We start from the raw sequence: 54,623 nt of genomic DNA on the forward strand, positions 1-54,623 counted from the left end.
GGGCTTTCCTGGTGCTTCTAGCGCATGTCCCCCGACCACAGGCGTAGGCGCCCGACAGCAAGAGTATGAACATGATGCGTGGAATCCTGGTCGGCATCGTGATCCTGATGGCCGGCGCCATCGGCTGGCTGACCTTCGACTGGTACCGCACGACGCATTCGGGCGAGGCCTTCGGCGACGCCTTCGCGCTCACCGACCAGTCCGGCCAGCCGATCACCGAGGCGGCCTTCCGCGGCCACCCGACGGCGGTGTTCTTCGGCTTCACCCATTGCCCGGAGGTCTGCCCGACAACGCTGTTCGAGCTCGACGGCTGGCTGAAGCAGCTGGGCAGCGAAGGCGAGGACATCCGCGCCTATTTCGTCTCGGTCGATCCGGAGCGCGACACGCCGGAGATCATGAGCACCTATGTCTCCAACGTGTCCGACCGCATCACCGGCATCACCGGCGAGACGGACAAGGTGGAGGCGATGGCAAAATCCTTCGGCATCTACTGGAAAAAGGTGCCGCTCGATGGCGGCGACTACACCATGGACCACACCGCCTCGATCCTGCTGCTCGGCCGCGACGGCGATTTCTTCGGCACCATCGCCTATGGCGAGAACCCCGACACGGCGATCGCCAAGCTGAAGCGGCTGGTTGCCGAGGGCTGAGGCTTGAAGCGCCGGGCCGGCTGAGGCAGGAAGGGCGCCCGGCCGCCCTTCCCCGCGCCGGCAAGACAGCCTCCGGAGATGCATCCCTTGCCGCAGACCAAGTTCTCCTTCACCGCGCCGCGTGCGCTTGCCCGGCGGGTCTACGGGCTCGTCGAGGCGGCGTTCGAGGAGGATGGCTGGCCCGTCGCGCTGACCGACATCGACGAGGACAAGGGACCCGCGCAGCGCATCGAAACCGTCGACCTCTATGTCGACGGCGACGGCGAAAGCGAGGCGGGGCGCCTGGAGCGGCTGCTTGAGCAGGAAGGCATCGAGGGGCGCTTCGCGCGCGAGATCCTGCCGGACACGGACTGGGTCACCGCCTCGCTCGAAGGCCTGACCCCGGTGCGCGCGGGGCGCTTCCTCGTCCATGGCAGCCACGACCGCGACAAGGTGCGCGCCAACGACCTCGCCATCGAGATCGAGGCCGGCCTCGCCTTCGGCACCGGCCACCACGGCACGACCGCCGGCTGCCTGGAAACGATCGAGAGCCTGGTGCGCAACCGGCAGCCGCGCCGCGTGCTCGACCTCGGGACGGGCAGCGCGGTGCTGGCGATCGCAGTGGCGAAGCTTGCGCGGGTGCCTGTGCTGGCCACCGACATCGATCCGATCGCGGTCGACGTGGCGCGCGGGAACGCGCGGCTCAACGGCGTCGGCGCCCTCGTGCGCTGCGTCACCGCCACCGGCTTCGGCCATGCCGAAATCGCCGCGCGCGCGCCCTACGACCTGATCGTCGCCAACATCCTGGCCAACCCGCTGATGAAGCTCGCGCCGAAGATGGCCGTGCACCTGGCGCCGGGCGGTTCGCTCATCCTGTCGGGAATCCTCGTGCGCCAGCGAAACGCGGTGGTGGCGACCTATGCCGGCCAGCGCTTCCGCCACGTCTCGACGCTGACGCGCGGCGACTGGGTGACCATCCATTTCGAGCGCGGCTGAGGGGGCTGCGGGGCAGCTGGACGTTCAGGCAACGCTTGCGCTCCACGGCGCCCCCCTCTGCCCTGCCGGGCATCTCCCCCACAAGGGGGGAGATCGGCAGCTTCGGCGCAGGCACTCTTCCTGTCTTGCCGGCGATTGGCTGAGACGGCCCCGACGGCCGATCTCCCCCCTCGTGGGGGGTCCGGAGGACGGGCGAGACCTGCGGCTCGCCCCGGCCGGCAGGCAGAGGGGGGCGCGACGAAGCGCAGGCTTGGGAGCAGCACTGCACACGACACCGCCCACAGAAACACCAAAGGCGGCTCTCCCGTCAGGAAGAAGCCGCCTTCGATCCATGCGGCGGGCGCAAGGCCCGCGCAGGCTGATCAGAACATGTAGTAGGCGCCGCCGCGCTTCTTGAGGTCGGCGCGGTCGTAGCCGTGCGACTTCAGCGTCTCGTCGTCGAGCATGAGGAGCGCGCCGTTGACGTAGCGGCTCACCTGGCGCTGCCGGGCCTCGACGAGCGCGTCGACCGCATTGCGGAAAAATCCGTTCTTGGTGGCCATGTCGAATGTCCTTCGTGGCTGGAGTGAATGTGTCCTCCACTGGTTTGAAAGGTAAGTCTGACTGACCTTTTCCACCAGAGCCGATGCCGCATGCCACCCATGCATCCTTCGCATATGCGAAATGAACTTGTGCGGCGCAGCAGAAGCGGAATTCGCCATGCCGGTCCGGCGTCCGTGCGCGCGGATGGTTCAACCGGCGCGTCGAATCCTCTAGGGTCCCGCCGACCTCGCATCAGACGGACCCGCCATGTTCCAGAGCTTCGACACCATCGCCGACCCTTCGCTTGCCGGCCCGCGCGTGGCGTGGCTGCGTGCCTGGCTGGCCGGGCAAGGCCTCGACGGCTTCCTCGTGCCGCGGGCGGACGAACACCAGGGCGAATATGTACCGGCGCGGGCCGAGCGGCTGCAGTGGATCACCGGCTTCACCGGCTCGGCGGGCGTCGCGCTGATCCTGTCGGAGCGGGCGCATCTCTTCGTCGACGGGCGCTACACGCTGCAGGCGGCACAGCAGGCCGATCCGGCGATCTTTGCCGTCGAGAGCCTGATCGAGACGCCGCCGCCGGCCTTCATCCGTGAGCACCTGGCCGAAGGCCTCGCCATCGGCTTCGATCCCTGGCTGCACACGATCGGCGACGCCGCGGCGCTGAAGGGCGCGGTGGAGGCACGCGGGGGGCGCCTCGTCGCGCTCGACCGCAACGCCGTCGATGCCGTCTGGGACGACCAGCCGGCCCCTCCCCTCGAGCCCGTCGAGATCCACCCCGAGCCCTTCGCCGGGCGGCTGGCGAAAGACAAGCTCGCCGATCTGGCCGGGGCCGTCGCCAAAGCGGACGCGGATTGCTGCGTCCTCACCGATCCGGCCTCGCTTGCCTGGGCCTTCAACATCCGCGGCAACGACGTGCCGCACACCCCGCTGGCGCTGGGCTTCGCCATCCTGCGCGCCGAGGGCCTGCCGCTGCTGTTCATGGACAAGCGCAAGCTGCCGATGCGCACGGAGGCCTATCTGACCCAGCTTGCCGACCTTATGCCGCCGTCGGCCCTCGACGACGAACTGAGGCGGCTTGCGGCCTCGGGCGCGAAGGTCGGCCTCGACACGGCACTCGCGGCCGAGAAGCTGCGCATGGTGATCGAGGAGAACGGCGGCACCGTGGTCTCGATGGCCGACCCCGTGCGCCTGCCGCGTGCGATGAAGAACGCGGCCGAGCTTGCCGGCACGCGCGCCGCCCACCGCCGCGACGGCGTGGCGGTGACGCGGTACCTTGCCTGGCTCGACCGCCAGCAGCCGGGCACCGTCGACGAGATCGGCGCGGTGACGGCGCTGGAGAAGGCCCGCAGCAAGGCCGGCGAGGAGGCGCAGATGCCGCTGCGCGACATCTCCTTCGACACGATCTCGGGCGCCGGGCCGAACGGCGCGATCATCCACTACCGGGTGACGACGGCGACCAACCGGATGCTTGGCGACGGCGAGCTGTTCCTCGTCGATTCCGGCGCGCAATACCAGGACGGCACCACCGACATCACCCGCACGGTGCCGATCGGCCAGCCGAGCGAGGAGATGCGCCAGCGCTACACGCTGGTGCTGAAGGGCCTGATCGGCATCTCGCTCCTGCGCTTTCCCTCAGGCACGCGCGGCGCCGACATCGACGCGGTGGCGCGGATGGCGCTGTGGAAGGCCGGGCTCGACTACGGCCACGGCACCGGCCACGGCGTCGGCTCCTACCTCTCCGTCCACGAGGGACCGCAGCGGATCGCCAAAACCGGCACCGAAAAGCTCCTGCCCGGCATGATCCTCTCCAACGAGCCCGGCTACTACAAGGCCGGCGCCTACGGCATCCGGCTGGAAAACCTGATCGTCGTCACCGATCCGCAGGCGATCGACGGCGGCGACAAGCCCATGCACGGCTTCGAAACCCTCACGCTGGCGCCCTTCGACCGACGGCTGATCGTGGCGGAGATGCTGACACAGGAGGAGCGGGACTGGCTCGACGCGTATCATGCTCGGGTGGTGGCGGAGATCGGGCCGATGCTGGAGGGGGAGGATCGGGCGTGGCTGGAGGGGATGGCAAGGCCGGTGTGAGGGGGATGGCGGATCAGAATACGAGCGCTTTCGTCCGGATTTGATCGGAAAATGCAATTTCGAAGTGGAGACTGGACGTTGACATGCTTGCTGTTCGGATGATTGACTGGGCTTTCGATACGGTATGCCCGGACGCCGGGTACACTCATGCCGAACAGACGAGATTTCGACAGGCTCACGCGGGCCATATGCGCGGGCTACGGGTATTGCGGCAGCCTGCACGAGGGCTGGTATTCTCACGTCACCGACTTCATACCGGCGGAAGGAACGGTGACGGCCGATGAGTTCGTCGATTGGGTTCTTCTGGCAGATCGCGAGCCAACGCGCGGCGATCCTCGAAGAATGGTCATGCGCGAGCGGCTCCGCAGTTGCTTCATTGGTTACTTGGGCTCTCCGTTCGTAGATGCGAAGAAGCTGCGTCATCAGCGAAGCAAGGCAATCTCACGTCAATTGAGACTCGATAGACGTTGAAATTTCGACTCCTTCATCCCGGGGACAAGTCCGAGGATGACGGAGCCGGAGCCGGGGCAACGCTCGTTCGCCGTTGCTGTCGAAGCCACCTGCGTCGGCGGCTTCTCACCTGGCGGTTGCGTGGTATGGTGATATCATACCACGCCATCTAGCCTTGGGAGCCGTCATGCCCGCCACCGAAAAGCGGACGTTCACGTTGCCCGTGGAGCAAAGCAGCTTCATCGACCAACTGGACCAGTCCGGGTCTTCTGCGTCCGCCGGCGGATTCGTTCGCGTCGGTCTTCGTGCGCTGCAGGAACGCGACGAGGCCGTCGAACGGTGGCTGCGCGACGAGGACGCCCCGGTCTACGACGCCATGAAGGCCGATCCGTCGCGGGGCATTCCCGTCGAGGACGCCTTCGCCGCCGTGCGCGCCCATCATGCCGCGCGGCTCAAGGACGCGATGTGATGCGGGTGATCGTCTTTTCGCCGGAAGCGCGGGAGCATGTGCGCATGCTTCCCCGGTTCGCCTTGAGTCTCGGTATCATCCTGGCAATGCTCGCCATCGGCGGGGCCGATGCAGACGCCGCGAACTCCTGCCCGGGCGCGGACCAGGCAACGGAACGCCGTAAGCTCGAACGACTCCTGTCGGCGAACGACGTCTCGAAAAACGAACGGGCCTTCCTGCTGGCCGGCGCAGCTGCGCGCCTGAAAGAGGTTCAAGCGCGAAATCTCAACGCGCGCGGCCGAGCATGCGGGATCGACAATGTTCGAGCGCACATCCTCGCTTGCATGAACAGCACTCTTCCGCCCTTGCTCGGCGACGTTCCGGCGGACAGGAAGGCTACCAGCGGATTTTGGGGACGCAAGAAACTGTCGGCACGCGCTGCCGGGTTCATAGCAATGTTCCACGCTTGCCGCGCAGGCACCATGAAGACCTTTCTTTCAGGCTGACCGGTCTTTGGTGCTCGCACCGGGTCGCAGGCCGCCAGGTGTCGGCCCCTGTCTCACCCTCACTTCTCCCACCGCGGCCGGCGCATGCGAAACACCTCCTGCACCGCCGCATAATCCATGTACCCCAGCCGCGCGAGGTTCTGCGCCTTTGCGCTGTCGAAAAGCCCGTCGGTCAGGCACGCGTCATCGATGTGGACACCGATCACCTGCCCCGTCACCACGGTCACGCCGGCCTTCGAGCCGTCGAGAAGTTTCGGCTGGTGGATCTCCGTCACCCGGCATTCCAGCGCCGCATGGGCCTCGGCGACGCGCGGGGCTGCGACGAGGCGGGAGGGCGCGGGCGTCAGGCCGGCATAGCCGAACTCGCTGGTGCCGCGCGGGGCGTCCACGGACGTCGCGTTCATCTTGTCGGCGAGGTCGAGGGTGACGAGGTTGGCCACGAACTCGCCGGTCTCCCGGATGAAGGTGACGCTGTCCTTCTCGCCCTCGGACGAGAACCAGACCAGCATCGGCTTCGACGACAACGCGTTGAAGAAGGAATAGGGGGCGAGGTTGAGGTCGCCTTCGGCTGACCGGCTGGAGATCCAGCCGATCGGGCGCGGGGCGACGATCGCCTTCAGCGGGTCGTGCGGCAGGCCGTGGCCCCTGTCGGCTTCGTAGAACATCTCAAGCCCCCCACGGTCCGGCATAGTCGCTGACCAGCGCGGCCGGGTCGGGGCGCGGACGCTCGGCGATCTCGCCCGCATGGTTGCCGATGTGGACGAAGCCGACCACGCGCTCCTCGGGCGCGAGACCCAGGATGGCGCGCCCCTCTTCCACGTCCGAATACCAGTTGGTGATGAGATTGGCGCCATAACCCAGCGCATTGGCGGCGATGATCAGGTTCATCGCGGCCATGCCGGCCGACAGGAACATCTCCCACTGCGGGATCTTCGGATTGGCCTTGGGCACGAAGACCACGCCGATCACCAGCGGCGCGCGCGAGAAGCGGGTGCGTTCCTGCTCGATGCGGGCGGGCGGCAGCTCGCCCTCGCGCTTCACGGCGAGTTCGGCCAGCTTGCCGCCGATGGCGACACGCGCGTCGCCGCGATAGAGGATGAAGCGGAAAGGTGCCAGCCGGCCGTGGTCTGGCACGCGCGCGGCAATCCGCAGCATGGTTGCGATCGCGTCGTCGCCCGGCCCCGGGCCGGCGAGTTCCTGGATCGGCGCGGACTTGCGGGCCAGCATGAAGTCGATGACGGATGAATTCAAAGGGCGTTTCCTTGCGGTCTGTCTGTGTTGGAAAGTTGCGGCGGTGCGGGCCACGTGCCTGCCGGGGGCCTTGAAATTGCCACCGCATTGGGCTTGATGGCAACCCGATGCACGAAGACACGCCGTTCACCGCCAGACGCAGCCTGCGCGCCCTCGTGGCGGCGGTGATTCTTTCGTGCGGCTGCAGTGCCGCTTTCGCCCAATCAGGGACTACCCCGCCGCCCCAGGCGCCCGCCGCGAGCGGGTTCAGCGGCGTCGAACGCGGTCCCTCCCTTCCCTTCGTCGGCACCCAGCCGGTGACGCTGTCGGCCCAGCTCACGGCCGAATCGCCGGAGCTGACGCGCGGCCTGATCTGGCGCATCTTCAAGCCCGAGGCGGGCGACGACGGCAAGCTGCCGCTGGTGATGGCCGAACAGGGCGGGACACGCACCTTCGACCTCGCGCCGGGCAGCTACCTCGTCCATGCGGCTTTCGGCCGGGCGGGCGCGACGAAGCGGATCAGCGTCGGCGAAGAGCCGCGGGTCGAGAACTTCGTCCTCGATGCCGGTGGCCTGAAGCTCAACGCGACGCTGGCGGGCGGATCGCGGCTGGCCCCCGCAAAGGTGCGTTTCGACGTGCTGGAGGCCGAGGAAGGTGACGACGGCGAGCGCGCGATGATTGCGCCGCAGGTGCGCCCGAACAGCGTGGTCCGTCTGAATGCAGGTGTCTATCACGTGGTGTCCTACTACGGGCAGGTGAACGCCGTCATCCGCTCCGACATCCGCATCGATCCGGGCAAGCTCACGGTCGCGACCATGGAGCACAAGGCGGCGCAGCTTTCCATGAAGCTGGTGCGGGCGGCAGGCGGCGAAGCGATCGCCGACACGGCCTGGTCGGTGCTCACCGATTCGGGCGACGTGGTGCGCGAATCGGTCGGCCCTTTCGCCGCGATGGTGCTGGCCGAAGGCGACTACACGGTGATCGCCAACAACCGCGACCGCATCTACCAGCGCAGCTTCACGGTGAAGTCCGGCCAGGACGAGGACATCGAGCTGATCACCACCCGCGACCTCGCCGACATCGGCGCCGACGGGACCGAGAAGGCGCCGGTCGAGTAGATCGCCGTCGGCCCGACCTGCGATCGCCAGACGGGCGATCGCTAGACCGGTAGGCGCGCGCCGCCGGGCCGGCGTGGCAGGCGGATGCGCCGGCGGGCCGGTTTTGCAGGCGGCGCCATCGAGAACACGGCCTCCTTGAGGAAGCCCAGCAGCGCCTTGCGGTCGCGGATCGGCTCCATCTCGCTCCAGGGGATGACGCGGCCGATGCGCGCGTCGAGCGTCTTGCCGGAGAGCCTGGCGAATTCATGGATCAGCAGCGACGTGCGCAGCGTCAGCGAGATGTTGCCGATCAGCCGCGGGATCGGCCGCTTGTCGGCGGTCAGATCCATGTGGCGGCTGACGATGTGGAAGAGACGTCCGCACTGGCCGTCGAAATAGAGCGGAACGACCGATGCCTTCGCATCCTGCACCAGCCGGGCCGCAAAGATCTTCCACGGCAGGTCTTCGGCGCGGCCGAAGCCCTTCGGCGCCGTGGCGACCCCGCCTGCGGGAAAGATGACGATGGTGACGCCCTCGCGCAGCAGCCGCAGCGCCTCGTGCCGGACCTCGAGATTGTTCTTCAGCGCTTCCCTGGTCTCCGAGAAATCGACGGCGAGCGAATAGGGCGCGATCTCCGGCACCTTCAGGAGTTCGGAATTGATCATCACCTTGAACGGCCGGCCAAGCTGCTCGGCCAGCGACAGCACGGCGATGCCGTCGCCGATGCCATACGGGTGATTGGCGATGATCACGAGCGGCGCGTCCGGCACCGGCTGCGGCGGCCAGGCTATGTCATGCCTCACCTTCACGTCGATCAGGTCGAGCATGCGGCCGAAGATACGATCGCCCGTCGGCACGATCTCGTTGCGCCAGATGCCGTAGAGCGCGGCGTAGCGATCGCGGCCGGCCATGCCTTCGATGGAGCGGATGACCCAGCGCTTCAGGCGCGGCTGGCTGTCGTTGGCATAGGACAGCTCCGGGAATGGAATCGAGCGGCTGCGCAAGCGGGGCATCATGGCCCCGATATGCGCGCGATCCATGACAGGCGGATGAAGGCCGCGCGGCGAACGGGGGAGGTCTGCCCTCCCCCGTCACGCTTCGATCAGGCCGCGTCCGCCAGGGCGCGGCGGCGGCGCAGGTCCGGCGGCACCGCCTCGTCGCCAAGCGTCGCCAGAGCCTCGCCGAGCGCCATCGAGTGCTGGTCGCGCGAACCGAGGCGGCGGATGTTGACGGTGCCTTCCTCCGCCTCGCGCTTGCCGCAGACGAGCATGACCGGCACCTTGGAGTGGCTGTGCTCGCGAACCTTGTAGTTGATCTTCTCGTTGCGGAGGTCGGCCTCGGCAACCAGCCCCAGCGCCTTGAGCTTCTTCACCACGTCGCGCGCATAGTCGTCGGCCTCCGACGTGATGGTGGCGACGACGACCTGCACCGGCGCGAACCAGAGCGGCAGGTGGCCGGCATAGTTCTCGAGCAGGATGCCGAGGAAGCGCTCCATCGAACCGCAGATGGCGCGGTGGACCATGACCGGCCGCTTCTTCTCCGAGTCCTTGTCGATGTAGAAGGCGCCGAAACGCTCCGGCAGGTTGAAGTCGACCTGCGTGGTGCCGCACTGCCATTCACGGCCGATCGCGTCGCGCAGGACGTATTCGAACTTCGGGCCGTAGAAAGCGCCCTCGCCCGGGTTGATCGAGGTCTTGATCCTGCCGCCCGACTGGCTGGCGATGGTCTCCAGCACCCCGCTCATGATCGCTTCGGCGTGATCCCAGGCCTCGTCGGAGCCGACACGCTTCTCCGGCCGGGTCGAGAGCTTCACGCTCACCTCCTCGAAGCCGAAATCGGCATAGGTCGACAGGATCAGGTCGTTGATCCTGAGGCATTCGGCTGCGAGCTGCTCCTCGGTGCAGAAGACATGGGCGTCGTCCTGCGTGAAGCCGCGCACCCGCATCAGCCCGTGCAGCGCGCCCGACGGCTCGTAGCGGTGGACATTGCCGAATTCGGCATAGCGGATCGGCAGTTCGCGGTAAGACTTCAACCCGTGCTTGAAGATCTGCACGTGACCGGGGCAGTTCATCGGCTTGATGGCGAAGACCCGGTGGTCGGCCTCCTCGTCGTCGGGATTGGTGAAGGCGTGGGCCGACTTCACCGCAAACATGTTTTCCTGGTACCAGCCCCAGTGGCCCGACGTCTCCCACAGCGACTTGTCGAGGATCTGCGGCGCGTTCACCTCCTCATACGTGCCGTCGAGACGGCGGCGCATGTAGGAAACAAGGCTCTGGAACATGCGCCAGCCCTTGGAATGCCAGAACACGACGCCCGGCCCCTCCTCCTGGAAGTGGAACAGGTCCATCTCGCGGCCGAGCCGGCGATGATCGCGCTTTTCGGCCTCCTCCAGCATGTGGATGTAGGCGTCGAGCTGCTCCTGCGTCGCCCAGGCGGTGCCGTAGATTCGCGTCAGCATCGGGTTGTTTGAATCGCCGCGCCAGTAGGCGCCCGCCACCTTCATCAGCTTGAAGGCGTTGCCCACCTGCGCCGTCGAGGCCATGTGGGGCCCGCGGCAGAGATCGAACCAGTCGCCCTGGTAGTAGATCTTGAGGTCCTGGCCTTCCGGGATCGCGTCGATCAGCTGGACCTTGTAGCTCTCGCCCTTGTCCGCGAACACCTGGCGCGCGCGGTCGCGGTCCCACACCTCCTTGGTGAAGGGACGGGCGCGCTGGATGATCTCGCGCATCTTCTTTTCGATGACCGGGAAATCATCGGGCGTGAACGGCACGGCGCGGGAAAAGTCGTAGTAGAAGCCGTTCTCGATCACCGGTCCGATGGTGACCTGGGTATCGGGCCACAGTTCCTGAACCGCCTCCGCCAGCACATGGGCGGTGTCGTGGCGGATGAGTTCCAGCGCGCGCGGGTCGTCGCGGGTGACGATCTCGACGGCGCCCGAACGGCCGATCGGATCGGACAGGTCGCGGACCTCGCCGTCGAGCGCGTAGGCGACCGACTTCTTGGCAAGCGACTTCGAGATCGACTCCGCAAGCTGGGTGCCCGTCATCGCCGCGTCGTAGTCGCGTACGGAGCCATCGGGAAATTTCAGGGAAACCGGGGACATTTTCTCTCTCCTATCCAGTCCCGCAAACGAGCGCGGGTGGTTTCGTGCCGGATGCGTCCGGCGGCGCCGGCTATCTAGCGGTCATCGGCGCAGTCGTAAAGGCGATGCGCAGCATGAGCGCGCCCGGGCCGGCTTTCTAGCCGGCGTGGTCGTGGCCGCAGCCGCATTTTTTCGACACCCGCCAGAAGCGCCAGGGCGTCCACCAGTGGAGGTCAGCGGCAAGCACGGCCGGAACGTTGTCGATACCGCTCGTGCCGCCGGGGCCGCAGCGCATCACGCGGAACAGCCCCATCCAGCCGCCGTTCCACAGCCCGTGCCGCGCGATCGCCTCGTAAGCGAATTCGGAACAGGTCGGAAGGTGCCGGCAGGTGTTGCCGATGAAGCCCGACAGCGTCAGCTGGTAGAGCCGCACGAAGCCGGTGCCGAAAAGCCGGCCGGGCGTCCTGCGCCAGGGGCCGGCGTAGTTGCGGGTCATGGGCGCCCTATCCGGCTGCGAAGCTTCGCCTCGATCGACGCCACCATCGAGGGAATCGAGTCGGTCGCTGAGCGCCAGACGACGAAGAGATCCAGGCCGTCATAGCCATGCGCGAGGCGGTGCCTCATGGCGACGGCGCTGTTCAGATGCAGATCCGGGTTCAGCCGGACGAATTCGGCATCGATCTGGCGAATTCGCGAGGCCGCCTCACCGATGCAGACGAAGCACCAGCACACCGCATCGCAGCACTTCTGGTCCGCAACGAAGGCGTCCTCGTCGAGACCGTCGATGTGATCGCCCGTCCGCCGCCCCCAGAAGACCATGTCTTCCAGAAGCTGAACGACGTCCGCGCGAATCTGCCCGCTCATAACGGCCTGGAATCGACGGCAGCGGTCTGCGCGGCAGGCTGTTTCAGCTTCGTGAAGACCTCGACGGGAACGCCGAGCAGTTCGCGGAGCAGTTCCTCGAGTTCGAAGAGGTCAAAGAACGTCAGCGCCCCCGATTTCTCGACGACGAGGTCGATGTCGCTTCCCTCCACGTCCTCGCCGCGCGCCACCGAGCCGAAGACGCGCGGGTTCGTCACCGGATAGCGCGCGATGATCGCCAGGACTTCGTCGCGGTGCTTGGCCAGGGCTTCGGAGGGGCGCATGCGGTCTTCCTTCGCCTCAGGCCGCCGCCTCGGCGCCCTTCTTCTCGATCTGGCCGAGCGCGTCGACGACGGCGTCGAAGGTCAGCATCGTCGAGGCGTGCCTGGCCTTGTAGTCGCGCACCGGCTCCAGGAACTTCATGTCCTCGAAACGTCCCTCGGGCGGCTGGCCGTTTTCCTTGAGCATCCGCCGCACGGTCTCGCGCGCCGCGCGCAGTTCGTCGGCCGTGGCGCCGACGACGTGGCTCGCCATGATCGACGACGACGCCTGGCCGAGCGCGCAGGCCTTCACGTCGTGCGCGAAATCGGTGACGACGCCGTTCTCCATCTTCAGGTCGATGGTGACGGTGGAGCCGCAGAGCTTCGAGTGCGCGGTGGCGGTCGCATCCGGGTCGGCCAGGCGGCCGATCCGCGGGATGTTGCCGGCGAAGCCCAGGATACGGGCATTGTAGACATCGTCGATCATGGCTTTCCGATCGTCGTGGCCGAAAGGACGAAGCGTTTCGCGCCGCCTTCTTTCATTTGATACGTCGACCCAATATATAGGGTCCGTGGCCCTCGGGCGGCAAGATGCGCAGCATCGAGCCGACGGGACGCCAGACGCCGTTTTCGGGTACGTCGCGGATTTTCCCGTTCATCCCTGAAAAGGCTGTGGTCCGTTCAACTCGTTCCCCCGTAAGTGGGGAGCTACGGGAGACACTTTTCATGGATGCCATCGTCAAGAAGATCGAAACCATCGCCAGCAACACCCCCCTGCCCGCGGCCGAACGGCCGTCGCAGACGGAGGTGGAAGCGGCCGTCGACACACTGTTGCGCTGGATCGGCGAGGATCCGTCGCGCGAAGGCCTGATCGACACGCCCCGCCGCGTCGCCAAGGCCTATCGCGAAATGTTCTCCGGCTACGACAAGGATCCGGCCGAGGAACTTGGCCGCACCTTCGAGGAGGTCGCGGGCTTCGACGACATGGTCCTCATCCGCGACATCACCTTCCATTCGCATTGCGAGCACCACATGGTGCCGATCATCGGCAGGGCCCATGTCGGCTACCTGCCGGACGGCAAGGTGGTCGGCCTCTCGAAGGTCGCGCGCGTGGTGGAGATCTTCGCGCAACGCCTCCAGACGCAGGAGGCGATGACCGCGCAGATTGCAGCCTCGATCCAGGACGTGCTAAATCCGCGCGGCGTCGCCGTGATCATCGAGGCCGAGCACATGTGCATGGCCATGCGCGGCATCCGCATGCAGGGGTCGTCGACGCTGACCTCGACCTTCACCGGCGCCTTCCGCGACCACCCCGAGGAACAGGTGCGCTTCATGACGTTGCTGCGCGCCGGCGCCAGGGGCTAACCCCTTCCTGCCGGCCATTCGAAGATGGACCGGCATGGCCAGGATCGACTTTCCCACTCCCCCCGCCGACAAGGCCGCGCTCGAGGAAGGCGTGGCCTTCACGCCGCGTTTCGATTCCGCCGGGCTCGTGACGGCCGTCGTTACCGACGCCGAGGATGGCGTGCTGCTCATGGTGGCGCACATGAACGCCGAGGCACTCGCGCTCACGCTCGAGACCGGCATCGCGCACTACTGGTCCCGGTCCCGCAACAGCCTCTGGAAGAAGGGCGAGACTTCAGGCAACATGCAGCGCGTGGTGGCCATGAAGACCGACTGCGACCAGGATGCAGTCTGGCTTTCGGTCACGGTCGAGGGTGACCGCGCCACCTGCCACACCGGCCGCCGTTCCTGCTTCTACCGCGACGTCGCGCTGTCGGGTGGCGAGGCCGTCCTCGTCGCGGACGGCAGCAAGCCGCTGTTTTCGCCTCACGACGTCTATGGCAAGTCGTGATCGACCCGTACGCAACCGTGAACACCGTCGCTGACGCGGATGTCGTAGGAAACGTCATGGGACGCCGTGCTTCAATCCTTTCCAGACGGTGAACGTGACATTCATGATTTCGACAGGGGTTTGTCGTATCTTGCCTCGGAGGACGTCATTGGGAGGGAAGGATGCTCGACTGGGCACCCCTTCGTGGCAGGCAAGAGATGCGTGACGAGGCAGAGCCGCCTTATGTGACGTCGGCGGAGCCCGAACGCCCCGGCCAGAACGGCATCGCGCTGGCGCTCGGCGGCGGTGCGGCCCGCGGATGGGCGCATATCGGCGTGCTCCGCGCCCTCGACGAAGCCCGCATCCCGATCGACATGATCGCCGGCACTTCGATCGGCGCGCTGGTCGGCGGCTGCTATCTTGCCGGAAAGCTCGACGAACTCGAGGAATTCGCCCGCGGCCTGACCAAGCGCCGCATCTTCGGCCTTCTCGACTTCCACATCGGCGGCTCCGGCCTGCTCGGCGGCATCAAGCTGACCGCGCGGCTGAAGGAGCACATGAACGGCCTGACTTTCGCCGACCTGCCGAAGCCCTTCGTCTGCGTGGCGGCCGAAATCCGCACCGGCCACGAGATCTGGCTCTCGAGCGGCAGCCTGATCACCGCCATGCGCGCCTCCTATGCCCTGCCCGGCGTATTCGAGCCGGTGACGGCCAACAAGCGCGTGCTGGTCGACGGCGCGCTGGTCAATCCGGTTCCCGTCTCGGTCTGCCGCGCCTACGAGCAGCCGCTCGTGGTGGCGGTGAACCTGCACTACGACCTGTTCGGCCGCGCGGCGGTGATCCGGCATTCGGCCGGCGACCTCCTGGTCGAGAAGGACGCCCCGCAGCAGACGCGGGCCGAGAGCCAGCTTCGCGAGCGCGAGGCCAAGCTCGGCATCACCGGCGTCATGGTGGAGGCCTTCAACATCATTCAGGACCGAATCTCGCGCGCGCGGCTGGCCGGCGATCCACCCGACATGTCGCTGCAGCCCAAGCTCGGCCACATCGGGCTGACGGAGTTCCACCGGGCCGACGAGGCTATCCGGCTCGGCTACGAGGCGACGGTGGCCAACATCAACGAACTGAAGCGGCTGCAGACGGTCCTCGTGTGAGCGGGCGGTCCGCCTGGCGGTCGTCCTGCGCTATCCGGCGAGTGCCGCGTCCGTCAGCCTGAACTGCACCGATTTCGAGCCGTTCCAGTAGTTGGCGGAGATCGAACCGGCGACATGCACGGTGCGTCCCTGCTGTTTCAGGAGAAAATTGCCGAGTTCGGTTTCGGCCGAGCGGAATGCCATCGCCTGCACGCTGCCGCCGCTGCCCGACCGCAGGTCGACGCGCAGATGGCCGACGCCCACCGGGCGAACGCGCACGATCTCGTGGCGCGGCAGCACGAAGGTCGGCTGCGCGTGGCCGGCGCCGAAGGGGCCGGCGCGCTCCAGGACCTCGAGCAGCTTCAGGTTCGCGCCCTCGGCCATCAGCGCGGCATCGATCTTCAGCTTTTCCTCGTCGCGCAAACGAAAGACGTCGCCTGCTGCCTCTTCCTCGAAATAGGCGCGCAAGGCGCCGAGCCTGGCGCGCTCGACGGTGATGCCGGCGGCCATGGCGTGGCCGCCGCCCTTGACCAGCAACCCGCGCTCCACCGCTCCGCGGACCAGGCGGCCGAGATCGAGACCGGGGATCGACCGGCCGGACCCCGTCCCGATGCCATTGGCGTTGAAGGCGATGGCGAAGGCAGGGCGGCGCGCATGGTCCTTCAGGCGCGAGGCGAGCAGGCCGACGATGCCCGGGTGCCAGTGTTCGCTCGCGGTCACCACGACCGCGGGACCCTTTCCACTCATCAACTCGGCATCCGCTTCCGCGCGGGCCTCCGCCAGCATCGCCTTCTCCATCGCCTGGCGCTCCTGGTTGAGACGGTCGAGCGTCTCGGCGATCGACAGCGCCTCCACCGGGTCGTCGGTGGCGAGCAGACGCGCGCCGAGTGCTGCGTCGCCGATGCGGCCGCCGGCATTGATGCGCGGGCCGATCAGGAAGCCGAGATGGAAGGTGTTGATCGGCTCGCCGATCCTGGCGACGCGCTGCAGCGCGGCAAGGCCCGGATTCTGCATGTGCCGCGCCGCGACCAGCCCCTTGACGACGAAGGCGCGGTTCACCCCGATGAGCGGAACGACGTCGCAGACGGTCGCCAGCGCCACCAGATCGAGCAGGCCGAGCAGGTCCGGAGGACGAATCGCGTCAGTGCGTTGCCTGAGGATCTTCACGACCTGCACCAGCGTGACGAACACGACTCCCGCCGCGCAAAGATGCCCCTGGCCGGAGAGATCGTCGTCGCGGTTCGGATTGACGATCGCCACCGCCTCGGGCAGCGGGCCGCCGACCTGGTGGTGGTCGATCACCACGACGTCGGCGCCCGCCTCGTTTGCGGCCGCAATGGAGGGGGCGCTGTTGGTGCCGCAGTCGACGGTTACGATCAGCCGTGCGCCCTTGGCGACGAGTTCGCGCATGGCATCCGGATTGGGGCCGTAGCCTTCGAAGATGCGGTCGGGGATGTAGATCTCGTTGGGCACCCGGTAGTGGTCGAGCACCCGCTTCATGAGCGCGGAAGAGGCCGCGCCGTCGACATCGTAGTCGCCGAAGATCGCGACGCGTTCGCCGCGCTGGATGGCATGGGCAATGCGCCCCGCCGCCTTCTCCATGTCGGTCAGCGAGGCCGGGTCGGGCAGGAGGTCGCGGATCGTCGGGTCGAGGAAGCGCTGCGACGTATCCGCGTCGATCCCGCGGCCGGCGAGCACCCGCGCGACGATGTCCGACAGGCCATGATTCTGCGACATCGCCAGCGCGACGTTCTCGTCGCGCTCCGACAGGCGATGAACCCAGGCGAGCCCGCTCGCCGATCGCCTCACGTCCAGGAAACTGCGCCTCTCGCCAACCATACCCGAATCCGCCTTCGAAGAGCGACGGACACTAGAGCATTTCGCGTCGAGATTGGACCGCATGCCGAACAATCGGCGAAGTTACGTTCCGGTACGATCCGTCGGTCCCGTTCGCCGCACATGTCGCTTGTTCCGGTCCGCGTCCTGACTTAGTGCATCGTGATCGTGAAACCCCTGCCAGCGGGCGTGACATCACGCCTTGCCGGAGGGAAACCGAAGAGGGTACACCATGCGCGCCGCCGTCCTGCGCCAGTACAATGCCGATCTCGTCGTCGAGACGGTGCCGGATCCGAAATGCGAGGAGGACGGCGTGGTGCTGAAGGTGCTGGCCTGCGGCATCTGCCGGTCGGACTGGCACGGCTCGGTCGGCGAACATCCGCGGGTCAAACCCGGCCAGATCCTCGGGCACGAATATTGCGGCGAGGTCGTCGAGGCGGGTCCGCGCGCGCGCTGGGCCGTGGGGGACAAGGTGATCGCGCCCTTCATCCTGGCCTGCGGCACCTGCCCGCAATGCCAGTCCGGCGAATCCAACACCTGCGAAGACCAGCGCCTGCCGGGCTTCATCGAACCCGGCGCCTATGCCGAGTACATCTCCGTGGCCCGTGCCCACAATCTCGCCCGCCTGCCCGAGAGCCTGTCGCCGGTCACCGCAGCCGGCCTCGGCTGCCGGGTGACGACGGCCTGGCACGCGCTAACCGGACGCGCAGGGCTCAAGGGCGGCGAGTGGCTGGCCGTCCACGGCACCGGCGGCATCGGCCTCTCCTGCCTGATCCTCGGCCAGGCGCTGGGGGCGCGGGTGATCGTTGTCGACGTGGTGCCCGAAAAGCTGCAGCACGCGCTGTCGCTCGGCGCCGAAGCCGCGATCGACGCGCGCGACGGCGACGTCGCCGCCCGCATCATCGAACTGACCGGCGGCAAGGGCGCGCACGTGTCGGTGGAGGCGCTGGGCATCGAGGCGACCACCAATGCCTCCATCGCCTGCCTGCGCGCGCTCGGCCGACACGTCCAGGTGGGCATGCCGGTCGGCCATACGGCGCACATGCAGATCAACATGAACACCGTCTACATGCGCAATCTCGCGCTCTACGGAACGCGCGGCATGCCGGCCTGGCGGTACCCTTCCCTGCTCGGCCTGATCGAGACCGGCCGCGTCGACGTCCGTCCGCTGATCGCCCGCGAGATCGCGCTCTCCGGCGCTTCGGCCGAACTCTTCGCCTTCAACGGCCCCACCCCGCCCGGCGTCGCAGTGATCGGCGATTTCCTGCACTGATCGTCTGGACGGGACGGTCCGCGCCCGATTGAGGGCGCGGTCTGGCGTGCTTCGGCAGGATCGTCGGATGCCGCGCCCGTTGCGCGGCGCGGTCGTCGGTCAGAACTTGTCCATGTCCTGGTGCTTGGCCTTGATCTCGCGCACCGTGAGCGACGACGAGCGCATGACGATCGTGTGGGTCTGGATGTAGTCGCGCGAGAACTTGACCCCGGCGAGCAGATTGCCGTCGGTCACGCCGGTGGCGGCGAAGAGCACGTCGCCGCGCGCCATCTCCTCCATCTGGTATACCTTGGTCGGGTCCGAGATGCCCATCTTGGCGGCGCGGGCGACCTTCTCGTCGGTGTTGAGCTGGAGCCGGCCCTGCATCTGGCCGCCGATGCAGCGCAGCGCGGCCGCCGCCAGCACGCCTTCCGGCGCACCGCCGATGCCGAGATAGATGTCGATGCCGGTCTCCTCGGGATCGGTCGTGTGGATCACGCCCGCCACGTCGCCGTCGCCGATGAGGCGGATCGCCGCGCCGGTCGACCGAACCTCCTCGATCAGCCGCGCATGGCGCGGCCGGTCGAGGATGCAGGCGGTGATCTCGGCGACGGAGACGCCCTTGGCCCGTGCGACGTTCTCGAGATTCTCGATCGCCGGTGCGTCGATGTCGATGACGCCGGCGGGATAGCCGGGTCCGATCGCGATCTTGTCCATGTAGACGTCGGGTGCGTAGAGCAGGCTTCCCTTCTCGGCGATGGCGATCACCGCCAGAGAGTTCGGCAGGTTCTTGGCGCAGATCGTCGTGCCTTCCAGCGGATCGAGCGCGATGTCGACCTCGGGTCCCTCGCCCATGCCCACTTCCTCGCCGATGTAGAGCATCGGTGCCTCGTCGCGCTCGCCCTCGCCGATCACCACGGTGCCCCTGATGGGCAGGCGGTTGAGTTCGGAGCGCATGGCGTCGACCGCGACCTGGTCGGCCGCCTTCTCGTCGCCGCGTCCGCGCAGGCGGGCCGCGGCCACGGCCGCCCGCTCGGTCACGCGGACCAGTTCGAGGGTCAGAATACGATCGAGGCCGGGCGACGCGGTCTTTGCCATGACGGGCTTTCCTGCAAGGGGATACTTCACGGTGAAGGCGTCCCCTTTTGTCAAAGCCGTCCGGGCGCGGCAAGGGCTTGCGGCGAGGTTATCCGGAGTGATTCCAGGATGAATCGATTGAATGCTCCGCCGCGACAGGCGCCGCAGCGTCACGCCGCCGATGCCGCGTGCCGCCGGTTGCGGCCCTCGAGCACCATCCGGCGCATCAGCAGGACGATCCCGAAGACCAGCACCGCGGCCGACGCCACGCCCATCCAGGGATAGCGCCCTTCGAAGAAAACCGCGTGCATGAGGCGGCCGGGCCAGAAGGTGAAGGCGCCCGCCACGATCAGCGCGCCGAGATAGGTCTGCTGCATGATGGCGCGATGTTCGCGGATGCGGCCGGCGCGGGCGAGCCAGATGCCGCGCCCCAGCAGCCAGAAGGTCGCGATCGAGATCAGGTGGATCGGGCTCCAGATCCCGACGAGGCCGATTGTGTGGATGAAGAAGGAGGTGGCGGCGACGACCAGCATCAGCCCCGCCCAGACCCGGCCTCCGAGGCGGTGGAGCCGGTCGCCCTTGCCGCGGAACAGCACCACGCCGCCGAGAAGGAAGGCCAGGATCGCGGCGAACGTGTGGAGCTGGATGGCGAGTGTCGCCTGCATCAGCGGTTCGAAGGTCATGATCTGTCCTCTGGCTGTCATCTGCTGCATCTGCGCGGGTGCGCGGCTTGACCTCGCCCGGTCGAGTGCTGTTTCTCAACGGCGGTTTCGCAGACGGAAGGACGGCATACGTGAAGGACGGGATCGTGCAGTTCACGATGCGCGAACTGCAGGCGGCGCTCCGCTCGCCGCTCACGTGGTCGGCGCTGGCCGCCGGCGGGTTCGTGCTCGGGCTCGCCGGACCCTTTGGCACCTATGAGGCTTTGCCGCTCCCTGCGCGCCTCGCCTACTGGCTCGTGATCGCGGTCACCACCTACCTGACCGGCTTCCTCGCGGTGACCCTGCTCAACGGGCTGTTTGGCAGGACCCGGCGCTCCGCGCTGCGCGACGGCGCATTCGGCATACTGGCCGGGCTGCCCGTCGCCACGCTCGTCTGGCTCGCCAACCAGTGGATCTTTCCCATCGGCGGAATGGGGTTCCTGACGCTGCTTGGCTACGTCGCCGTCGTCACCGCCGTGAGCTCGGCGGTCGTGACCGGCTTTGCCCTGCGACTCGCGGTGCCGGACGGAGCCGCTGCCACGCCGTCAGGGCGGAAGGCGGCGCCGGAACGGCCGCCGCTGCTCGACCGTCTCCCGGTCGACCTGCGCGGGCGGCTGCACCGCCTGTCCATGCAGGATCATTATGTGGAGGTGGTGACCGACAGGGGCGCGCATCTCGTGCTGATGCGGATGTCCGACGCCATTGCCGAGACCGGCGGGACCGACGGGCTGCAGATTCATCGTTCGCACTGGGTGGCGCGGGAGGCGATTCGCGACAGCGTCCGGCAAGGCGACCGCCTGATGTTGCGGCTGACGGACGGGACGGAACTGCCCGTCAGTCGATCGAGGCAGCGCGCGGTTCGCGAGGCCGGAATCGGATGAGGCGCGTCAGGCCGCGCGCTCGATACGGATGACCTGCGCCTTGTCGATCAGGTGCCCGTCCCTGGTGATGCCCTCGACCGCCTTGCGGACGGCAGACTCGGTCGTCTCGTGCGTCACCAGGATCACCGTCTTGCGGTCGGCGCCATCCTGGCCATCGGCATGCTGGACGATCGATTCCAGCGAGATGTCGTTGTCGGCCATGCGCTTGGCGATGGCGGCGAAGACGCCGATGCGATCGTGCACCGTCAGGCGGATGAAATAGCCGCCCGCATGCGCGCGGATTCCGGCCTTCTTGTAGGGCAGCAGCTCCTTGACGGGTCGGCCGAAGACCGGCCCGTGCTGGAAGCCGGGGCGGCTCTTGGCAATGTCGGCGAGGTCGCCGATGACGGCAGACGCCGTTGCGTTGCCGCCGGCGCCGGGTCCCGACAGCAGCAGTTCGCCCAGGATGTCGGTCTCGATCGCCACCGCATTGGTGACGCCATGCACCTGCGCGATGACGGAGGCGGTCGGCACCATCGTCGGGTGCACGCGCTGCTCGATGCCGCTGTCGGTGCGCTGCGCGACGCCAAGCAGCTTGATGCGGTAGCCGAGTTCTGCGGCGGCGCGGATGTCGGCCTGGGTGATGTTGGAGATGCCCTCCATGTAGATCGCACCCGGCGCGATGCGGGTGCCGAAGGCGAGGCTGGTCAGGATCGACAGCTTGTGGGCTGTGTCCTGGCCCTCGATGTCGAAAGTCGGATCGGCCTCGGCGTAGCCAAGGCGCTGCGCATCGGCCAGGCAGTCGGAAAACGAGATGCCTTCCTGCTCCATCCGCGTGAGGATGTAGTTGCAGGTGCCGTTGAGGATGCCGAAAACGCGGCTGATCGTGTTGCCGGCAAGCGATTCGCGCATGGTCTTGATGACCGGGATGCCGCCGGCCACCGCCGCCTCGTAGTTGAGCAGCACGCCCTTCTTCTCGGCCGCCTCGGCCAGCGACAGGCCGTGAGCGGCGAGCAGCGCCTTGTTGGCGGTCACGACATGGCGGCCGGCCTCGAGCGCGGCCTTCACGGCCACCCTCGCCGGCCCCTCGTCGCCGCCGATCAGCTCGACGAAGACGTCGATGTCGCCCTTGCGGGCAAGCTCCACCGGATCGTCGAACCAGGCGACGCCATCGAGCGCGATGCCGCGGTCCTTGCCGCGGCTGCGGGCGCTGACGGCCGTGACCCGGAGTTCGCGGCCGCACTGGCGGGTGAGTTCGCCTGCCTTTTCGGTGAGGACGCGGACGACGGAGGCGCCCACGGTTCCAAGGCCGGCAATCCCGACACGCAATGCTTCGCCCATGGTTCCGGACCCCTCCTGAACGCTTTCCATCAAGTAGAAGAAGGCTCAGCGGCAAGCGCCGAGCGGCAAGTCGATGACGGGCTCAGCGGCGGGCGCTGAGCGGAATGACGTTGTCCAGCGTCTGGCTCGCGGTCGACAGGAAGCGCTTGATGTTGCGCGCCGCCTGGCGGATGCGGTGCTCGTTCTCGACCAGCGCCAGGCGGACGTAGTCGTCGCCATGCTCGCCGAAGCCGATGCCGGGCGCCACCGCCACGTCGGCCTTCTCGACCAGCAGCTTGGAGAATTCGAGCGAACCGATCGCCTTGAAGGGCTCGGGGATCGGCGCCCAGGCGAACATCGTGGCCTGCGGCGCCGGAATGGTCCAGCCAGCCTTGGCGAAGGTGTCGACCATCACGTCGCGGCGGCGGCGATAGATGTCGCGCACTTCGGCGATGTCGGCGCCATCGCCGTTGAGCGCCGCACTCGCCGCCACCTGGATCGGCGTGAAGGCGCCGTAGTCGAGATAGGATTTCACCCGGGTCAGCGCCGAGATAAGCCGCTCGTTGCCGACCGCGAAGCCGATGCGCCAGCCGGGCATCGAGAAGGTCTTCGACATCGACGTGAACTCGACGGCGACATCCATCGCGCCCGGCACCTGCAGCACCGAGGGCGGCGGGTTGTTCTCGTCGAAATAGATCTCGGCATAGGCGAGATCCGACAGGATGATGATGTCGTTCTTGCGCGCGAAGGCGACGACGTCCTTGTAGAAGTCGAGCGACGCCACATGCGCGGTCGGATTGGACGGATAGTTCAGGATCAGCGCCAGCGGCTTGGGGATGGAATGGCGCATGCCGCGCTCCAGCGCCGGGATGAAGCCGTCATCCGGCTCCGCCTGCATGGAGCGGATCACGCCGCCCGACATGATGAAGCCGAAGGCGTGGATCGGATAGGTCGGATTGGGGCAGAGCACGACGTCGCCGGGCGCCGTGATGGCCTGCGCCATGTTGGCGAAACCTTCCTTGGAGCCGAGCGTGGCGACGACCTGGCGCTCGGGATCGAGCTTCACGCCGAAGCGGCGGGCATAGTAGCTCGCCTGGGCGCGGCGCAGGCCCGGAATGCCGCGCGACGACGAGTAGCGATGCGTGCGCGGATCGCGCACCACGTCGCAGAGCTTGTCGACGATCGATTTCGGCGTCGGCAGGTCCGGATTGCCCATGCCCAGATCGATGATGTCGGCGCCCTGCGAGCGGGCTGAGGCCTTGAGCCGGTTCACCTGCTCGAAAACGTAGGGCGGCAGCCTGCGGGTCTTGTGAAACTCTTCCATGGCGGCACCAGTGGGTTCAGGGGGCGCGAAGTGGCGGCGATATACACCCATTCAAGGGTGCGGTCGATAGAGTCACCGGGCCTCGACCGAAAGCGTCACTCGCCTTCGATCTCGCTGATGGCGGCGGCGCCATGGGTGTTGCCCAGCACCCGCAGCCGCTCGCCCTCGCCCGGCCTGGAAAGGGACGCGACGGTGCGCTGCGCCCGCTGCTGGGCGAGCAGCAGTTCGCTGGTGGTCGCGCTGGCTTCAGCATCGGAAAACTGCTCGGTGGCGGCCTGCGGCACGACGTTGAGGTTGGGGAACTCGCCCGTCTGGCGCGGCGCGGAGGGTCCGGTGCCGACGGTGGTGGCCGAGGCGGTCTGCGATGCCTGCGCGCCGGCGGGCACCGCATCCTCGATCGACATGCCGGCGCAGCCCGCCAGTGCCAGCATGGCCGCGCATGCGACGATGGGCAGCGCCCGCGAGGGCGAAATATGTCTGCAAACTCGGATCGAGGACATATTTTCTATCCAGGTGATGACTATGCGGAAGGCGTGGCTGCCGGGATGACCGTTGGACCGGTATGGTCGTCACATGATATTGTGTCAAGAAAAGGCTTCCGGAGGAGACACCGCGTCATGAAGAGTTCCGACGGGGACGGAACGAAGCCGGAAGGCTCGCCGGCCGACCAGTACGTCATCAAAGATCCCGAACTCTTCGCGCGCAACGTCGCCCGGATGATCGAGAGCGCCGGCAAGGCCGCGTCCGCCTGGGTCAACCCGCGCGAAAAGGGCGAGGTGCGCGACAGCATGGCCGATCCGATGGCCGACATGGTGAAGACCTTCTCCAAGCTGTCCGAGTACTGGCTGTCCGATCCCTCCCGCGCACTGGAAGCGCAGACGAAGCTGTTTTCGGGCTATCTCGACATCTGGTCGAACGCGATCCGTCGGATGGGCAGCGACGGCAGCGCGGCGCCGGACGAGACACCGCCGACGACGGACAAGCGCTTCCGCGATCCCGAATGGAGCACCAACGCCTTCTTCGACTTCCTCAAGCAGGCCTATCTGGTCACCACGAAATGGGCGAACGACCTCGTGACGAATGCCGAGGGTCTCGACGAGCACACCCGCCACAAGGCCGAGTTCTATGTCCGCCAGGTGTCGCAGGCGATCTCGCCGTCCAATTTCATCCTCACCAACCCCGAGCTCTTCCGCGAGACGGTTGCCAGCCACGGCGAGAACCTCGCCAAGGGCATGCAGATGCTGGCCGAGGACATCGCCGCCGGAAAGGGCGAGCTCAAGCTGCGCCAGGCCGACTACACCAAGTTCGAGGTCGGCAGGAATCTCGCGACCACGCCCGGCAAGGTGGTTGCCCGCAGCGAGGTGGCCGAAATCATCCAGTATTCACCGGCCACCAAGAAGGTGCTGAAGCGCCCGCTGCTGATCTGCCCGCCCTGGATCAACAAGTTCTACATCCTCGACCTCAACCCGCAGAAATCCTTCATCGCCTGGGCCGTCGAGCAGGGCCACACCGTCTTCGTCATCTCCTGGGTCAACCCCGACGAGCGCCACGGACGCAAGAGCTGGGAGGACTATATCGAGGACGGCCTGAAGTTCGCCCTCGACCAGATCGAGAAGGCGACCGGCGAGCGCGAGGTCAATGCGATCGGATACTGCGTCGGCGGCACGCTGCTGGCGGCGGCGCTGGCACTGATGGCCAGGGAGGGTGACGAGCGCATCGCGTCCGTGACCTTCTTCACCACCCAGGTCGATTTCACCCATGCCGGCGACCTCAAGGTCTTCGTCGACGAGGATCAGGTGGCAGCGCTTGAAAAGGCCATGGGCGAGAAGGGCTATCTCGACGGCACCAAGATGGCGACGGCGTTCAACATGCTGCGCGCCGGCGACCTGATATGGCCCTACGTCGTCAACAACTACATGCGCGGCAAGGACCCGATGCCGTTCGACCTGCTCTACTGGAATGCCGATTCGACGCGGATGGCGGCGGCCAACCACACCTTCTACCTGCGCAACTGCTACATGAAGAACACGCTGTCGCGGGGCGAGATGATGCTGGCCGGCAAGACCGTCTCACTGAAGGACATCACCATCCCGGTCTACAATCTCGCCGCCAAGGAAGACCACATCGCGCCGGCGCGATCGGTGTTCACCGGGTGCTCCTTCTTCGGCGGCGACGACGTCCAGTTCGTCATGTCGGGTTCGGGCCATATCGCCGGCGTGGTCAATCCGCCCGTCCTGAACAAGTACCAGTACTGGACCGGCGGCAAGCCGGTCGGCGACTTCGATGCCTGGGTGGCGGCGGCGAAGGAGACGCCGGGTTCCTGGTGGCCGCACTGGCATGCCTGGGCTGCAGGCCTGGACGACCGGCTGGCCACCGCGCGGCGGCCCGGCGCGCGCGGGATGCCGATCCTGGGGGATGCACCGGGCACCTATGTCACCGTCCGCGTCTGACATGTAACATTGCGTCATTCTTTGTGAACGGCGCGCCTTCGCGTCCAACCTCGCGATACCGCCGCTGGTTGTCGCGGTCATATACTTTTAACCTTGTTTCTTTGAATTCCGTTTACTTGGAGCGATCAACCTCAGGCGCCCAAAATACTTCGATGGCTGACACTGCCTGGCCATCGTCACCGGAAATGCGACCGGTTTGCCTAATCCGGTCAATGGCTTTACGGCTGCGTCAAGGGAAGGTTTCGGAACGATTTCCGAACGAACGAGCACGATACCCGGACAGTCCCGCTCGGGACCCGCTAGGGGGCACGGCATTTGACGACCATCGGAAAGCGTCTCGCGACGACCAGGCTGCGCACCGCTTGCGTCGTCGTCGTTGCCGCATTCTCGGCCTCCTGCTCGGTGACCAGCGACGATTCGCTCAAGGTCGGCTCCACCGGTTTCGGGTCCGCGCTGGCCTCGGTGCTGAGCCAGGCCGAAGCGCAGCTGTCGGCCGACGAACCGGACGACCAGCTCGCAACCGGTTTCGCCGGCGTGGAGAGCGGTCAGCCGGCCGCCACCGCCCGGGTCGGCGATGCCGACCTTCCGGCAGCGGTCGGCTTCGTTCCGGCGGGCAATCCCGCCTCGCAGGCCGCCGCCGCTCCCTTGCCGAAGCCCGCCGCCGCGCCGGCGCCGGAAGCGACGACGTTCCTGGAAAACGGTCCTGGTCCTGCCCCGGCACCGCCCGCAGAGAAACGCAGCTTCCTCTCGTCGCTGTTTGCCTCCAAGCCAGCCGAGGCCGCCGCGCCGCGGCCGATGATCGGGCTCGACGACAAGAGGCCGGCGGAGCCCTCCGATGCGCCCGCCAAGCCGAGCAAGCCGCTGGTGAAGCTCGCCTCGACCGGCGGCAAGGCGGGCGATTCGCGGCCGGTGTTTTCGGGCGATGCCCTGCCCGGCGTCCGCCAGGGTTCGCTGTTCGAGATCACGCGCAAGTCGGGCCTCGACGACGATTCCGACATCGACCTGCACGAGGGCGAGCCGCTGATGCAGGTGGCTTCGGCGGCGGGGCTCGCACGTCTCGCACCGAACGGCCTGCTGAAACAGACGGAAGGGGTCGACGTCGGCTGCCTGAAGCCGTCGCTGGTGCGCATGCTCAAGGGCGTCGAGCAGCACTTCGGCAAGAAGATGATCGTGACCTCCGGCTACCGCAATCCGGAGCGGAATCGCAAGGCGCGCGGTGCCCGCAACTCGCTGCACATGTACTGCGCCGCCGCCGACGTGCAGGTGCCGGGCGTCGACAAATGGCAGTTGGCGAAGTTCGTCCGCTCGATGCCCGGCCGCGGCGGCGTCGGCACCTATTGCCACACCAATTCGGTGCATATCGACGTCGGCCCCGAGCGCGACTGGAACTGGCGCTGCCGCTCCCGCAAGGGCTGACAAAAAATGTCTCCGGCCGGGGTTCGGCGGGGTTGCCCGCCCCGTCGAAGCTGACTATAAGGCCGCACGTTCTGCTAAGCGCCCATCGTCTAGCGGTCTAGGACGCCGCCCTTTCACGGCGGAAACACGGGTTCGATTCCCGTTGGGCGTGCCAGGCAGAACAAGGGGTTAGCCCCTCCCCTCCCGAAACAGTCAATTATCCGTCGAATAAACGCCCGCGAACCGTGGCGGACGCATTCCCTTCGCTAGGAACAGCGCCGCACCTGTGGAACAATGCGGACGGGTCTGAGGAGGGGCGATCAGCATGGCCGATTACCGGCAGATATCCCAGGACTACGCGAGAGGCGCGATCAACGCGGCGATGCTCGTCAATGGCGGCGCAGCAGTGGCGCTGCTTTCTCAGTTGTCCGCCTTGCATGATATCCGGCTTGCCGTCGAATCTGCACTGATATGCTGGTCGTGGGGCGTCTCGTTCGCAATGTTCTCGTGGGTGATGGCCTTCGCCTCAACTCGCTACGTCGACAAGAGCGTCGATGAAAGCGCGAGGCGCTCGCAGCACCTGACCACTTCCAACCGTTTCATGGTTGCAGGCTTGCTGCTCGTGATCGGCTCCATCGTGCTTTTCATTGCCGGATGCTACCGCGTCGCCAGCGCATTCGGGGCATAGAAAAACCCGGCCACCGAAGCAGCCGGGTTTGTATGTCGCCAACTTGGCGACTTACGTCAGCGATGCAGCATCCTATCGGCCCGCAGGCAGGCAAGCACCGCGCCGGCCCCTCGCTCGCATAGCCTTGCCATCTTCAGGAGCGCGCGGCCCATGGTGGCGAGGATCAGCCATTTCGTCGCACGGATCATCCTCATGACGCCACCCTCAATTCAGGTTCGCCGCTGCTGCCGCCGCCATGGCCGCGCGACGCTGTTTCGTTCTGGTTTCCGACAGCTTGGCGATCATCCTGTCGAGAGCCGCGCCGGTCAGGACCGCGCGAAGGCAGACGACGTTCTCGGGCGTGCCGTCGTGAACGCTCTTCTGGCGCATGGTGAATACGATCCGATGGAAGCCTTCCTCGATTTCCTCGACGTCCAGGACATCACTCACGGCGACGTCCGGGATTGCCATCGGTTCGGTCACTACAGGCCGGTTAACGTCGCCGAGCGATGTGCCATACTTGTCGGTAGCCATTGCTGTCTCTCCCATGTTGAGACGTTGTGGTTAGGGCTAGGAGGAAGGCAGTAACCCTTTTCCTAGCCCGACAATTATGGTATCACGGTTTCCATGACAAAGCAAGCAACTGTGGTATCACGGAAGAAGCCCGGTCCCGCGCCGACTGGCAAAGGCACGCCGATAATGGTGCGCCTACAGCCCGAAATGCTCGCAGCACTGGATCGCTTTATCGCGGAGACTGATCCGTCCATGTCGCGCCCGGAAGCCATGCGCAGGGCGTTCCATGATTGGGCCATCGGGCAAGGGATTTTCGAAGCGGACGAGCGATGAGGATTGTCCGCAAACTACTGCTCGGCTTCATCGCCCTTTTCGGACTTGCCACCGTTTCCTTCTACATCCTCGCCAACCATTCACTAGTCCGAACTAGCCTGACATGTGAGGGCGCTTGGAAGAGCACTTCGGAGGGGTTTGAGGTCGCAGAGACGATGTTTCTCGTCATCTACATCTATAGGCCATGGATTCTCTGGGTTGAAGAAGACGGCTACGCCCGTGCGGAGACGAAAGACAAGCCGTTCAGCACCTTTGTGTCGCGCGTGACGCAGATCGGGGATGAGCCGCTAGTGAACTACCTATTCTCCGATACGGACGGCTCTATGCGCGGGGGCTACAGGCGCGCGTCAAAAGAAGTCGTGCTCCAGCTTGTTGATGGCTTCAACTTCGTAGGGGTTTGCAGCGAGGGCATATGATTCCGGTGGATTATGCGACGGGGCAGGTTTGCCATCGTAATCATCAGTGCAGCCCTTCAGCATAGATTCCGCGCGACCGGCATTCAGCCCGCATCAAGTCGATATCGCACGGCCTTAACTGGTCTCCGCGCTTGAGCGCCATGTGCAGCGTTGAGACCAATACTTCATCGGAGAAGCCTCGCACCAGTACGGCAAACTGGACGGTAGGAACTTCGGTCTGTGTCATGGCTGCGGCACCCATTCCATCTGCGGGAGGTCTTCCGGTTCGGACGGTTCAATGGCGGGACGAACGATCTCCGGCATAGGGCCGCCACGAATGATTTCCGCAATCGAACGGGATTCTTCATTCATCAGCGCTCGCTTCTCCAGGTCGCGGCGCAGCCGTTCGTCAGCGCGGCGAGCCGCGTCCTCTCTCATCTGGTTGCGAACATCCTCGATCCGGCCTTCACGCGCAGCAATCGCTGACGTGTCGGGTCGCCAAAGCTTGCCCGGAATAGCGTCGTAATCGCCGTTCTCCCGCTGATAAAGGACGGCATAGCCGGGCATTTCGCCACGCTTCACCATCTCGTCTGTAGCGGGCAAGGTGACCAGTTTGACGCGGCTCATGTCAATTTCGCCGAACTGCTCTGTCAGTTCCTCTTGAAGCTGTGCGCGTGCATAATCGAGCGACTTGGAAGACGACACAACCAGTTGATCGCCGGCCAGCACAAGATTGAACGACGGCCAGTACTTCTCAGGCGGATGCTTGATGACGACGGCATCGCCCGTCAGGTTCGTGACGCCATAGAGGCGCTTCATCTCAGCAACGGCGCGCGACGTAGCCAACTCTGCGTCGCCGTTCACCTTGTAGAACTGTTCTTCGGCGATGGCCCGGAACTCTGCGTGAATGCCAAGCTCCGCTTGCGTGTCGAACCCGAGACGCGCGTTGAATGCAACACCGAGAAGACTTTCATCAAACTGGCCCGCCAGATTGAATTTTTCGAGATCCGTCATGAACTCTTTGACCGCCGGTTCCAGCGCCTTCCGCTGCAAGCGGTTAGCCGGGTCGCGCTGCGACATGATGCGGCGAGCGGCATCCTCAGGCGAAAGATTCAGGTTCGTTATGAAATGCGAGAAGTCGTCCGCGAACGACTGCACCGCCGCCCCGCCATCACGCCGAGCAAGCGCGGCAGGGTTGATCGAGGCAATGCGTTGCGCTGCCTGTCCTGCCGCCACGACGGCGGCCATGTCGGTGCTTTCCATGCCCTGCCGGATCAGGTTGAGCGCCTGACGGGGAACAACGCCGGTCTGCTTTACAAGCTCTTCGGTCACGTGCTGAACGCTTTCCGGCGCCACCTGCGTTGCGGCAGAATACACGTTGTCGATCAGCTTCTTTGAGTTGGCCTCATATGGATCAACGCGCAGCGAACCATTGGCGAACTCGGCAACAGCGACATTCGTCGCCATCGTGTCTTCCATCTGCGTCCTGAAGGTGCGCAGCAAACTGGCCTTGTCACCGTCGTTTAGTACCGCGTCCGAAACAATCGATTGTTCCGACCGGACGTTGCCGGTCATGATTTCGAGTTCCAGGCGATCCTTGTGCGAGGCGTACGCGGCCTTCTGACGTGCAGCGGCGTCGCGGATCATCTCGCCTTTGCGCACCGATGCTTCATCTTGGACAAGCTGCCGGTCCTCTGGCGACAACCTGTCAAACCAATCAGGGTTAATTCGCTCGCCGGCCGACTGAAGAGCGAACTTCAATCGACCATCGAAGTTGTGAGCGCCACGCGGGTTGCCGCTCGACCAGCCGGCCGGGCGCTCGTATCCCACGAAAGCCGCCGTGGCTTCGTCGATCGTCTTGGAGTTGCGCAGAGCGTTAGCCGCCGCTGTTTCGCTTGTACGAAGCTCATGATCAACGAACGCAAGCTGCACGCCAAAATCCTGCCAGTCGGCGCGGTTGGCCGCAGCGTATGCTTTGAGGTTGCGAGCGCGTTCGGCATTCCATTGGCCTATGCCGATGCTATTCGATCCATCTCGGCCGTCACCGGGATTGAGAGCGCCAGTGTTGAGGTTGCTTTCTCCCAGGAGGTTGCCAACGATGCCGGCGGCTTGTTCCCTCGTCCAGCCCCGCGACTGGTAATAGCGCATGGCGGCACTGGCACGATCGGCCACACGTTCCGGCAACGGCCCCGTAATGGCGTCAGGGTTGGCCTGTACCGCCAGACGAGCCCGTGTCAGGTCACCGCCCTTGAGATATCGCTCACGGCGCTGTGCGGCCTCAAATGGGGACAATAGGCCGGTTTGCTCAGCCATCTGGATCGAACCTTCCATGTCGGCCCGAACCTTTGCCCGCACGTCGTTGGGCGTGTTCGGATCAGCAAAGATGTCCATGTTCTTCTGAAGGCTGGAATCAATGCCGACCTTCTTGGCTTCCTGGAACTTCCGCCGGCCGATATCCGTAATGCCGTCTTTCAGGCGAACGGCCCGCACCTTCGCATCGGCAACCCACCGTTCCCGCGTCCGTCGATCGGTGATCAATGCACCCGCATCATTGACGATCTTGTCGATGTCTTTCGGCGCTCGCGTGGCAAACGTGTCGTAGCGAGGATCGTCCTGATATCTGTTTTCCAGCCCGAGGGAATCGCCGGTGAACTTCACCTCAGCCATGGACAGACCGGTCGCGGCCTGTTGCGCCATCATGTCGGCGCCTATGTCGGCAATAGCCCCACCAGCCGCCGCAATGCCGCGACCAAGGCCTGTCGTATCGACAGACGCAATCGCGCGACCGCTGCGAAGCGGAGCGGGACCGGAAAGAGAATCCTTCGTCGGCAATCGGGCCATGTCTGTTACCTTGTGATTACACGCATGATCGCCTTCGCTTCGTCCTTCCGAAGCGTGTCGAACCATGCTGCAAAGTCGGCGAAATCGTCGCTAAGCGACTCCTTCAAACGCTCGACGCGCTTCCATGCAGTAGCAACACGAATGGGCGCATCAGGCCCCCACTCGTCCAACAATTCGCGCCCGGCATCGGAGCTTCCGAACCGCTTAAGTCCCGCACCGTCTACAGGCTCGACGTAGGCGGGCGCGCCGGTAGCCAACTCGTCATAAACGGCAAACCGAACGTGTTCGGCCATGTCAGCGTCGAAGCGGTGCATGAAGTATTTCTGTTCCCGATCTCCACCGACTGCCCTCACGATCGAGAACGCGACATTCTGCACGCCTTCGAAGATCGGCTTGAAGCCGTGGCGTTCCCATTGCGCGACCAGCCATCTGCCATCAGGCGTTGAAGCAAGTTCGCGGCGCCCGTCCTGCCAATCCATTGCCGACAGCGACCATTTGGACGGATCAGCCTCGACAACATCAGCCTCGATCAACTGGCGCAATTCCTTGTCCAGGTTCTCTCGCTCGTATCGATCGAAGTCCGTCCGCATGACGTGCTCGATGTACTCGCGCCGGCCGGCAGAAGCAGCGGGAGAGGCAAACCCACCATCTCCACCGGCCGGCGTGTATCCGGTCGCAGGCCCACCAGCCGCCGCGCCCGAATCCTCGTATTTCGTAAGGTCATTCGCCATGCGATCAGACCTTCTGGGGATAGATGTTTCGCAGATCGCGTTCCGCTATCGCGGCGCTGTGAACCGGAGCCGTCATCCGGTGACCATCGGACTTTCTCTCGACCACGTAGCCGGAACCCATCCACGCGACGCGGTAATTCTCGTCCTGAAACAGGGAGTCGAAACGCTCGGAAAAAACCGTCAGGCGCGGCTTGGCGAGAACTGCACGGGACTTGTCCGCATCGGTCACGAACGCCTCCGCAACCCACCCTTCATCGAAGGCGACGATGTACAGCCGGTCATGCTTTCGAAGCGCGTTCGCCGACTTCTGGACCTTGGCCCATATGGTCGGCTCCTTCAGGTGATCGGCGACGGCATCGACCGGAAGCCGAACCATGAACGACCGCCATGCAAAACCAGCGTCATTCATCACGATGTTGCGGGGATCAATTTCCATTGGGCATGTCCTCAGATTTGGGGGGAAGGTAGGGAGCCATCAAAGCGGCCTCAGCGTCGCGCCAAGGGCCCATCTCGTGCGGCAGGGGCGAATGGAACTCGATCGCCCCATAGCGCCAGCCGACGCCCATCAGGGGCTTCAGGACGTGCGACAGGCGGCGACTGATGCGGTTGTCATGGTCCAGCATCGGCATGGCCCGTGGCAGGTCCAGCGTCACGCCTAGCTTGTGGATAGCGCCGGCACAGAAGCGGGCTTCCTCCAAGGCGCGGCACAGGTCATGCGCGGCCCGTTCCGCGACGTCGATAGCGTCAAGGCGCTGCTGTTCGAAGGCGAGCATCTGTGACCGCTGTTCGGCCCGTAGCGCGGCAGCAGCACCGGCACGCGCAGCCTGCTCACGGCGCGAGGCTTCACCTTCGGCAGCGTCAAGGCTTTCGAGTTCGGCGCGTAGCCGGTCAATCGGCTTGCGGTCATACTTGCCGCCATCGAGCACGGCAGCGCCTTCGTCGTGGCGCAACTCATCGAGGCGGGCGAGGATGGTGCGACGGCGTTCCATGAAGTCGTGGACGGCAGGCGCGGCGGCTGTGGTGGCAATCTGATCAACGTCCATCGGGGATGTCCTTCGTATCGATCGAGGCGCGGCCGATAGAGGCGGCGAACTCAGCCAGGGCGGGCGCAACCTTCGCATTCGTGGCAACCGCATGGGCGATGCCGAACGCGAGCATGCGGGCGAGTTGCTTGCCCTCATGGCTCATGGTGCTGACGCCACCGGAAGTGATGCGGGTAAGGCGAACGCCCTCGCCTTCGAAGGTGAAGGGGTCGGGGTCGCGAGGGGCGAGCTTGCCGTTGCGCGACAGGCCAAGGGATTCAAGCAGGCGGCGCAGGCTGTTGCAGGCAGTCTGGTAATCTTTCAGGTCGTCGGCAGAAGGGCCGCGAGTGTCGCCGTTCTCGGAGAAGGACGCTTCGGCCCGCTCGATCTCGACCGTCAACGCGCTGGCCCGCTTCAGAAGGCTAAGCTGCGATGCCGACAAGCCTTCGATGCCGCCCAGGTCTTCGGCGTAGGACTCGCACAGGTCACGATAGCGGCGGCCCCATTTGGTGCGACCGTCCAAGCCTTCGGCGAACTTGTTGCCGTTGGACACGCGAGAACGCGCAACGCGCTTTGAGGCGGTATCTGGCGAGACGTCGTCCATATCTTCGGCCATTTCGAACGCCCTTATTTGACTGATACAACACTGATACCACGAGATCGCCTGCAAGTCACTGATTTCACTTGTTCGCTGGCGTTCAAGAGGCTCATGTTTCCGCCTTTAATAGGCGCAAACGTTCAAATCAGGCACGGAATGCGCCCTCAGCGAGCGGCTAGGACGTGTGCGGCGAGCCGCGAAGAAAAATCTCGACCGGGTGGACGGATGAAGGACCCTTTTTCCACCCCTGTCCGGATGCTTTCCTGTCCTGCCAACGCTCGCGCCCATCCTCAAAGAGGGCGCGGAGCGTACAGGGGTATGGGGAGTGTGAATGCAGACCGAGATAACCCGAGTGAATGCCGATTGAACGGCGAGATAAGCCCCGACTGAAAACCGAGTTAATGGGCGAGTGAAGACCGAGTGAAGGACCGTCATGCTGCTACGATCTTCCGCGTTCGACGGGACGGTGGACCGACTTCCACGTTCCTGATCTTCCCTGCCTCGAACATGCGATTCATGGCGTTGATCAGGCTGGCCTTCGACACGCCGCCCGCCCTTCCATCCTTGGCAAACAGCGCAGGCGCGTAGCCATGTCCTGTTGTCGAAGTGACAGGCCGCCCCTCGCATTCGTACGCAGCGAGCAAATCGAGGAAGATGCGGTCCGCCTTGCTTTCCGATGCCATGGCAGAGAAGCTTGATTCCGACGTCGCAGGTTTGAAAACGCCCGCCTGCCACCGGAGACGGATTTCCTCGCCCGTCCTTCCGTAGTTCGACTTCATCGACTTCAGGACGCGCAAGTCGGGATCGTCCTCGCTACCGTCGCCACTCTTGACGCGCTCGAAATAGAGGCGGCTGCGAACGCTGTTGTTCCATGCCGTGGAGCCAGACAGGCCCGAGCCACTGGACATGCCCGACAACGAAGGATGTGCGAGCAACAGCACGGTAGAGCCGTACCGCGTGCAGAAACTGCGCAGCATCCCGACAAACTGGCGAGCCTGAGCGCGAACGTTCTCGTCGCCGCCATACACGTCGGCCAGGGTATCGATCACGATCAGGTCGGCGTGCCGTTCCGCCATATAGGCGTCAAGGTCAGCCATGAGCGGCGTCCGCTTCATCTGCCCCGCCTTGCCTTCAGGAGCCGCCAGCAAAGCGTCACGGCCCGCCAGCGGCAGGATCGCGAGAGCAGACAGGTTAGCGAGACTGGTACGCTCATGGTCGGCGATATCGGCAAGTCGGCGATGCAACTCGTCAACGTCGTCCTCGGCCGAGAGGTACAGGCAGTTTCCTTTCGCTGCTTCCCGTCCCGCCCAATATCCGCCCGTGACGGTAGCCGCTGCTAGTTGGAGCGCGAGCAGCGACTTGCCCGTGCCGCCATCCCCGCCGAGCAGCGTCACCGTCTTGGCCGGGATCAGCCCGTCGACATGCCAATCCCGCACAGGGACCGGCTTCCCGTCGAAAGATGCGGCGCTGATCACCGGCAGGGTTGAGCCAGCAGCGTTGTTGCGCTCCTGCCTCGCAATTACCGCCTCAAGCGGTTCGTACTCGACATCAATCATGCCGCCGCCCTCCGTGCTACCTTCATCACCATCACGTCGGGACCGATTGGCGGTTTGAAGTGGCGACGGAAGGACACCACCACAGGTTCGGCCAAAGCGACACGGGGAACCGTATGAAAGCGCGCCCATGCCCGCGACCAGTCGAGAACGACAACGCCGTCCCTGCCCGCTTGTAGCCATTCCAGAGGGTCGGCAAAGACGTTGAGAAAGCAATCGAACGCGTACGTTTCCGGCAGGTCGATTACCTCTTGCCCGAGAGCGAACGCCGCGCCGGTCTCAGTGGCAAGCTTTGTGGTTCCGGCTCGCCAGTAAACGACGTCGTGTCCTTCGGCGAAGGCAAACCAATCTGCCCCATCTGGATCGTGCAGAAACCGGCCGTTGATCTCGCTGCCCCGCGCAATCCGCATCGGTTCAGGGTTGATCATGGCGTCAACCGTGACGCCCTTACTGATGAGCCAATCAAGATGCACCTGCTTGAGGCCTGGGAGGCTGAAAAAGTCCGTCATGCCGATGCACTCCCGAAATGGAGTTCAGCGACGACGTGCGCCAGCGGCACCGACATAAGGAACCGACTGCGAAGGCGAGCGGCTTGCAGGGCGCGGACAGGTTCGTTATTGTCCCGAGCATCGAAGCCGCCAAGCTTGATATCTTTCCGGGAGCCGGTCGTCGCCACAACGGCCGGCTTTCGATTGTCAGGAGGGTGTCGCATCAGCGCGCCCTCGCATGTCGCAAGTTTGCCGCTCGGATCGCTTCGATTGCTTCCATGGCCGACAAGCCGAACCGCTCGCGCAGCATCGGGACAACCGGCCTGTTGATCTTGTCGCGGGGATTGAGTGCAAGCCATTCGGCCGCCGCGTCGACCGCAGCAGAATGTTCGTGTTCAGGTGCAGTCAGGGGAAGCACGTCCATCACGCCGCCTCCATGACCGGAAGCGAAGCAAGGAACGCCTTGAAGTCATCAGCGAGAATGAGAGTACGCCGGCCGCACTTGCGAGCGACAAGACGCCTTTCCTTGATGGCTTTGTAGATCATAGTGCGCCCTACAGGAGCGAGCGCAGCACATTCATCGATCGAGAACCCGAGGCTGTCCGGAAAGTCTGGATGCTGTTGCATTGTCTGTCCCGTGGTTGATGGCGAAAACGCCGTTGTTCACGAGGACAAATTCGGACTACTTCGTTCGGCTAAACACTATGGGTTTTCCCGAAAGTATCATGCGTCGCCTTGGAAATCGCCTGGAGCATGATTTTTGCGCGCTGCTGAACGGCGCCTGGTTGAGCGGTTAGCTGCGCGAGCGTTTTTTGGAAACCCTCGACTTCCTCATGTCTTTCCGGTTCGACGCTACCAGTAAGCGCATCCCTCCATCCGGCAATAGAACCCCAGCCTTTTGCGCCGAGTCCAGCGGCCACGCTTGGCGCCAGCGTGCGAAACACGAACTTTGCCGCCGCCTCGCGCTTGGTCTCGTTCTTCATGAGGTATTCCATCACCGCAGCGACTCGCGCCCGGAGGAGTGCAGCCCGACCAACGATCGGCGGGCGACCGCCTTGAGCGGATTCGAGCCACTGAACCTTGTTGCCACGGTCGATCTCCCAAAGTGCCTCGTGCAACCGAGTGAAACCTCGATCGAGCCCGGCTGGCATATTGAGCCGGTCCATGAGCCCGATAATCGCGGACAATGACTGATGGGCCAGCATCCGCTTTTGCCAGTCCTCTTCACCGTCACGAGTGGCCTCGCCGTAGTCGCGCATCATCGCCTCTAGATCGGCTTCAAAATCGCGAAAGGCAGAAAGCTTGCTCATCAGCGTTGCACCGTGAACTGAACGACGTTGCTCGCATCAGGGACCAGCGGTACGATTGCCGTCCGCGCCATTTCCTCCAGACCGGACGTGACCCAGTACGTGTAGTGCCGTTCGATCATGGCCGTTGACGTGTCATGCAGCGCCGCGACAAGCCGGATAGGAAGGTTGGCCTTGATGCCCTTCACGATGCTGGAATGCCGCAGAGCGTACGGGATAGCATCCGGCAGGCCCGCCCGCTCGCGAATCGCCTGCCAAGGGCGCACGAGCTCGGCCGCTGACTGCCATGGCCCGCGATCGGCACGGTGCCACTCGATGCCGCCTTTGCGTTGCTCCCGACGCCACCGCTCTAGAAGACGGTCTTCAGGCTTGCGGCCCGCTACGATGCCCGCCAGCGCCTCGATAACGTCACGGCCGACCGGAACGGTGATAGCGCCTGACTTGCCGCCCCTGCCCTTCCTGCTCACCGGCACGAGGATACGGCCCGCCGCGATTTGGCAATCCGAGACACGGATACGAGCGACTTGCGAGAACCGCGCGCCCGTCGCCGCGAGCACGAGCACCAAGCGGAAAAGATCGCCGTCCCAATCCTGCTCTTGATCGATCTCACGTGCAGCACGAAGAAGCCGGCCGATATCGGCATCCGCGAGGATCTGATTGTCGCGCGCCACCGGCTCGTCATCTTCCGTCGACTCCAGCGCCCGCAAGCCATGCTTGACGATGCCGGGAAAGGTAGGGTCAAGGCGGTCCCTGTTTGACGCATAGGAGGCGTTGAGGGCGGCTTTCAGATCGTTGATCAGCCGTTGCCGCGTCGTCGCTTTCATCGCGTCAGGAAGCCCCGCACGCCACGCCAGAAGATCGCCTTCCTTCAGAGAGTGCAGCGGCACGGACGCAATGGCAGCGGCGGGGATATCTTCCTGTTTGCCGCGCCCAGGCTGGCCCAGGACGTACCGCCCGAGACGCTGGCCGGCGTCAGACCGCTTGTCGCGCCCCGCCCTCTTGCTGTCGCGAGCGTCGCGCGCCGACACATATTCGGTGACAGCCGCCGCCACCGTAAGGACGGGACCGGCCGCCGCCGCCGCCGCGTCCTTCCTCGCCTGCTCGACGAGCGTCCGCGCTTCCTTGACGGCCGAATGGTAATCGATCGTGCCTTCCTTGATCACGTCGTCGGCCGTGCCGATGCTCGCCTGCTTGTAGCCGACACCCGACCGCCACCGGACAAGCCAGACGCCACCGGCCCGTTTTCCCTTGCGATATCCAAGGTGAACTTCAGGGTCCAACCCCTTCCAATGCACGCCAGCCGCAAGCGCCTTCCGGGCGTTCGCCGTCGTGACCGATGCGTCTTTGAGTGTCTTCGCCATCTGCCCGCCTCCGAAACCGTCAAATATCAATCAAATATATGCCAGCGAACGCCCGCGCACAAGCACGAACGCAAAACGCCTTTTCCATTGATTTTATTGAACTTCTGCGAACGAAAGCGATTGATTCACGGATATGTTATCTGCCCTTTCACGGCGGAAACACGGGTTCGATTCCCGTTGGGCGTGCCAGGCAGATCCACCCTCCATCTCATCGGTCTCCTTTGCGTGCGATCTGCGGCCTTGATGCCCGGGCGGATCGATGCCAAATCAGGATCGGGCGCCCGCCGCTCCCGCCACCGATCGCCAATGGAAGCCGCCAGATGGTCACATACCAGGATGCAACGCTCGCGCCGCTGAAGAACACCGGCCAGATCCGGCTCTACGACGAGGCGTCGTTCGAGGGCATGCGCAAGGCCTGCCAGCTGACGGCGCGCGCGCTCGACGAGCTGGCGAGCCGTGTCGCCCCCGGCGTGACGACGGACGAGATCGACCGCTTCGTCTTCGAGTTCGGCATGGATCACGGCGCGCTGCCGGCGACGCTGAACTATCGCGGCTACACCAAATCCTCCTGCACCTCGATCAACCATGTGGTCTGCCACGGCATTCCCGATGCCAAGCCGCTGCGCGAGGGCGACGTCGTCAACATCGACGTCACCTACATCCTCGACGGCTGGCACGGTGATTCCTCGCGCATGTATCCGGTCGGCCGCATCAAGCGGGCCGCCGAGCGGCTGCTCGAGGTGACGCACGAATCGATGATGCGCGGCATCGCGGCCGTCGTGCCCGGCGCGCGCACCGGCGCCATCGGCGCGGCGATCCAGTCCTTCGCGGAGGCCGAGCGCTGCTCGGTGGTGCGCGATTTCTGCGGCCACGGCGTCGGCCGCCTGTTCCACGACGCGCCGAACATCCTGCACTATGGCAGCCGCAACGAGGGCGTCGAGATGCGTCCCGGCATGATCTTCACCATCGAGCCGATGATCAATCTCGGCAGGCCCCACGTGAAGGTGCTGTCGGACGGCTGGACGGCGGTCACCCGCGACCGCTCGCTGTCGGCGCAGTACGAGCACACGGTGGGCGTGACCGACACGGGCTGCGAGATCTTCACCCTTTCGCCCGGCGGGCTCGACCGGCCGGGGCTGCCCGAAGCCGCCTGAGCCGACGGCCCACGCCGCGACCGCGCCTTCGGCAGTCGCTGCGACCTGTTCAATCTTGCCGCGTCGTGGTCTAAGCTTGCGCCTGGCCAGCGGGTGGGGCTGGCGGTGGCGAGGGCGTTCATGGGCAGCGAGGACGAGGACGAGCGCGGCTTCTTCTCCGAACGCAGCGTCGCATCGGCGCGTCCGCCGGTCGGCACCGGCGCGCCCAGGCCACATTATGCCGGCCATCGCGAGCGGCTGCGCGAGCGCTTCGTGCAGGTCGGCGCCGATGCGCTGGCCGACTACGAGCTGCTCGAGCTGCTGTTGTTTCGCGCCATTCCCCGTGCCGACACGAAGCCGATCGCCAAGGCGCTGATCACCCGCTTCGGCTCCTTCGCCGAGGTGCTTGGCGCGCCCCCTCGCCTGCTCGGCGAGGTGAAGGGCGTCGGGCCGGCCGTGGCGCTTGAGATCAAGCTCGCCGCCGCCGCCGCAGAGCGCATGCTCCGGAGCACGATCCGCGGCCGTCAGGTGCTGACGTCATGGAGCGCGGTGATCGACTATTGCCGCGCGGCGATGGCCTTCGAGACGCGCGAGCAGTTCCGCATCCTCTTCCTCGACAAGAAGAACGCGCTGATCGCCGACGAGGTGCAGCAGACCGGCACCATCGACCACACCCCGGTCTATCCGCGCGAGATCGTGCGTCGGGCGCTGGAACTCTCCGCGACCGCGATCATCCTCGTGCACAACCACCCCTCGGGCGACCCGACGCCGTCCCGCGCCGACATCGAAATGACGAAGCTGATCGTCGAGTCGGCCAAGCCGCTCGGCATCGCCGTCCACGACCACATCATCATCGGCAAGTCCGGGCATGCCAGCCTGAAGGGGCTGCAGCTGATGTGACGGCCGCCTCCGGGCAACGCGGTGGCGGCGTTTCATCTTGCATTTGAATCAATTGGCGCGAAATCATTAACCTTTACAGGAGGTTAATGATGCATTCATCCTTCGTTTACCATATCTCCATCCTTGGGACATTCCGGGGACGACAATGACGAATGCATCGATAGCCGGCGCCGCGTTGGGCGCTCCGGTCAAGGCCGATCCTTATGCCAATGCGCAGAGCATCGAATTCCGCTTCCGCGCCAGGCGCTTTGCCCATGTGCAGCGGCTGATCGAGGCGATCATCGCCGAGCGCGGGCGAGCCGACATCATCGACCTCGGCGGAACGGAGACCTACTGGCGCATCGGCGCCGACTTCATCCGCGCGAACCGGCACCGGCTGACCATCACCATGATCAACCGGGAGCCGCAGGCCATCCAGGACCGCGACGTGTTCTCGTTCTTCGAGGGCAGCGCGACCGACCGCGCCCTGTTTGCCGATCGCAGCTTCGATCTCGTCCATTCGAATTCGGTGATCGAGCACGTCGGCAGCTGGCAGGCGATGCAGGACTTCGCCGCCAATGCGCGCCGGCTGGCGCCGCGCTACTACATCCAGACGCCGAACTTCTGGTTTCCCTACGAGCCCCATTTCCGCTTCCCAGGCTTCCAGTACCTGCCGGTGGCGTTGCGGGCGCGGCTGATCATGCGCTTTTCGCTGGGCTTCTTCCGCCGCATCGACGACCGCGCCGAGGCCGACGACATCATCCGGCATCACCGGCTCCTGTCGACCCGGGAAATGCGCGGGCTGTTCTCCGATGCGGAGGTCTTCCACGAGAAGGCGTTCGGGCTGAACAAGTCGATCATCGCGATGCGCGCCGAAGCCCCCCGCGCCGGCTGACGCGGGACGGCGCGGCCGGGCTCAGTACCAGCCGACGGCGACCTGCGCCTCTTCCGACATGCGGTCCGGCGTCCAGGGCGGGTCGAAGACCATCGAGACCGCGACGCCGGAGACGCCTTCCACCGAGCCGACCGCATTCTCGACCCATCCCGGCATCTCTCCGGCCACCGGGCAGCCGGGTGCAGTCAGCGTCATGTCGATCTTGACCTGGCGATCGTCCTCGATGTCGATCTTGTAGATCAGGCCGAGCTCGTAGATGTCGGCGGGAATTTCCGGATCGTAGACGGTCTTCAGCGCGCTGACGATGTCGTCCGTCAGCCGCGCGATCTCGTCGGCCGGGATCGCCGAGGACGCCTCGATCGAATCGGCGGGCACGCCTGAGGTTGGTTCGGTCTGGTCTGTCATGGCCTTCATCCGAAGAATTTCCGCGCCTTTTCCAGCGCTTCGGCGAGCACGTCGATCTCGCCCGTCGTGTTGTACATGCCGAAAGACGCGCGGCATGTCGAGGTCACGCCGAAGCGCTTCAGCAGCGGCTGGGCGCAATGGGTGCCGGCCCGCACCGCGACGCCCGAGCGATCGATCAGCATCGAGACGTCGTGGGCATGGATGCCCTGCAATTCGAACGAGACGATGGCGCCCTTGCCGGGCGCGTTGCCGAAGATGCGCAGCGAGTTGATGGCGCCGAGCCGCTGGTGCGCATAGTCGCGCAGCACAGCCTCATGCGCGGCGATCCTGTCGCGGCCGATCCGGTCCATGTAGTCGAGGGCCACGCCGAGCCCGATCGCCTGGACGATGGGCGGCGTGCCGGCCTCGAAGCGGTGCGGGGGGTGGTTGTAGGTGACGCGGTCCATCGAGACGTCCTCGATCATCTCGCCGCCGCCCTGGAAGGGGCGCATCGTCTCCAGAAGGTCCATCCGCCCCCACAGCACCCCGACGCCCGACGGTCCGTAGACCTTGTGGCCGGTGAAGACGTAGAAATCGCAGCCGAGGTCCTGGACATCGACCGGCATGTGCACTGCACCCTGGCTGCCGTCGACCAGCACCTTGATGCCGCGCTCATGCGCGATCCGGCACATCTCCCTGATCGGCGTCACGGTGCCGAGCGCATTCGACATCTGGGTGATGGCGACGAGCTTCGTGCGCTCCGTCAGCGCATTCACGAACTCCTCGATATGGAAGGCGCCGTCGTCGTCCACCGGCAGCCAGACCAGTTTCGCGCCCTGCCGCTCGCGGATGAAGTGCCAGGGCACGATGTTGGAATGGTGCTCCATGATCGACAGCACGATCTCGTCGCCCTCGCCGATGTTGGGCATGCCCCAGCCATAGGCGACGGTGTTGATCGATTCGGTCGCGTTCTTGGTGAAGACGATCTCGTCGACGGAGGGCGCGTTCAGGAACCGCCGCACGCTCTCGCGCGCCTTTTCGTAGGCGTCGGTGGCGGCGTTGGACAGGAAGTGCAGGCCGCGGTGCACGTTGGCGTATTCGCTGGCATAGGCATTGGAGACCGCATCGATCACCACCTGCGGCTTCTGCGCCGAGGCGCCGTTGTCGAGATAGACGAGCGGCTTGCCGTAGACCTCGCGCGACAGGATCGGGAAATCGCGGCGGATCGCCTCGACGTCGTAGGGCCGGGCGTCATCCTCGGGCTTGTCCCGAGGATCCACCGCCCTCAGATCAACAGAATTGGCCATCGCGAAACTCCCAAACGCTGCAGATCCTCGGGACAAGCCCGAGGATGACGTCAGCCAGACTCACCCGTTCCTCGCAAACCAGGCCTCGAGCTTCGCCTCCAGCGCCGCCACCAGCGCCTCGTCCTCCAGACCCTCGATGACCTCGGCCACGAAAGCCCTGACCAGCAGGCCACGGGCCTGCTTCTCCGGCACGCCGCGGGCCATCAAGTAGAAGAGGTGGCTGCGATCGATCTCGGTCACCGTCGCGCCATGGCCGCAGGCCACGTCGTCGGCGAAGATCTCGAGCTCCGGCTTGGCCGAGAACTCGCCCTCGTCCGACAGAAGCAGCGTGTTGCAGGCCATCTTAGCATCGGTCTTCTGCGCCAGGCGATCGACGCGGATCTGACCCTGGAAGACGCCGCGCGCCCTGCCCGTCACGACGTTGCGGATGATTTCCGAGGACGTGGTGTTCGGCGCCGAATGGTCGAGCACCATGGTCACGTCGGTGTGGCTGTCGCCGTTAAGCAGGTTGACGCCGCGCAGGTTGAAGACGGCGCCCTCGCCTTTCGCATCCACCTTGATCTCCTGGCGCACCAGCTTGCCGCCGGTGTTCATGACGAAGAGCGTCAGCTTCGCGTCCTTCGCCAGCACCGCGTTGAACTGGCCGAAATGGGTCGCCCCGACCGGCTGTTCCTGCAGGATAACCCAGGTGATATCCGCGCCTTCGCCCACCGTCATGTGGCTGACCGACGAGACCAGTGCATCGCCGCTGCCGCTCTGCCGCTCGACGATGGTCGCCCTGGCGCCCGCGCCGACCCGCACCGGAAAGCGGACATGGACCTGGCCGCCGGCCTGGACGTTCTGCAGTTCGATCGGACCGTCGACAGCAGCGCCGTCCGCAATGTCCAGGAACCAGCCGTCGGTGACGAAGGCCGCGTTGAGCGGCGCGATCACGTCGGCGGCATCGCGGGACGTCATTGCGGGAGCGATCGAGCCGTCCGCGAGCTTCTGCTCCAGTCCGACGACCGACACGCCCTCGATGCGCGGCGCGTGGGCGGCCACGCCGTTTAGGACGGGCAGAACCGTCGAGCCCTGCAGCAGGGCCGGCAGGGGCCTGGCACTGGCCGTGGGATCATAGGCGGGAACGGTCGCGAGCAGGCGGCGCAGGTCGGTGTAGTGCCAGGCCTCGACGCGGCGGGTCGGCAGGCCGGCCTTCAGCCGCTCCACGGCGTCGTCGCGGCGGCGGATCACCGCCTCGTTGCCGGGCAGGTCCGAGAAGCGCTCGACGAAGCCGTCGATCAGCGCCGTCTCGGCATGCGTCCTCTGGGGCTTTGCGTGCATGTTCATGGCGTCCACCTATGCCGCCTCGCCGATGATGTCGGCGTAGCCGTTCTGCTCGAGGTCGAGCGCCAGCGACTTGTCGCCCGACTTGATGACCCGGCCCTTGTAGAGCACGTGCACGGTGTCCGGCACGATGTAGTCGAGCAGGCGCTGGTAGTGGGTGATGACGACCATCGATCGATCGGGCGCGCGCAGCGCGTTGACGCCGTCGGCCACCACCTTCAGCGCATCGATGTCGAGGCCGGAATCGGTCTCGTCGAGCACGCAGAGCTTCGGCTCCAGCAGCGACATCTGAAGGATCTCGGCGCGCTTCTTCTCACCGCCGGAAAAGCCAACATTGAGCGGCCGCTTCAGCATGGCCATGTCCATGTTGAGCCGGCCGGCGGCTTCCTTCACCTTGCGCAGCAGGTCGGGGATCTTCAGCTCCGGCTCGCCGCGCGCCTTGCGCTGCGCGTTGAGCGCGACCTTGAGGAACTCCATCGTCGCCACGCCCGGTATCTCCAGCGGATATTGGAAGGCGAGAAAAATGCCCGACGCGGCGCGCTCGGCCGGGTCCATCCCGAGGATCGACTGCCCGTTGAACAGGATCTCGCCCTCGGTGACCTCGTAGTCGTCGCGTCCGGCGAGGATATAGGACAGCGTCGACTTGCCCGAGCCGTTCGGCCCCATGATCGCGGCGACCTCGCCGTCCCTGACGGTCAGGTCGAGCCCGCGGATGATCTCCGTGCCGGTCTCGGCAATGCGGGCGTGGAGGTTTCTGATTTCAAGCATGATTTGGCTTCGTCTCTAGGGTTCGTTCAGATCAGTTACGTGGGACACCCGCAATCAAGACCGGGCGGCATCAGCGGTCGTGTAAAATCAATCAACCAGATCGAGACGTTTCTCGATCCTCTCGACGCGTTCCTTGAGCGACGCGATGTCGCCATCCTGAACGATTTCATGTCCGAGAAACGCCGCGATGTGGTGCTTAATACCCATCATCTCGGCACGAACGCCGGCGACGTTGTTTTTCAGCGCACTGATGTCCGACCGCATGGCCCTCAGGTGTTCCAGCACCAAATTCTCGACACTCTCGTTCATGCGTCTCTCCTGATGACTGCGCGCGTCAGGTTGATCGGCTGGTGGACGTGCGATCGATTACCCCACGCTCCCCTCCAGCGAGATGCCGATCAGCTTCTGCGCCTCGACCGCGAATTCCATCGGCAATTCCTGGATGACCTCGCGCACGAAGCCGCCGACGATCAGCGCCACGGCCTCCTCTTCCGGAATGCCGCGCTGCATGACGTAGAACAGCTGGTCTTCCGAAATCTTCGACGTGGTCGCCTCGTGCTCGAACTTCGCCGTCGCGTTCTTGGCCTCGATGTAGGGCACGGTGTGGGCGCCGCAGTCGTTGCCGATCAGGAGCGAATCGCACTGGGTGAAATTGCGCGCGTTGGTCGCCTTGCGGTGGGCCGAGACCTGGCCGCGATAGGTGTTGTTCGACTTGCCGGCCGAGATGCCCTTGGAGATGATGCGGCTCGACGTGTTCTTGCCGAGGTGGATCATCTTGGTGCCGGAATCGACCTGCTGGTGGCCGTTCGACACCGCGATCGAGTAGAACTCGCCGCGGCTGTCGTCTCCGCGCAGGATGCAGGACGGGTACTTCCAGGTGATCGCCGAGCCGGTCTCGACCTGCGTCCACGAGATCTTCGACCGGTCGCCGCGGCAGTCGCCGCGCTTGGTGACGAAGTTGTAGATGCCGCCCTTGCCGTCCTTGTCGCCGGGATACCAGTTCTGCACCGTCGAATACTTGATCTCGGCATCGTCGAGCGCGACGAGCTCGACGACGGCCGCGTGCAGCTGATTCTCGTCGCGCTGCGGCGCCGTGCAGCCCTCGAGATAGGAGACGTAGGCCCCCTCCTCGGCGATGATCAGCGTGCGCTCGAACTGGCCGGTGTTCTTCTCGTTGATGCGGAAATAGGTCGACAGCTCCATCGGGCAGCGGACGCCCTTCGGCACGAAGACGAAGGACCCGTCGGTGAAGACGGCCGAGTTCAGCGTCGCGTAGTAGTTGTCGGAAACCGGAACCACCGAGCCGAGATATTTCTGCACCAGTTCGGGATGCTCGCGAATCGCCTCGGAGATCGAGCAGAAGATGACGCCGGCCTTGGCCAGCTCCTTCTTGAAGGTGGTCACGACGGAGACCGAATCGAACACGGCGTCGACGGCCACGCGACGCGGCGCTGCGCCGTTGTCGTTCGCCTCTTCGAGTTCGTCGGTCGCGACGGGCTTCTGCACGCCGGCGAGGATTTCCTGCTCCCTCAGCGGAATGCCGAGCTTCGCGTAGACCTTGAGGAGTTCCGGGTCGACCTCGTCCAGCGAGGTCGGACCGGGCGTGCTCTTCGGCGCGGCGTAGAAATAGATCTCCTGGAAGTCGATCTTCGGATAGTCGACGCGCGCCCAGGTCGGCTCCTCGAGCGTCAGCCAGCGGCGATAGGCCTGCAGGCGCCACTCGAGCATCCAGGCCGGCTCGTCCTTCTTGGCGGAAATGAAGCGGATCGTATCCTCGGAAAGACCCTTCGGGGCCTTGTCCATTTCGATGAAGGACTCGAATCCGTACTTGTACTGGTCCACGTCGATCTTGCGGACCTGTTCGATGGTCTCCTGCACAGCAGGCATCTTTGTTCTCCATCCTTGCCGGGTTCAAGGCCCGGCAGTTTTCAAACTATGGCACCGCTTGCGGCGTATGCCTGATCTAGTGCGTCCGCGCCTGAAATTCACCCTTTGCGGGGCCGAATTCGGACGGAAACGCGCGTTTTTTCCCTCCCGGCGTCAGGCCGCCCGCGTCGCCGCCCGTGCCTGGCGCGAAACCAGCGCCCGAAGCGCCTGCGTGAACATCGAAACCTCCCGATCGCCTGTCGACCGGCCGATCGAGACCCGCAGCGCCGACGCTTGGTCGCCATGCCCCATCGCCTTGAGAACCTGGCTCGGCCCGACCCGCCCCGAGGAGCAGGCCGATCCCGCCGACAGCGCCACGCCGGCGAGGTCGAAGGCGATCTGCGCCGTCTCGGCCTTCACGCCCGGCAGGTCGAAGAATGTCGTGTTGGGCAGGCGCGGCGCGCCCTCGCCGAAGATGGTGGCGTCCGGCGCCGTCGCCCGAACCTCGGCCTCGATGCGGTCCCTCACGACCTGCACCGCCGCCATGTCGGCCAGACCTGCAAGCGCTTCTCCGGCCGCCGCGCCGAAGCCGGCGATGGCGGCGACGTTCTCGGTGCCGGACCGATGGCCCTTCTCCTGGCCGCCCCCGGGCACCAGCGCCAGGGGCATCAGGAGATCGGATGCGCCGACGATGGCGCCGGCGCCCTTCGGGCCGCCGATCTTGTGCGAGGAGAGAATCAGGAAATCCGCCGAACCGTCGGATATGTCGAGCGGAATGCGGCCTGCCGCCTGAACCGCGTCGACGACGACGAGCGCGCGGGCCGCCCGCGCGATGCGGCCGATCTGCGCCATCGGCTGGATCACGCCGGTCTCGTTGTTGGCCGCGTGGATCGCGAGCATCGCCATGCCGGCGTCCGGATCATGCGCTGAAAGGGCCGCCTCGAGAGCGGTCAGATCGACCAGTCCGTTTCGGTCGACGGGCAGGACGGTCACAGAATCGGCCGGAAAACGGCCGCCGCAGAGGATGCAGGGATGCTCGGCGGCGGTGACGAACAGGCGCGAGACGCTCAGCGGGCCGCGGCCCATGCGCCAGCCGGGCGTCAGCAGCGTCGCGGCAGCCTCCGTCGCGCCGGATGTGAAGACGACGTCATCCGCCTTGCCGCCCACGAGAGCGGCCACCTGGCGACGCGCGGTCTCGACCAGCCGCCGTGCCGCCCGCCCTTCCGCATGGACGGACGACGGATTGCCGTCGCTCTCCAGCGCGGCCAGCATCGCGGCACGCGCGGCTTCGAGAAGCGGCGCGCTGGCGTTGTGGTCGAGATAGGCGCGGTCGGCGGCCATCGGCGAAATGCGATCTCCAGTGTGAGCGTTGCGGGCGGTGATGTCGCAATTTCCTTGAAATTGCGAGGCCACACGTCCTATTTAGCCGCTTTGTCCAGACCGACGGCCATCCGCCGAGTTTTGAACAATTCTAAACTGGTTTCTATGGAGGCGTCGGCCCCTCGTCAAGGGCGGACCCCATTTGTCGGGCGCTTCGCCCGGCGGTCGTGAATTGGAGTACCCATGCCCGAAGTCATTTTCGCCGGACCGGACGGACGCCTCGAAGGGCGCTACCAGCCCTCGACCGAAAAGAACGCGCCGATCGCCATCGTGCTGCATCCGCATCCGCAGTTCGGCGGAACGATGAACAACAAGATCGTCTACGACCTGTTCTACATGTTCCAGAAGCGCAATTTCACGACGCTGCGCTTCAATTTCCGCGGTATCGGCCGCAGCCAGGGAGAGTTCGACCACGGTGCGGGCGAGCTTTCCGATGCCGCCGCCGCGCTCGACTGGGTGCAGTCGCTGCATCCCGATTCCAAGAGCTGCTGGGTGGCCGGCTATTCCTTCGGCGCCTGGATCGGCATGCAGCTCCTGATGCGCCGGCCGGAGATCGAAGGCTTCATCTCGGTGGCGCCGCAGCCCAACACCTATGATTTCTCCTTCCTCGCCCCCTGCCCCTCGTCGGGCCTCATCATCCACGGCGATTCCGACAAGGTGGCGCCGCCGAAGGACGTGCAGGGGCTGGTCGACAAGCTGCACACGCAGAAGGGCATCACGATCACGCAAAAGACCCTGCCCGGCGCGAACCACTTCTTCTCGAACGACACCGAGCTGCTGATCAGCGAGTGCTCGGACTACCTCGACCGGCGGCTGAACGGCGAACTGTCGGACGCACGGCCGAAGCGGCTGCGGTAGGAGCGGGTGGCTTCATAGCGGTAGGCGCAAACCGACGAGCACCCCACTCCGTCGCGCCCCCCTCTGTCCTGCCGGACATCTCCCCCACGAGGGGGGAGATCGGCAGATGCCGCGGCCCCGCCTGTCCTGCAACGTCGGCGATTGGCTGAGGCGGCGGCGACGGCCGATCTCCCCCCTCGTGGGGGAGATGCCCGGCAGGGCAGAGGGGGGCGCCGTAGAGTGCCAACTTCTACGAGCGCGCGCGCGGCCCCTCACCGCCGCCCTTCACGCCCCCACCAGCACCCCGCCCGTGACGGCCTCCCGGCACCCCGTCGTCGTCGGAAAGGTCAGCGGCAGGCCCATCACCGATCTCACCGCGAGATAGGCCCAGGCCTCCGCCTCCATCGCATCGCCATCGAGACCGACGTCTTCAGCAAGCATCACATCACCGCCGAGCTTTTTCGCCCCCGCCCTCAGGTCGGCCACGATGTGCGGGTTCTTGCGCCCGCCGCCGCAGACGATCCACAGCCGGGGCTGTGCCGGCATGTGGGCGGCCGCCGCGAGAATCGCTTCGGCCGAGACCGCAGCCAGCGTCCGGGCGCCGTCGGCGAGTTCCATTCCCATGGCAGGATTCAGCGTGAAGTCGTTGCGGTCGAGCGATTTCGGCGCCCTGCGCGCGAAGAACGGACTGTCGAGATAGGCATCCGCCACCGCCCGCACCACGCCGCCCTCGCTGGCGATCATGCCGTCGGCGTCGTAGGGCACGCCGCCTTCGGCCGTCACCCACTGGTCGATCAGCGCATTGCCGGGGCCCGAATCGAAGGCGACAGGATCGCCGGTCTCGGGCACGAAGGTGACGTTGGAAATGCCGCCGACGTTGACGAGGCAGACCGGAAACCGCGCCGATCGCGCCGGCAGCGAGCGGGCGAGTGCGGCGTGATAGACCGGCACCAGCGGCGCGCCCTGCCCGCCATGGACCATGTCGTTGGCGCGCATGTCGAAGACGACCGGAAGGCCGGTCTCGCGGGCCAGCAGCGCGCCGTCGCCGAGCTGCACGGTCAGCGCCTTTTCCGGCCGGTGCAGCACGGTCTGGCCGTGGAAACCGGCGAGTTCCGCCCGTCCCGCCGCCTGCGGGAAGTCGGCACGGAACCGCTCGACGGCGCGGGCGTGGCGCAGCGTGATCTCACGTTCGAGATCGGCAAGGTCGCCCGGCCGCTCGTCACGCCGCTCGATCGCCTTCGCATCGTCGAGCGCAGCCTCGATGCGGCGGCGGAAGGCGGCCTCGTAGGGCACGAAGGCGGAGGGTCCGCGACGCAGGACGTCGATGCCGTCGGTGTCGACGACCGCGAGGTCGATGCCGTCCATCGACGTGCCGCTCATCAGCCCGATCGCGCATTTGACCGCCATGGAGACCCGTCCAGCTTGTGATTCTCGTCGCCGCGATGCTAAAGGCGCGCATTCCCGAGCGCCACGGCCAGCGGCCGCGGTGCGTGCAGCCACCGAAAGAGCCGACCATGTCCGCCTTCAAGTCCGATTTCCTGCGCACCCTGTCCGAGCGCGGCTTCATCCACCAGATCTCGGATGAGACCGGCCTCGACGACCTGCTCGCCAGGGAAACCGTGACCGCCTATATCGGCTTCGATCCGACGGCGCCGAGCCTGCATGCCGGCGGCCTGATCCAGATCATGATGCTGCACTGGCTGCAGCAGACCGGCCATCGCCCGGTCTCGCTGATGGGCGGCGGCACCGGCATGGTCGGCGATCCCTCGTTCAAGGACGAGGCGCGCCAGCTGATGACGCCGGCGACGATCGACGCCAACATCGCCGGCATCAAGACGGTGTTCTCCAACTACCTCACCTATGGCGACGGCGCGAAGGACGCGCTGATGATCAACAATGCCGACTGGCTGCTCGGCATCAACTATCTCGAGTTCCTGCGCGACGTCGGCCGCCACTTCTCGGTCAACCGCATGCTGTCCTTCGACAGCGTCAAGACGCGGCTCGACCGGGAACAGTCGCTGTCCTTCCTCGAATTCAACTACATGATCCTGCAGGCCTACGATTTCGTCGAGCTGAACAGGCGCTATGACGTGCGGCTTCAGATGGGCGGCTCGGACCAGTGGGGCAACATCATCAACGGCATCGACCTTGGCCACCGCATGGGCACGCCGCAGCTCTACGCGCTGACCTCGCCGCTGCTCACCACCTCCTCGGGCGCCAAGATGGGCAAGTCGATGTCCGGCGCGGTATGGCTCAACCCGGACATGCTGTCGGCCTACGACTTCTGGCAGTACTGGCGCAACACCGAGGATGCCGACGTGTCGCGCTTCCTCAAGCTCTACACCACCCTGCCGATGGACGAGATCGCGCGGCTGTCGGCACTCGGCGGCACCGAGATCAACGAGGTCAAGAAGGTGCTCGCCACCGAGGTCACCGCGATGCTGCACGGCCGCGCCAATGCCGAGCAGGCGGCGGAGACCGCGCGGAAAACCTTCGAGGAGGGCGCGCTGGCCGAGAACCTGCCGTCGATCGAGGTGCCGCAGGCCGAGCTCGAAGCCGGCATCGGCCTGCTGTCGCTGATCGTGCGCGCCGGTCTTGCGGGGTCCAACGGCGAGGCGCGGCGGCACGTGCAGGGCGGCGCGGTCAAGATCAACGACGAGGCCGTCTCCGACGAGCGCCGCATGGTCGGCAGCGGCGAGATCACCGCCGACGGCGTGGTCAAGCTGTCGCTCGGCAAGAAGAAGCACATCCTGGTGCGCCCTGCCTGAGGGGCTGGGGGCGCGGGGCGGTGGTGCGTCCTTCGAGGCTCGCTGGCCCGCGGCGCGCCTCGACTGCCAACGGCATGCGAAAGATCGTCGTCATCGCAAACGCAAGGCTCGCACAACTCGAAGCGCAACTGACTTGATGAGGACCGTCGGTGCCGCTTCGGCCTTTTCGTTCTACGTAGAGGCATTCCCCACGGGTCCTCATCCTGAGGTGCGAGCCCGCGCGGCCTTTGCGGGTCGGGCAAGACACCGGCGGGCGAGCCTCGAAGGACGCACCACGGCACCGCGCGACCACGCCAAAGACCGCCCCTCCGGTGGAACGCGCACCGCCCCTCAGTCGAACTCGAAGATCGACCGGAAGATGCCCGGCGCGATGGCCGAGATCGGGTTGACCTGGAGCTGCGGCGACTTCGAATCGCCCGCCAGCCGGAAGGTGATGCCGATCAGCCCGCGGTCGCGGCCGTTACCGAGGATCTGGCCGAACAGCGGTATCTCGCCGAACAGGCGGTTGACGCCATAGGCCGGCATGAAGGTGCCGGTGATCTCCATGTTGCCGCGCTGGTCGTAGAGTGCACCCTGGAAGGTCGCGCCGATCTCGGCGCCGCGCAGCAGGCCGCGGTCGATCGAGAGATAGCCGTCGCCCTTCTCGACCAGGGCGAAGCCGCGCTGGAACCTGGCCTTGCGGTCGTCCAGTTCGCGCTTGGCCACCTGGCTGAGCGACCGGCCGTCACCGTCGGGCGGGGGCGCGGAGATGAGCGAGCGCAACTTGGGGTCGTTGATGACCTGGAAGTCGCGCGCTTCGATCTGGCCGCGCAGCGGACCGTTGGGCTTTGCCGCCAGCGACAGCTCGATCTTGCCGCCGTGCATGTACTCGTAGATGTTGAGGAAACGCAGCACCGCGCCGGCATCCGTCGAGCGGATGCTGACGTTGCGGCCCGTGCTGTCGGCCTCGTTGACGATCGACACCGGCGCGCCCCTGGACGAGATCGCGGCGATGCGCAGGGCGCCGAGGTCGGTGCCGGTTCCACGCAGGCTGACGTTCAGTCCCGTCATCACCTCGTTGTTGAAGCCGACGGTGCGGCCGACGGCAACGCCGAGCGTGATGGGCACGGATTCGACGGCCTCCTCGGCCTTCTCGGTCTCGGCAAGATAGAGCTTGATGACGGAGCGCGCGTCCAGGGAGGCGCCGTTGATGCCGACGTCGTAGCCCTTGCCGCTGCGCACCAGATTGACCGCAACGTCGTCGCCGCGGTTGAGGGAGACGGTCGAGAATCGGGCTTCGGACAGGTTGCCGCCGGCCAGGACGATGTCGCCCTTGGCCGAAAAGGTCTCGCCGGAAAGCTCGAAATCGGAGAGCTGGATACGGTCGCCGTCCTGCTTCATGACGAAGCGGGCGGTGCCTGGAATGCCGGCGCCCTTCGTCCAGCCGACCCAGGGGAAGGCGAGCTCAGCCTTGCCGAGGTCGATGTCGAAACGCTGCTCGCCGGGACCGACGATCGCCACCTTGGCCGTCACGGGTCCCGACAGCATCTCGTTCAGGCCGGGCGCCAGCCGCTTGCGGGCGGCGTCGTCGAGCACCAGCGACACATCGCGCGAACGGTCCGTGCCGGACGAGCCGAGCGGTTCCGTCATGGCGATCTCGGCGGGCACGCCGTTCAGGAGCGCCTTCGCCCGGATGACGGCACGCGACGGATCGACGTCGATCGTGCCGTTCGCCTGCGTCACCTGCTGTCCGTCGAAAGGCTTGGCGATGTCGAGGTTCTCGTAGGCGAGGTCCACTTCCCAATCGAGTTCCTCGACCGGGAAATCCTTGCGCAGCGGGATCTCGACCTTGACGTTGCCCTTGACCTTGCCCGTGAAGTCCTCCGCCGCGAGGTCAAGGCGTCGCATGGCGTCGATCGGCCGGTAGGAGGCGAACTCCGC

General features: G+C 65.6%; 60 protein-coding genes and 2 tRNA genes (2 of these 62 running past the window's edge). 24 read left to right on the forward strand and 38 right to left on the reverse strand.

Going from position 1 to position 54,623, the window contains the following annotated elements:
- From N1F91_RS04080 to N1F91_RS04090, 3 genes are all read left to right on the forward strand, one after another.
- Window positions 1-21, forward strand: partial view of a hypothetical protein gene (locus tag N1F91_RS04080; protein WP_289990463.1) — the end only. The gene continues 123 nt to the left of window position 1, outside the view; only the last 21 of its 144 coding nucleotides appear in the window; its start codon lies off the left edge, out of view; its stop codon occupies window positions 19-21.
- A 50-nt stretch (window positions 22-71) separates the two neighbouring features.
- The gene (locus N1F91_RS04085; protein ID WP_289990464.1) at window positions 72-650 is read left to right on the forward strand and encodes an SCO family protein; all 579 of its coding nucleotides are present in this window, start codon (window positions 72-74) and stop codon (window positions 648-650) included.
- A gap of 87 nt (window positions 651-737) precedes the next feature.
- On the forward strand, window positions 738-1,625 hold the full coding sequence (locus tag N1F91_RS04090; protein WP_289990465.1) for a 50S ribosomal protein L11 methyltransferase: 888 nt from the start codon (window positions 738-740) through the stop codon (window positions 1,623-1,625).
- Window positions 1,626-1,987: 362 nt separating this feature from the next.
- On the opposite strand, the gene N1F91_RS04095 is transcribed toward N1F91_RS04090, so the two are convergent.
- Window positions 1,988-2,167 (reverse strand): hypothetical protein, encoded by a 180-nt coding sequence (locus tag N1F91_RS04095; RefSeq protein WP_126699905.1) that lies wholly within the window; start codon window positions 2,165-2,167, stop codon window positions 1,988-1,990.
- A gap of 247 nt (window positions 2,168-2,414) precedes the next feature.
- On the opposite strand from N1F91_RS04095, the gene N1F91_RS04100 reads away from it, so the two are divergent.
- The 3 genes from N1F91_RS04100 (at window position 2,415) to N1F91_RS04110 (ending at window position 5,645) form a co-directional block, all read left to right on the forward strand.
- Window positions 2,415-4,241, forward strand: coding sequence for an aminopeptidase P family protein (locus N1F91_RS04100; protein WP_289990466.1), 1,827 nt, complete (start codon window positions 2,415-2,417; stop codon window positions 4,239-4,241).
- A 637-nt stretch (window positions 4,242-4,878) separates the two neighbouring features.
- A complete protein-coding gene (locus N1F91_RS04105; protein WP_289990467.1) occupies window positions 4,879-5,160 on the forward strand; it encodes a type II toxin-antitoxin system ParD family antitoxin in 282 nt (93 codons plus the stop codon).
- On the forward strand, window positions 5,160-5,645 hold the full coding sequence (locus N1F91_RS04110) for a hypothetical protein (RefSeq protein WP_289990468.1): 486 nt from the start codon (window positions 5,160-5,162) through the stop codon (window positions 5,643-5,645). The genes N1F91_RS04105 and N1F91_RS04110 overlap by 1 nt, the downstream gene beginning before the upstream one ends.
- A gap of 59 nt (window positions 5,646-5,704) precedes the next feature.
- Here the strand turns inward: N1F91_RS04110 and N1F91_RS04115 are convergent, their stop codons facing one another.
- Both N1F91_RS04115 and N1F91_RS04120 read right to left on the reverse strand, forming a co-directional pair.
- A complete protein-coding gene (locus N1F91_RS04115; RefSeq protein ID WP_289990469.1) occupies window positions 5,705-6,310 on the reverse strand; it encodes a flavin reductase family protein in 606 nt (201 codons plus the stop codon).
- Between the two features lies 1 nt (window position 6,311).
- Entirely contained in the window at window positions 6,312-6,896 is a 585-nt protein-coding gene (locus tag N1F91_RS04120) for a nitroreductase (RefSeq protein ID WP_289990470.1), read from the reverse strand.
- 107 nt (window positions 6,897-7,003) lie between these two features.
- On the opposite strand from N1F91_RS04120, the gene N1F91_RS04125 reads away from it, so the two are divergent.
- Window positions 7,004-7,993 carry a hypothetical protein gene (locus tag N1F91_RS04125; RefSeq protein ID WP_289990471.1) on the forward strand — a complete coding sequence of 330 codons (990 nt, stop codon included), beginning with the start codon at window positions 7,004-7,006 and terminating at the stop codon, window positions 7,991-7,993.
- Between the two features lie 41 nt (window positions 7,994-8,034).
- On the opposite strand, the gene N1F91_RS04130 is transcribed toward N1F91_RS04125, so the two are convergent.
- From N1F91_RS04130 to N1F91_RS04155, 6 genes are all read right to left on the reverse strand, one after another.
- Window positions 8,035-8,985: a lysophospholipid acyltransferase family protein gene (locus tag N1F91_RS04130; protein WP_289990575.1), complete on the reverse strand. Its 951-nt coding sequence runs from the start codon at window positions 8,983-8,985 to the stop codon at window positions 8,035-8,037.
- Between the two features lie 89 nt (window positions 8,986-9,074).
- On the reverse strand, window positions 9,075-11,075 hold the full coding sequence (gene thrS, locus N1F91_RS04135) for a threonine--tRNA ligase (RefSeq protein ID WP_289990472.1): 2,001 nt from the start codon (window positions 11,073-11,075) through the stop codon (window positions 9,075-9,077).
- A 136-nt stretch (window positions 11,076-11,211) separates the two neighbouring features.
- Window positions 11,212-11,550 (reverse strand): membrane protein insertion efficiency factor YidD, encoded by a 339-nt coding sequence (yidD, locus tag N1F91_RS04140; RefSeq protein ID WP_289990473.1) that lies wholly within the window; start codon window positions 11,548-11,550, stop codon window positions 11,212-11,214.
- Entirely contained in the window at window positions 11,547-11,918 is a 372-nt protein-coding gene (locus tag N1F91_RS04145) for a HepT-like ribonuclease domain-containing protein (protein ID WP_289990474.1), read from the reverse strand. The genes yidD and N1F91_RS04145 overlap by 4 nt, the downstream gene beginning before the upstream one ends.
- A complete protein-coding gene (locus tag N1F91_RS04150) occupies window positions 11,915-12,199 on the reverse strand; it encodes a nucleotidyltransferase domain-containing protein (RefSeq protein ID WP_289990475.1) in 285 nt (94 codons plus the stop codon). The genes N1F91_RS04145 and N1F91_RS04150 overlap by 4 nt, the downstream gene beginning before the upstream one ends.
- A 16-nt stretch (window positions 12,200-12,215) precedes the next feature.
- Window positions 12,216-12,662 carry an iron-sulfur cluster assembly scaffold protein gene (locus tag N1F91_RS04155; protein WP_289990476.1) on the reverse strand — a complete coding sequence of 149 codons (447 nt, stop codon included), beginning with the start codon at window positions 12,660-12,662 and terminating at the stop codon, window positions 12,216-12,218.
- A gap of 239 nt (window positions 12,663-12,901) precedes the next feature.
- Here N1F91_RS04155 and folE point away from each other — a divergent pair, with 239 nt between their 5' ends.
- The 3 genes from folE (at window position 12,902) to N1F91_RS04170 (ending at window position 15,160) form a co-directional block, all read left to right on the forward strand.
- Window positions 12,902-13,540: a GTP cyclohydrolase I FolE gene (gene folE / locus N1F91_RS04160; protein ID WP_289990477.1), complete on the forward strand. Its 639-nt coding sequence runs from the start codon at window positions 12,902-12,904 to the stop codon at window positions 13,538-13,540.
- Between the two features lie 34 nt (window positions 13,541-13,574).
- A complete protein-coding gene (hisI, locus tag N1F91_RS04165; RefSeq protein ID WP_289990478.1) occupies window positions 13,575-14,030 on the forward strand; it encodes a phosphoribosyl-AMP cyclohydrolase in 456 nt (151 codons plus the stop codon).
- A 161-nt stretch (window positions 14,031-14,191) separates the two neighbouring features.
- Entirely contained in the window at window positions 14,192-15,160 is a 969-nt protein-coding gene (locus tag N1F91_RS04170; RefSeq protein WP_289990479.1) for a patatin-like phospholipase family protein, read from the forward strand.
- 30 nt (window positions 15,161-15,190) lie between these two features.
- Here the strand turns inward: N1F91_RS04170 and recJ are convergent, their stop codons facing one another.
- Entirely contained in the window at window positions 15,191-16,978 is a 1,788-nt protein-coding gene (gene recJ, locus N1F91_RS04175; protein ID WP_289990480.1) for a single-stranded-DNA-specific exonuclease RecJ, read from the reverse strand.
- 229 nt (window positions 16,979-17,207) lie between these two features.
- On the opposite strand from recJ, the gene N1F91_RS04180 reads away from it, so the two are divergent.
- Window positions 17,208-18,248, forward strand: a complete 1,041-nt coding sequence (locus N1F91_RS04180) for a zinc-dependent alcohol dehydrogenase family protein (RefSeq protein WP_289990481.1) — start codon at window positions 17,208-17,210, stop codon at window positions 18,246-18,248.
- A 99-nt stretch (window positions 18,249-18,347) separates the two neighbouring features.
- Here the strand turns inward: N1F91_RS04180 and glpX are convergent, their stop codons facing one another.
- A complete protein-coding gene (gene glpX / locus N1F91_RS04185) occupies window positions 18,348-19,325 on the reverse strand; it encodes a class II fructose-bisphosphatase (RefSeq protein ID WP_289990482.1) in 978 nt (325 codons plus the stop codon).
- Between the two features lie 149 nt (window positions 19,326-19,474).
- Complete coding sequence (locus N1F91_RS04190) at window positions 19,475-19,987, reverse strand: DUF2306 domain-containing protein (protein ID WP_289990483.1); 513 nt, start codon at window positions 19,985-19,987, stop codon at window positions 19,475-19,477.
- Between the two features lie 110 nt (window positions 19,988-20,097).
- Here N1F91_RS04190 and N1F91_RS04195 point away from each other — a divergent pair, with 110 nt between their 5' ends.
- A complete protein-coding gene (locus N1F91_RS04195; RefSeq protein WP_289990484.1) occupies window positions 20,098-20,886 on the forward strand; it encodes a LytTR family DNA-binding domain-containing protein in 789 nt (262 codons plus the stop codon).
- Window positions 20,887-20,892: 6 nt separating this feature from the next.
- On the opposite strand, the gene N1F91_RS04200 is transcribed toward N1F91_RS04195, so the two are convergent.
- The 3 genes from N1F91_RS04200 to N1F91_RS04210 all read right to left on the reverse strand — a co-directional run bounded on the left by N1F91_RS04200 (window position 20,893) and on the right by N1F91_RS04210 (window position 23,940).
- A complete protein-coding gene (locus tag N1F91_RS04200; protein WP_289990485.1) occupies window positions 20,893-22,206 on the reverse strand; it encodes a homoserine dehydrogenase in 1,314 nt (437 codons plus the stop codon).
- Between the two features lie 82 nt (window positions 22,207-22,288).
- Entirely contained in the window at window positions 22,289-23,509 is a 1,221-nt protein-coding gene (locus N1F91_RS04205; RefSeq protein ID WP_289990486.1) for an LL-diaminopimelate aminotransferase, read from the reverse strand.
- A 95-nt stretch (window positions 23,510-23,604) separates the two neighbouring features.
- Complete coding sequence (locus tag N1F91_RS04210; RefSeq protein ID WP_289990487.1) at window positions 23,605-23,940, reverse strand: hypothetical protein; 336 nt, start codon at window positions 23,938-23,940, stop codon at window positions 23,605-23,607.
- Between the two features lie 186 nt (window positions 23,941-24,126).
- On the opposite strand from N1F91_RS04210, the gene phaC reads away from it, so the two are divergent.
- From phaC to N1F91_RS04230, 4 genes are all read left to right on the forward strand, one after another.
- Window positions 24,127-25,959 carry a class I poly(R)-hydroxyalkanoic acid synthase gene (phaC, locus tag N1F91_RS04215; protein WP_289990488.1) on the forward strand — a complete coding sequence of 611 codons (1,833 nt, stop codon included), beginning with the start codon at window positions 24,127-24,129 and terminating at the stop codon, window positions 25,957-25,959.
- Between the two features lie 315 nt (window positions 25,960-26,274).
- Window positions 26,275-27,375, forward strand: a complete 1,101-nt coding sequence (locus tag N1F91_RS04220; RefSeq protein WP_289990489.1) for a YcbK family protein — start codon at window positions 26,275-26,277, stop codon at window positions 27,373-27,375.
- A gap of 78 nt (window positions 27,376-27,453) precedes the next feature.
- Window positions 27,454-27,529, forward strand: a tRNA-Glu gene (locus N1F91_RS04225).
- A gap of 150 nt (window positions 27,530-27,679) precedes the next feature.
- Window positions 27,680-28,042 (forward strand): hypothetical protein, encoded by a 363-nt coding sequence (locus N1F91_RS04230; protein WP_289990490.1) that lies wholly within the window; start codon window positions 27,680-27,682, stop codon window positions 28,040-28,042.
- A 56-nt stretch (window positions 28,043-28,098) separates the two neighbouring features.
- Here the strand turns inward: N1F91_RS04230 and N1F91_RS04235 are convergent, their stop codons facing one another.
- Together N1F91_RS04235 and N1F91_RS04240 are read right to left on the reverse strand one after the other, a co-directional pair.
- Entirely contained in the window at window positions 28,099-28,236 is a 138-nt protein-coding gene (locus N1F91_RS04235) for a hypothetical protein (protein WP_289990491.1), read from the reverse strand.
- 10 nt (window positions 28,237-28,246) lie between these two features.
- Complete coding sequence (locus N1F91_RS04240; RefSeq protein ID WP_289990492.1) at window positions 28,247-28,555, reverse strand: hypothetical protein; 309 nt, start codon at window positions 28,553-28,555, stop codon at window positions 28,247-28,249.
- A 165-nt stretch (window positions 28,556-28,720) separates the two neighbouring features.
- Here N1F91_RS04240 and N1F91_RS04245 point away from each other — a divergent pair, with 165 nt between their 5' ends.
- A complete protein-coding gene (locus N1F91_RS04245) occupies window positions 28,721-28,867 on the forward strand; it encodes a ribbon-helix-helix protein, CopG family (protein WP_289990576.1) in 147 nt (48 codons plus the stop codon).
- Entirely contained in the window at window positions 28,864-29,283 is a 420-nt protein-coding gene (locus N1F91_RS04250; protein WP_289990493.1) for a hypothetical protein, read from the forward strand. Before N1F91_RS04245 ends, N1F91_RS04250 begins: the two co-directional genes overlap by 4 nt.
- A 43-nt stretch (window positions 29,284-29,326) precedes the next feature.
- Here the strand turns inward: N1F91_RS04250 and N1F91_RS04255 are convergent, their stop codons facing one another.
- From N1F91_RS04255 to N1F91_RS04310, 12 genes are all read right to left on the reverse strand, one after another.
- Window positions 29,327-29,509 (reverse strand): hypothetical protein, encoded by a 183-nt coding sequence (locus N1F91_RS04255; RefSeq protein ID WP_289990494.1) that lies wholly within the window; start codon window positions 29,507-29,509, stop codon window positions 29,327-29,329.
- Window positions 29,506-32,103 carry a phage tail tip lysozyme gene (locus tag N1F91_RS04260; RefSeq protein WP_289990495.1) on the reverse strand — a complete coding sequence of 866 codons (2,598 nt, stop codon included), beginning with the start codon at window positions 32,101-32,103 and terminating at the stop codon, window positions 29,506-29,508. The genes N1F91_RS04255 and N1F91_RS04260 overlap by 4 nt, the downstream gene beginning before the upstream one ends.
- Before the next feature lie 5 nt (window positions 32,104-32,108).
- Window positions 32,109-32,834, reverse strand: a complete 726-nt coding sequence (locus N1F91_RS04265; RefSeq protein ID WP_289990496.1) for a hypothetical protein — start codon at window positions 32,832-32,834, stop codon at window positions 32,109-32,111.
- A 4-nt stretch (window positions 32,835-32,838) separates the two neighbouring features.
- Entirely contained in the window at window positions 32,839-33,270 is a 432-nt protein-coding gene (locus N1F91_RS04270) for a hypothetical protein (protein ID WP_289990497.1), read from the reverse strand.
- The gene (locus N1F91_RS04275; protein WP_289990498.1) at window positions 33,260-33,877 is read right to left on the reverse strand and encodes a hypothetical protein; all 618 of its coding nucleotides are present in this window, start codon (window positions 33,875-33,877) and stop codon (window positions 33,260-33,262) included. The genes N1F91_RS04270 and N1F91_RS04275 overlap by 11 nt, the downstream gene beginning before the upstream one ends.
- A complete protein-coding gene (locus tag N1F91_RS04280; RefSeq protein ID WP_289990499.1) occupies window positions 33,867-34,472 on the reverse strand; it encodes a hypothetical protein in 606 nt (201 codons plus the stop codon). Before N1F91_RS04280 ends, N1F91_RS04275 begins: the two co-directional genes overlap by 11 nt.
- 413 nt (window positions 34,473-34,885) lie before the next feature.
- Entirely contained in the window at window positions 34,886-36,010 is a 1,125-nt protein-coding gene (locus N1F91_RS04285) for an AAA family ATPase (RefSeq protein ID WP_289990500.1), read from the reverse strand.
- Window positions 36,007-36,516 (reverse strand): hypothetical protein, encoded by a 510-nt coding sequence (locus N1F91_RS04290; protein WP_289990501.1) that lies wholly within the window; start codon window positions 36,514-36,516, stop codon window positions 36,007-36,009. Before N1F91_RS04290 ends, N1F91_RS04285 begins: the two co-directional genes overlap by 4 nt.
- A gap of 202 nt (window positions 36,517-36,718) precedes the next feature.
- The gene (locus tag N1F91_RS04295; RefSeq protein ID WP_289990502.1) at window positions 36,719-36,919 is read right to left on the reverse strand and encodes a hypothetical protein; all 201 of its coding nucleotides are present in this window, start codon (window positions 36,917-36,919) and stop codon (window positions 36,719-36,721) included.
- On the reverse strand, window positions 36,919-37,122 hold the full coding sequence (locus N1F91_RS04300; protein WP_289990503.1) for a helix-turn-helix domain-containing protein: 204 nt from the start codon (window positions 37,120-37,122) through the stop codon (window positions 36,919-36,921). The genes N1F91_RS04295 and N1F91_RS04300 overlap by 1 nt, the downstream gene beginning before the upstream one ends.
- 68 nt (window positions 37,123-37,190) lie before the next feature.
- Window positions 37,191-37,805, reverse strand: coding sequence for a hypothetical protein (locus tag N1F91_RS04305; protein ID WP_289990504.1), 615 nt, complete (start codon window positions 37,803-37,805; stop codon window positions 37,191-37,193).
- Window positions 37,805-39,163 carry a tyrosine-type recombinase/integrase gene (locus tag N1F91_RS04310; RefSeq protein ID WP_289990505.1) on the reverse strand — a complete coding sequence of 453 codons (1,359 nt, stop codon included), beginning with the start codon at window positions 39,161-39,163 and terminating at the stop codon, window positions 37,805-37,807. The genes N1F91_RS04305 and N1F91_RS04310 overlap by 1 nt, the downstream gene beginning before the upstream one ends.
- 116 nt (window positions 39,164-39,279) lie before the next feature.
- On the opposite strand from N1F91_RS04310, the gene N1F91_RS04315 reads away from it, so the two are divergent.
- The 4 genes from N1F91_RS04315 to N1F91_RS04330 all read left to right on the forward strand — a co-directional run bounded on the left by N1F91_RS04315 (window position 39,280) and on the right by N1F91_RS04330 (window position 42,070).
- Window positions 39,280-39,352 (forward strand) — tRNA-Glu (locus N1F91_RS04315).
- A 131-nt stretch (window positions 39,353-39,483) separates the two neighbouring features.
- Window positions 39,484-40,317: a type I methionyl aminopeptidase gene (map, locus tag N1F91_RS04320; RefSeq protein ID WP_289990506.1), complete on the forward strand. Its 834-nt coding sequence runs from the start codon at window positions 39,484-39,486 to the stop codon at window positions 40,315-40,317.
- A gap of 120 nt (window positions 40,318-40,437) precedes the next feature.
- Window positions 40,438-41,196, forward strand: coding sequence for a DNA repair protein RadC (gene radC / locus N1F91_RS04325; RefSeq protein ID WP_289990507.1), 759 nt, complete (start codon window positions 40,438-40,440; stop codon window positions 41,194-41,196).
- 145 nt (window positions 41,197-41,341) lie between these two features.
- The gene (locus N1F91_RS04330) at window positions 41,342-42,070 is read left to right on the forward strand and encodes a methyltransferase domain-containing protein (RefSeq protein WP_289990508.1); all 729 of its coding nucleotides are present in this window, start codon (window positions 41,342-41,344) and stop codon (window positions 42,068-42,070) included.
- 21 nt (window positions 42,071-42,091) lie between these two features.
- Here N1F91_RS04330 and N1F91_RS04335 read toward each other — a convergent pair whose 3' ends face one another.
- The 7 genes from N1F91_RS04335 to N1F91_RS04365 form a co-directional block, all read right to left on the reverse strand.
- Window positions 42,092-42,475, reverse strand: a complete 384-nt coding sequence (locus N1F91_RS04335) for an SUF system Fe-S cluster assembly protein (protein ID WP_289990509.1) — start codon at window positions 42,473-42,475, stop codon at window positions 42,092-42,094.
- Window positions 42,476-42,480: 5 nt separating this feature from the next.
- On the reverse strand, window positions 42,481-43,761 hold the full coding sequence (locus N1F91_RS04340; RefSeq protein WP_289990510.1) for a cysteine desulfurase: 1,281 nt from the start codon (window positions 43,759-43,761) through the stop codon (window positions 42,481-42,483).
- Window positions 43,762-43,821: 60 nt separating this feature from the next.
- Window positions 43,822-45,087, reverse strand: a complete 1,266-nt coding sequence (sufD, locus tag N1F91_RS04345; RefSeq protein ID WP_289990511.1) for a Fe-S cluster assembly protein SufD — start codon at window positions 45,085-45,087, stop codon at window positions 43,822-43,824.
- Between the two features lie 9 nt (window positions 45,088-45,096).
- Window positions 45,097-45,852, reverse strand: coding sequence for a Fe-S cluster assembly ATPase SufC (sufC, locus tag N1F91_RS04350; protein WP_289990512.1), 756 nt, complete (start codon window positions 45,850-45,852; stop codon window positions 45,097-45,099).
- Window positions 45,853-45,939: 87 nt separating this feature from the next.
- Window positions 45,940-46,161 (reverse strand): hypothetical protein, encoded by a 222-nt coding sequence (locus tag N1F91_RS04355; RefSeq protein ID WP_289990513.1) that lies wholly within the window; start codon window positions 46,159-46,161, stop codon window positions 45,940-45,942.
- Between the two features lie 57 nt (window positions 46,162-46,218).
- Window positions 46,219-47,739 carry a Fe-S cluster assembly protein SufB gene (gene sufB, locus N1F91_RS04360; RefSeq protein ID WP_289990514.1) on the reverse strand — a complete coding sequence of 507 codons (1,521 nt, stop codon included), beginning with the start codon at window positions 47,737-47,739 and terminating at the stop codon, window positions 46,219-46,221.
- Between the two features lie 153 nt (window positions 47,740-47,892).
- A complete protein-coding gene (locus tag N1F91_RS04365) occupies window positions 47,893-49,059 on the reverse strand; it encodes a cysteine desulfurase family protein (protein ID WP_289990515.1) in 1,167 nt (388 codons plus the stop codon).
- 222 nt (window positions 49,060-49,281) lie between these two features.
- Between N1F91_RS04365 and N1F91_RS04370 the strand changes: the two genes are divergently transcribed.
- The gene (locus N1F91_RS04370) at window positions 49,282-49,956 is read left to right on the forward strand and encodes an alpha/beta hydrolase (protein ID WP_289990516.1); all 675 of its coding nucleotides are present in this window, start codon (window positions 49,282-49,284) and stop codon (window positions 49,954-49,956) included.
- Between the two features lie 264 nt (window positions 49,957-50,220).
- Here N1F91_RS04370 and N1F91_RS04375 read toward each other — a convergent pair whose 3' ends face one another.
- Entirely contained in the window at window positions 50,221-51,342 is a 1,122-nt protein-coding gene (locus tag N1F91_RS04375) for an anhydro-N-acetylmuramic acid kinase (RefSeq protein ID WP_289990517.1), read from the reverse strand.
- A gap of 107 nt (window positions 51,343-51,449) precedes the next feature.
- On the opposite strand from N1F91_RS04375, the gene tyrS reads away from it, so the two are divergent.
- Entirely contained in the window at window positions 51,450-52,703 is a 1,254-nt protein-coding gene (tyrS, locus tag N1F91_RS04380) for a tyrosine--tRNA ligase (RefSeq protein WP_289990518.1), read from the forward strand.
- A 330-nt stretch (window positions 52,704-53,033) separates the two neighbouring features.
- Here the strand turns inward: tyrS and N1F91_RS04385 are convergent, their stop codons facing one another.
- Window positions 53,034-54,623, reverse strand: partial view of a DUF3971 domain-containing protein gene (locus N1F91_RS04385; protein ID WP_289990519.1) — the 3' end only. It continues 1,791 nt past the right edge of the window; the window shows 1,590 of its 3,381 coding nt (coding positions 1,792-3,381); the start codon falls outside the window, past its right edge; its stop codon occupies window positions 53,034-53,036.

Origin of the sequence: Aquibium sp. ELW1220, from assembly GCF_030398385.1 — a bacterium.
In the GTDB taxonomy this organism is placed as follows: domain Bacteria; phylum Pseudomonadota; class Alphaproteobacteria; order Rhizobiales; family Rhizobiaceae; genus Aquibium.

Coding starts and splice junctions, on each gene's coding strand:
- N1F91_RS04085 (WP_289990464.1), top strand. CDS start 72: ATGATGCGTGGAATCCTGGTCGGCATCGTGATCCTGATGGCCGGCGCC.
- N1F91_RS04095 (WP_126699905.1), bottom strand. CDS start 2,167: ATGGCCACCAAGAACGGATTTTTCCGCAATGCGGTCGACGCGCTCGTC.
- N1F91_RS04100 (WP_289990466.1), top strand. CDS start 2,415: ATGTTCCAGAGCTTCGACACCATCGCCGACCCTTCGCTTGCCGGCCCG.
- N1F91_RS04105 (WP_289990467.1), top strand. CDS start 4,879: ATGCCCGCCACCGAAAAGCGGACGTTCACGTTGCCCGTGGAGCAAAGC.
- N1F91_RS04110 (WP_289990468.1), top strand. CDS start 5,160: ATGCGGGTGATCGTCTTTTCGCCGGAAGCGCGGGAGCATGTGCGCATG.
- N1F91_RS04115 (WP_289990469.1), bottom strand. CDS start 6,310: ATGTTCTACGAAGCCGACAGGGGCCACGGCCTGCCGCACGACCCGCTG.
- N1F91_RS04125 (WP_289990471.1), top strand. CDS start 7,004: ATGCACGAAGACACGCCGTTCACCGCCAGACGCAGCCTGCGCGCCCTC.
- N1F91_RS04130 (WP_289990575.1), bottom strand. CDS start 8,985: ATGCCCCGCTTGCGCAGCCGCTCGATTCCATTCCCGGAGCTGTCCTAT.
- thrS (WP_289990472.1), bottom strand. CDS start 11,075: ATGTCCCCGGTTTCCCTGAAATTTCCCGATGGCTCCGTACGCGACTAC.
- yidD (WP_289990473.1), bottom strand. CDS start 11,550: ATGACCCGCAACTACGCCGGCCCCTGGCGCAGGACGCCCGGCCGGCTT.
- N1F91_RS04145 (WP_289990474.1), bottom strand. CDS start 11,918: ATGAGCGGGCAGATTCGCGCGGACGTCGTTCAGCTTCTGGAAGACATG.
- N1F91_RS04150 (WP_289990475.1), bottom strand. CDS start 12,199: ATGCGCCCCTCCGAAGCCCTGGCCAAGCACCGCGACGAAGTCCTGGCG.
- N1F91_RS04155 (WP_289990476.1), bottom strand. CDS start 12,662: ATGATCGACGATGTCTACAATGCCCGTATCCTGGGCTTCGCCGGCAAC.
- folE (WP_289990477.1), top strand. CDS start 12,902: ATGGATGCCATCGTCAAGAAGATCGAAACCATCGCCAGCAACACCCCC.
- hisI (WP_289990478.1), top strand. CDS start 13,575: ATGGCCAGGATCGACTTTCCCACTCCCCCCGCCGACAAGGCCGCGCTC.
- N1F91_RS04170 (WP_289990479.1), top strand. CDS start 14,192: ATGCTCGACTGGGCACCCCTTCGTGGCAGGCAAGAGATGCGTGACGAG.
- recJ (WP_289990480.1), bottom strand. CDS start 16,978: ATGGTTGGCGAGAGGCGCAGTTTCCTGGACGTGAGGCGATCGGCGAGC.
- N1F91_RS04180 (WP_289990481.1), top strand. CDS start 17,208: ATGCGCGCCGCCGTCCTGCGCCAGTACAATGCCGATCTCGTCGTCGAG.
- glpX (WP_289990482.1), bottom strand. CDS start 19,325: ATGGCAAAGACCGCGTCGCCCGGCCTCGATCGTATTCTGACCCTCGAA.
- N1F91_RS04190 (WP_289990483.1), bottom strand. CDS start 19,987: ATGACCTTCGAACCGCTGATGCAGGCGACACTCGCCATCCAGCTCCAC.
- N1F91_RS04200 (WP_289990485.1), bottom strand. CDS start 22,206: ATGGGCGAAGCATTGCGTGTCGGGATTGCCGGCCTTGGAACCGTGGGC.
- N1F91_RS04205 (WP_289990486.1), bottom strand. CDS start 23,509: ATGGAAGAGTTTCACAAGACCCGCAGGCTGCCGCCCTACGTTTTCGAG.
- N1F91_RS04210 (WP_289990487.1), bottom strand. CDS start 23,940: ATGCTGGCACTGGCGGGCTGCGCCGGCATGTCGATCGAGGATGCGGTG.
- phaC (WP_289990488.1), top strand. CDS start 24,127: ATGAAGAGTTCCGACGGGGACGGAACGAAGCCGGAAGGCTCGCCGGCC.
- N1F91_RS04230 (WP_289990490.1), top strand. CDS start 27,680: ATGGCCGATTACCGGCAGATATCCCAGGACTACGCGAGAGGCGCGATC.
- N1F91_RS04235 (WP_289990491.1), bottom strand. CDS start 28,236: ATGAGGATGATCCGTGCGACGAAATGGCTGATCCTCGCCACCATGGGC.
- N1F91_RS04240 (WP_289990492.1), bottom strand. CDS start 28,555: ATGGCTACCGACAAGTATGGCACATCGCTCGGCGACGTTAACCGGCCT.
- N1F91_RS04245 (WP_289990576.1), top strand. CDS start 28,721: ATGGTGCGCCTACAGCCCGAAATGCTCGCAGCACTGGATCGCTTTATC.
- N1F91_RS04250 (WP_289990493.1), top strand. CDS start 28,864: ATGAGGATTGTCCGCAAACTACTGCTCGGCTTCATCGCCCTTTTCGGA.
- N1F91_RS04255 (WP_289990494.1), bottom strand. CDS start 29,509: ATGACACAGACCGAAGTTCCTACCGTCCAGTTTGCCGTACTGGTGCGA.
- N1F91_RS04260 (WP_289990495.1), bottom strand. CDS start 32,103: ATGGCCCGATTGCCGACGAAGGATTCTCTTTCCGGTCCCGCTCCGCTT.
- N1F91_RS04265 (WP_289990496.1), bottom strand. CDS start 32,834: ATGGCGAATGACCTTACGAAATACGAGGATTCGGGCGCGGCGGCTGGT.
- N1F91_RS04270 (WP_289990497.1), bottom strand. CDS start 33,270: ATGGAAATTGATCCCCGCAACATCGTGATGAATGACGCTGGTTTTGCA.
- N1F91_RS04275 (WP_289990498.1), bottom strand. CDS start 33,877: ATGGACGTTGATCAGATTGCCACCACAGCCGCCGCGCCTGCCGTCCAC.
- N1F91_RS04280 (WP_289990499.1), bottom strand. CDS start 34,472: ATGGCCGAAGATATGGACGACGTCTCGCCAGATACCGCCTCAAAGCGC.
- N1F91_RS04285 (WP_289990500.1), bottom strand. CDS start 36,010: ATGATTGATGTCGAGTACGAACCGCTTGAGGCGGTAATTGCGAGGCAG.
- N1F91_RS04290 (WP_289990501.1), bottom strand. CDS start 36,516: ATGACGGACTTTTTCAGCCTCCCAGGCCTCAAGCAGGTGCATCTTGAT.
- N1F91_RS04295 (WP_289990502.1), bottom strand. CDS start 36,919: ATGGACGTGCTTCCCCTGACTGCACCTGAACACGAACATTCTGCTGCG.
- N1F91_RS04300 (WP_289990503.1), bottom strand. CDS start 37,122: ATGCAACAGCATCCAGACTTTCCGGACAGCCTCGGGTTCTCGATCGAT.
- N1F91_RS04305 (WP_289990504.1), bottom strand. CDS start 37,805: ATGAGCAAGCTTTCTGCCTTTCGCGATTTTGAAGCCGATCTAGAGGCG.
- N1F91_RS04310 (WP_289990505.1), bottom strand. CDS start 39,163: ATGGCGAAGACACTCAAAGACGCATCGGTCACGACGGCGAACGCCCGG.
- map (WP_289990506.1), top strand. CDS start 39,484: ATGGTCACATACCAGGATGCAACGCTCGCGCCGCTGAAGAACACCGGC.
- radC (WP_289990507.1), top strand. CDS start 40,438: ATGGGCAGCGAGGACGAGGACGAGCGCGGCTTCTTCTCCGAACGCAGC.
- N1F91_RS04330 (WP_289990508.1), top strand. CDS start 41,342: ATGACGAATGCATCGATAGCCGGCGCCGCGTTGGGCGCTCCGGTCAAG.
- N1F91_RS04335 (WP_289990509.1), bottom strand. CDS start 42,475: ATGACAGACCAGACCGAACCAACCTCAGGCGTGCCCGCCGATTCGATC.
- N1F91_RS04340 (WP_289990510.1), bottom strand. CDS start 43,761: ATGGCCAATTCTGTTGATCTGAGGGCGGTGGATCCTCGGGACAAGCCC.
- sufD (WP_289990511.1), bottom strand. CDS start 45,087: ATGAACATGCACGCAAAGCCCCAGAGGACGCATGCCGAGACGGCGCTG.
- sufC (WP_289990512.1), bottom strand. CDS start 45,852: ATGCTTGAAATCAGAAACCTCCACGCCCGCATTGCCGAGACCGGCACG.
- N1F91_RS04355 (WP_289990513.1), bottom strand. CDS start 46,161: ATGAACGAGAGTGTCGAGAATTTGGTGCTGGAACACCTGAGGGCCATG.
- sufB (WP_289990514.1), bottom strand. CDS start 47,739: ATGCCTGCTGTGCAGGAGACCATCGAACAGGTCCGCAAGATCGACGTG.
- N1F91_RS04365 (WP_289990515.1), bottom strand. CDS start 49,059: ATGGCCGCCGACCGCGCCTATCTCGACCACAACGCCAGCGCGCCGCTT.
- N1F91_RS04370 (WP_289990516.1), top strand. CDS start 49,282: ATGCCCGAAGTCATTTTCGCCGGACCGGACGGACGCCTCGAAGGGCGC.
- N1F91_RS04375 (WP_289990517.1), bottom strand. CDS start 51,342: ATGGCGGTCAAATGCGCGATCGGGCTGATGAGCGGCACGTCGATGGAC.
- tyrS (WP_289990518.1), top strand. CDS start 51,450: ATGTCCGCCTTCAAGTCCGATTTCCTGCGCACCCTGTCCGAGCGCGGC.